53 protein-coding genes and 1 pseudogene (1 of these 54 cut by a window edge) are annotated in these 57,262 nt (G+C 71.3%); 37 read left to right on the top strand and 17 right to left on the bottom strand.

What is annotated here, in order from left to right; genetic code table 11:
* The 7 genes from ABZX75_RS26810 to ABZX75_RS26780 all read left to right on the top strand — a co-directional run.
* Positions 1-858 carry the 3' portion of a DUF4190 domain-containing protein gene (locus tag ABZX75_RS26810; protein WP_355414839.1) on the top strand. 291 nt of this gene lie to the left of the window's left edge, so 858 of the gene's 1,149 nt are visible here — the last part of the coding sequence; its start codon lies beyond the left edge, outside the window; its stop codon occupies positions 856-858.
* Positions 859-995: 137 nt separating this feature from the next.
* Positions 996-1,748 (top strand): GntR family transcriptional regulator, encoded by a 753-nt coding sequence (locus ABZX75_RS26805; RefSeq protein ID WP_355414837.1) that lies wholly within the window; start codon positions 996-998, stop codon positions 1,746-1,748.
* Positions 1,749-1,779: 31 nt separating this feature from the next.
* Positions 1,780-2,001 (top strand): hypothetical protein, encoded by a 222-nt coding sequence (locus ABZX75_RS26800; protein WP_355414835.1) that lies wholly within the window; start codon positions 1,780-1,782, stop codon positions 1,999-2,001.
* A 417-nt stretch (positions 2,002-2,418) separates the two neighbouring features.
* Positions 2,419-2,604 carry an SPOR domain-containing protein gene (locus ABZX75_RS26795; protein ID WP_266934457.1) on the top strand — a complete coding sequence of 62 codons (186 nt, stop codon included), beginning with the start codon at positions 2,419-2,421 and terminating at the stop codon, positions 2,602-2,604.
* Between the two features lie 39 nt (positions 2,605-2,643).
* Complete coding sequence (locus ABZX75_RS26790; RefSeq protein ID WP_355414833.1) at positions 2,644-3,036, top strand: (deoxy)nucleoside triphosphate pyrophosphohydrolase; 393 nt, start codon at positions 2,644-2,646, stop codon at positions 3,034-3,036.
* Between the two features lie 292 nt (positions 3,037-3,328).
* On the top strand, positions 3,329-3,757 hold the full coding sequence (locus tag ABZX75_RS26785; protein ID WP_355414831.1) for an ATP-binding protein: 429 nt from the start codon (positions 3,329-3,331) through the stop codon (positions 3,755-3,757).
* 214 nt (positions 3,758-3,971) lie between these two features.
* Positions 3,972-6,572 (top strand): SpoIIE family protein phosphatase, encoded by a 2,601-nt coding sequence (locus ABZX75_RS26780; protein ID WP_355414889.1) that lies wholly within the window; start codon positions 3,972-3,974, stop codon positions 6,570-6,572.
* A 168-nt stretch (positions 6,573-6,740) separates the two neighbouring features.
* On the opposite strand, the gene ABZX75_RS26775 is transcribed toward ABZX75_RS26780, so the two are convergent.
* From ABZX75_RS26775 to ABZX75_RS26750, 6 genes are all read right to left on the bottom strand, one after another.
* Positions 6,741-7,460, bottom strand: a complete 720-nt coding sequence (locus ABZX75_RS26775) for a PspA/IM30 family protein (protein WP_355414829.1) — start codon at positions 7,458-7,460, stop codon at positions 6,741-6,743.
* A 64-nt stretch (positions 7,461-7,524) separates the two neighbouring features.
* Entirely contained in the window at positions 7,525-9,615 is a 2,091-nt protein-coding gene (locus tag ABZX75_RS26770) for a TPM domain-containing protein (protein ID WP_355414887.1), read from the bottom strand.
* A gap of 69 nt (positions 9,616-9,684) precedes the next feature.
* Positions 9,685-10,461: a succinate dehydrogenase/fumarate reductase iron-sulfur subunit gene (locus ABZX75_RS26765; protein WP_355414827.1), complete on the bottom strand. Its 777-nt coding sequence runs from the start codon at positions 10,459-10,461 to the stop codon at positions 9,685-9,687.
* A complete protein-coding gene (locus ABZX75_RS26760) occupies positions 10,458-12,392 on the bottom strand; it encodes a fumarate reductase/succinate dehydrogenase flavoprotein subunit (RefSeq protein ID WP_355414825.1) in 1,935 nt (644 codons plus the stop codon). Before ABZX75_RS26760 ends, ABZX75_RS26765 begins: the two co-directional genes overlap by 4 nt.
* A gap of 1 nt (position 12,393) precedes the next feature.
* Positions 12,394-13,218 (bottom strand): hypothetical protein, encoded by an 825-nt coding sequence (locus ABZX75_RS26755; RefSeq protein WP_355414823.1) that lies wholly within the window; start codon positions 13,216-13,218, stop codon positions 12,394-12,396.
* Between the two features lie 141 nt (positions 13,219-13,359).
* Entirely contained in the window at positions 13,360-13,581 is a 222-nt protein-coding gene (locus ABZX75_RS26750) for a hypothetical protein (RefSeq protein ID WP_355414821.1), read from the bottom strand.
* 345 nt (positions 13,582-13,926) lie between these two features.
* On the opposite strand from ABZX75_RS26750, the gene ABZX75_RS26745 reads away from it, so the two are divergent.
* The 17 genes from ABZX75_RS26745 to ABZX75_RS26665 all read left to right on the top strand — a co-directional run bounded on the left by ABZX75_RS26745 (position 13,927) and on the right by ABZX75_RS26665 (position 36,133).
* Entirely contained in the window at positions 13,927-16,416 is a 2,490-nt protein-coding gene (locus ABZX75_RS26745) for an ABC transporter family substrate-binding protein (RefSeq protein ID WP_355414819.1), read from the top strand.
* Between the two features lie 403 nt (positions 16,417-16,819).
* Positions 16,820-18,724 (top strand): translational GTPase TypA, encoded by a 1,905-nt coding sequence (gene typA, locus ABZX75_RS26740; RefSeq protein ID WP_355414817.1) that lies wholly within the window; start codon positions 16,820-16,822, stop codon positions 18,722-18,724.
* A 438-nt stretch (positions 18,725-19,162) separates the two neighbouring features.
* A complete protein-coding gene (locus tag ABZX75_RS26735; RefSeq protein WP_355414815.1) occupies positions 19,163-20,782 on the top strand; it encodes an ABC transporter substrate-binding protein in 1,620 nt (539 codons plus the stop codon).
* Between the two features lie 92 nt (positions 20,783-20,874).
* Entirely contained in the window at positions 20,875-21,816 is a 942-nt protein-coding gene (locus ABZX75_RS26730; RefSeq protein WP_355414813.1) for an ABC transporter permease, read from the top strand.
* Positions 21,809-22,774 (top strand): ABC transporter permease, encoded by a 966-nt coding sequence (locus tag ABZX75_RS26725; RefSeq protein ID WP_355414812.1) that lies wholly within the window; start codon positions 21,809-21,811, stop codon positions 22,772-22,774. Before ABZX75_RS26730 ends, ABZX75_RS26725 begins: the two co-directional genes overlap by 8 nt.
* 13 nt (positions 22,775-22,787) lie before the next feature.
* On the top strand, positions 22,788-23,843 hold the full coding sequence (locus ABZX75_RS26720; protein ID WP_355414810.1) for an ABC transporter ATP-binding protein: 1,056 nt from the start codon (positions 22,788-22,790) through the stop codon (positions 23,841-23,843).
* Entirely contained in the window at positions 23,836-24,888 is a 1,053-nt protein-coding gene (locus ABZX75_RS26715; RefSeq protein WP_355414808.1) for a dipeptide ABC transporter ATP-binding protein, read from the top strand. The genes ABZX75_RS26720 and ABZX75_RS26715 overlap by 8 nt, the downstream gene beginning before the upstream one ends.
* Before the next feature lie 126 nt (positions 24,889-25,014).
* Positions 25,015-25,956 carry a GNAT family N-acetyltransferase gene (locus ABZX75_RS26710; RefSeq protein ID WP_355414806.1) on the top strand — a complete coding sequence of 314 codons (942 nt, stop codon included), beginning with the start codon at positions 25,015-25,017 and terminating at the stop codon, positions 25,954-25,956.
* A gap of 108 nt (positions 25,957-26,064) precedes the next feature.
* Positions 26,065-27,693, top strand: coding sequence for an ABC transporter substrate-binding protein (locus tag ABZX75_RS26705; protein ID WP_355414804.1), 1,629 nt, complete (start codon positions 26,065-26,067; stop codon positions 27,691-27,693).
* 138 nt (positions 27,694-27,831) lie between these two features.
* Positions 27,832-28,755 (top strand): ABC transporter permease, encoded by a 924-nt coding sequence (locus tag ABZX75_RS26700; RefSeq protein ID WP_355414802.1) that lies wholly within the window; start codon positions 27,832-27,834, stop codon positions 28,753-28,755.
* Complete coding sequence (locus ABZX75_RS26695; RefSeq protein ID WP_355414799.1) at positions 28,748-29,755, top strand: ABC transporter permease; 1,008 nt, start codon at positions 28,748-28,750, stop codon at positions 29,753-29,755. Before ABZX75_RS26700 ends, ABZX75_RS26695 begins: the two co-directional genes overlap by 8 nt.
* Positions 29,756-29,767: 12 nt before the next feature.
* On the top strand, positions 29,768-30,751 hold the full coding sequence (locus ABZX75_RS26690) for an ABC transporter ATP-binding protein (protein ID WP_355414797.1): 984 nt from the start codon (positions 29,768-29,770) through the stop codon (positions 30,749-30,751).
* The gene (locus tag ABZX75_RS26685; RefSeq protein ID WP_355414795.1) at positions 30,744-31,883 is read left to right on the top strand and encodes a dipeptide ABC transporter ATP-binding protein; all 1,140 of its coding nucleotides are present in this window, start codon (positions 30,744-30,746) and stop codon (positions 31,881-31,883) included. Before ABZX75_RS26690 ends, ABZX75_RS26685 begins: the two co-directional genes overlap by 8 nt.
* 396 nt (positions 31,884-32,279) lie before the next feature.
* Positions 32,280-32,474, top strand: a complete 195-nt coding sequence (locus tag ABZX75_RS26680; protein ID WP_355414793.1) for a hypothetical protein — start codon at positions 32,280-32,282, stop codon at positions 32,472-32,474.
* Positions 32,475-32,527: 53 nt separating this feature from the next.
* The gene (mshB, locus tag ABZX75_RS26675) at positions 32,528-33,451 is read left to right on the top strand and encodes an N-acetyl-1-D-myo-inositol-2-amino-2-deoxy-alpha-D-glucopyranoside deacetylase (RefSeq protein ID WP_355414791.1); all 924 of its coding nucleotides are present in this window, start codon (positions 32,528-32,530) and stop codon (positions 33,449-33,451) included.
* A complete protein-coding gene (locus ABZX75_RS26670) occupies positions 33,448-33,831 on the top strand; it encodes a DUF6113 family protein (RefSeq protein ID WP_355414789.1) in 384 nt (127 codons plus the stop codon). The genes mshB and ABZX75_RS26670 overlap by 4 nt, the downstream gene beginning before the upstream one ends.
* A gap of 370 nt (positions 33,832-34,201) precedes the next feature.
* On the top strand, positions 34,202-36,133 hold the full coding sequence (locus ABZX75_RS26665) for a peptidoglycan binding domain-containing protein (protein WP_355414787.1): 1,932 nt from the start codon (positions 34,202-34,204) through the stop codon (positions 36,131-36,133).
* Positions 36,134-36,276: 143 nt separating this feature from the next.
* Here the strand turns inward: ABZX75_RS26665 and ABZX75_RS26660 are convergent, their stop codons facing one another.
* Both ABZX75_RS26660 and ABZX75_RS26655 read right to left on the bottom strand, forming a co-directional pair.
* Positions 36,277-37,068 carry a transglutaminase-like domain-containing protein gene (locus ABZX75_RS26660; protein ID WP_355414785.1) on the bottom strand — a complete coding sequence of 264 codons (792 nt, stop codon included), beginning with the start codon at positions 37,066-37,068 and terminating at the stop codon, positions 36,277-36,279.
* Positions 37,065-38,051 carry a GNAT family N-acetyltransferase gene (locus ABZX75_RS26655; RefSeq protein ID WP_355414783.1) on the bottom strand — a complete coding sequence of 329 codons (987 nt, stop codon included), beginning with the start codon at positions 38,049-38,051 and terminating at the stop codon, positions 37,065-37,067. The genes ABZX75_RS26660 and ABZX75_RS26655 overlap by 4 nt, the downstream gene beginning before the upstream one ends.
* A 117-nt stretch (positions 38,052-38,168) precedes the next feature.
* Between ABZX75_RS26655 and fdxA the strand changes: the two genes are divergently transcribed.
* Positions 38,169-38,501: a ferredoxin gene (gene fdxA, locus ABZX75_RS26650; RefSeq protein WP_355414781.1), complete on the top strand. Its 333-nt coding sequence runs from the start codon at positions 38,169-38,171 to the stop codon at positions 38,499-38,501.
* 98 nt (positions 38,502-38,599) lie between these two features.
* On the top strand, positions 38,600-39,709 hold the full coding sequence (dapC, locus tag ABZX75_RS26645) for a succinyldiaminopimelate transaminase (protein WP_355414779.1): 1,110 nt from the start codon (positions 38,600-38,602) through the stop codon (positions 39,707-39,709).
* 138 nt (positions 39,710-39,847) lie between these two features.
* On the opposite strand, the gene ABZX75_RS26640 is transcribed toward dapC, so the two are convergent.
* Both ABZX75_RS26640 and ABZX75_RS26635 read right to left on the bottom strand, forming a co-directional pair.
* Positions 39,848-40,183 (bottom strand): ATP-binding protein, encoded by a 336-nt coding sequence (locus ABZX75_RS26640; RefSeq protein WP_355414777.1) that lies wholly within the window; start codon positions 40,181-40,183, stop codon positions 39,848-39,850.
* Positions 40,184-40,421: 238 nt separating this feature from the next.
* The gene (locus tag ABZX75_RS26635; RefSeq protein ID WP_355414775.1) at positions 40,422-41,381 is read right to left on the bottom strand and encodes a hypothetical protein; all 960 of its coding nucleotides are present in this window, start codon (positions 41,379-41,381) and stop codon (positions 40,422-40,424) included.
* Between the two features lie 87 nt (positions 41,382-41,468).
* Here ABZX75_RS26635 and dapE point away from each other — a divergent pair, with 87 nt between their 5' ends.
* Both dapE and ABZX75_RS26625 read left to right on the top strand, forming a co-directional pair.
* Positions 41,469-42,548, top strand: coding sequence for a succinyl-diaminopimelate desuccinylase (gene dapE / locus ABZX75_RS26630; protein ID WP_355414774.1), 1,080 nt, complete (start codon positions 41,469-41,471; stop codon positions 42,546-42,548).
* Between the two features lie 64 nt (positions 42,549-42,612).
* Positions 42,613-43,380, top strand: a complete 768-nt coding sequence (locus tag ABZX75_RS26625) for a TIGR00730 family Rossman fold protein (protein ID WP_355414772.1) — start codon at positions 42,613-42,615, stop codon at positions 43,378-43,380.
* A 68-nt stretch (positions 43,381-43,448) separates the two neighbouring features.
* Here ABZX75_RS26625 and folP read toward each other — a convergent pair whose 3' ends face one another.
* The gene (folP, locus tag ABZX75_RS26620; RefSeq protein ID WP_355414770.1) at positions 43,449-44,309 is read right to left on the bottom strand and encodes a dihydropteroate synthase; all 861 of its coding nucleotides are present in this window, start codon (positions 44,307-44,309) and stop codon (positions 43,449-43,451) included.
* Between the two features lie 76 nt (positions 44,310-44,385).
* Here folP and ABZX75_RS26615 point away from each other — a divergent pair, with 76 nt between their 5' ends.
* Together ABZX75_RS26615 and ABZX75_RS26610 are read left to right on the top strand one after the other, a co-directional pair.
* Positions 44,386-44,874: a DivIVA domain-containing protein gene (locus ABZX75_RS26615; RefSeq protein ID WP_355414768.1), complete on the top strand. Its 489-nt coding sequence runs from the start codon at positions 44,386-44,388 to the stop codon at positions 44,872-44,874.
* A complete protein-coding gene (locus ABZX75_RS26610; protein ID WP_355414766.1) occupies positions 44,871-45,521 on the top strand; it encodes a DNA-3-methyladenine glycosylase I in 651 nt (216 codons plus the stop codon). The genes ABZX75_RS26615 and ABZX75_RS26610 overlap by 4 nt, the downstream gene beginning before the upstream one ends.
* A gap of 21 nt (positions 45,522-45,542) precedes the next feature.
* Here ABZX75_RS26610 and ABZX75_RS26605 read toward each other — a convergent pair whose 3' ends face one another.
* A complete protein-coding gene (locus tag ABZX75_RS26605; RefSeq protein WP_355414764.1) occupies positions 45,543-46,346 on the bottom strand; it encodes an enoyl-CoA hydratase-related protein in 804 nt (267 codons plus the stop codon).
* Between the two features lie 333 nt (positions 46,347-46,679).
* On the opposite strand from ABZX75_RS26605, the gene ABZX75_RS26600 reads away from it, so the two are divergent.
* On the top strand, positions 46,680-46,847 hold the full coding sequence (locus ABZX75_RS26600) for a DUF3117 domain-containing protein (RefSeq protein WP_003966491.1): 168 nt from the start codon (positions 46,680-46,682) through the stop codon (positions 46,845-46,847).
* A gap of 224 nt (positions 46,848-47,071) precedes the next feature.
* Here the strand turns inward: ABZX75_RS26600 and ABZX75_RS26595 are convergent, their stop codons facing one another.
* Positions 47,072-47,734, bottom strand: coding sequence for a class I SAM-dependent methyltransferase (locus ABZX75_RS26595; RefSeq protein ID WP_355414762.1), 663 nt, complete (start codon positions 47,732-47,734; stop codon positions 47,072-47,074).
* A gap of 179 nt (positions 47,735-47,913) precedes the next feature.
* Between ABZX75_RS26595 and sigE the strand changes: the two genes are divergently transcribed.
* The 5 genes and pseudogenes from sigE to ABZX75_RS26570 all read left to right on the top strand — a co-directional run bounded on the left by sigE (position 47,914) and on the right by ABZX75_RS26570 (position 52,305).
* Complete coding sequence (gene sigE / locus ABZX75_RS26590; RefSeq protein ID WP_355414761.1) at positions 47,914-48,693, top strand: RNA polymerase sigma factor SigE; 780 nt, start codon at positions 47,914-47,916, stop codon at positions 48,691-48,693.
* A pseudogene (locus ABZX75_RS26585) lies at positions 48,690-49,190 on the top strand (zf-HC2 domain-containing protein); the annotation flags it as partial. The gene sigE and the pseudogene ABZX75_RS26585, both read left to right, overlap by 4 nt.
* A 249-nt stretch (positions 49,191-49,439) precedes the next feature.
* Entirely contained in the window at positions 49,440-50,741 is a 1,302-nt protein-coding gene (locus tag ABZX75_RS26580; protein WP_355414759.1) for a trypsin-like peptidase domain-containing protein, read from the top strand.
* Positions 50,742-50,859: 118 nt separating this feature from the next.
* Positions 50,860-51,306, top strand: a complete 447-nt coding sequence (locus ABZX75_RS26575) for a sec-independent translocase (protein WP_355414757.1) — start codon at positions 50,860-50,862, stop codon at positions 51,304-51,306.
* 318 nt (positions 51,307-51,624) lie between these two features.
* Positions 51,625-52,305 carry a hypothetical protein gene (locus ABZX75_RS26570; protein WP_355414885.1) on the top strand — a complete coding sequence of 227 codons (681 nt, stop codon included), beginning with the start codon at positions 51,625-51,627 and terminating at the stop codon, positions 52,303-52,305.
* Between the two features lie 110 nt (positions 52,306-52,415).
* Here ABZX75_RS26570 and ABZX75_RS26565 read toward each other — a convergent pair whose 3' ends face one another.
* The 3 genes from ABZX75_RS26565 to ABZX75_RS26555 form a co-directional block, all read right to left on the bottom strand.
* Complete coding sequence (locus ABZX75_RS26565) at positions 52,416-53,585, bottom strand: Mrp/NBP35 family ATP-binding protein (RefSeq protein WP_355414755.1); 1,170 nt, start codon at positions 53,583-53,585, stop codon at positions 52,416-52,418.
* A 42-nt stretch (positions 53,586-53,627) separates the two neighbouring features.
* Positions 53,628-54,179, bottom strand: coding sequence for a DUF1003 domain-containing protein (locus tag ABZX75_RS26560; protein ID WP_355414883.1), 552 nt, complete (start codon positions 54,177-54,179; stop codon positions 53,628-53,630).
* A gap of 106 nt (positions 54,180-54,285) precedes the next feature.
* Positions 54,286-55,557 (bottom strand): CBS domain-containing protein, encoded by a 1,272-nt coding sequence (locus tag ABZX75_RS26555; protein ID WP_355414753.1) that lies wholly within the window; start codon positions 55,555-55,557, stop codon positions 54,286-54,288.
* A 188-nt stretch (positions 55,558-55,745) separates the two neighbouring features.
* Between ABZX75_RS26555 and ABZX75_RS26550 the strand changes: the two genes are divergently transcribed.
* Entirely contained in the window at positions 55,746-56,543 is a 798-nt protein-coding gene (locus ABZX75_RS26550) for a hypothetical protein (protein WP_355414751.1), read from the top strand.
* 76 nt (positions 56,544-56,619) lie between these two features.
* On the opposite strand, the gene ABZX75_RS26545 is transcribed toward ABZX75_RS26550, so the two are convergent.
* Positions 56,620-57,135, bottom strand: coding sequence for a hypothetical protein (locus tag ABZX75_RS26545; protein WP_355414749.1), 516 nt, complete (start codon positions 57,133-57,135; stop codon positions 56,620-56,622).
* Between the last annotated feature and the right edge of the window lie 127 nt (positions 57,136-57,262).

Below are 57,262 nucleotides of genomic sequence, written 5' to 3'. Positions count from 1 at the left end.
CAGCGGTTCGCGGACGCGGTCGGCGACCGCTTCGACGCGGCCCGCCAGTTCGCCGATGTCGAGGGTGAGCTCGTCGACACCGAGGACCTGCACGTCGGCGACTGCTTCAACGTGCCGGGCGGCGACCTGATGGACGACCGGCCTCTCATATACAAGGTGGACTGCGCGCGGGTGCACCACGGCGAGATCACCTCGGCGGGCGTGTTCGACCCGACGGGCACCCCCGGGTCGGCGCAGGCGGACCGCGATGCCGAGGAGGCGTGCTGGAAGGCCCAGGACGCCTACGCGATGGACACGTGGGCCCTGCCCGTGGACGCGGAGATGTACTTCTACGCGCCGACGCGCGAGTCCTGGCGCCAGGGGGACCGGCGGCTGCTGTGCGTGATCGGCACGACGGTGGAGGAGCACCAGGGCAGTCTGCGCCGCGACGAGCGCACGCTGAAGCCCGAGCAGGTGGCCTTCCTGCGGGCGGCGAACGCCGTGGAATTCGTCATCAGCCGGTCCCCCGAGGCCGAGGTCGAGGACGCGCTGGAGGAACACCGGGCGTGGGCGCGGAAGGTGTACGCGGCGCTGGGCGACGAGGCGAAGGTGCTGCAGGCGGACAAGGCCCGCCCGGGCCTGGAGAAGGCCGTCGCGGCGCAGCTCAGGGAGGTCGAGGCGGCCCGCCTGGCGTGGCAGCGCGCCTCGCAGGCGAGGTCGGCGCAGGAGTTCGACAAGCAGGCGGACGTGGCGCTGGGCGCGATGTCCCTGGAGACCGAGAAGGCGCTGCGCGGCGCGTACGGGCTGTCGACGACGGTTCCGGAATGGCTGGACCACGAGGGGGACTCGGACGACGGCCCGTGGTCCGAGTCGGTGTGAGCGCAGCGGGGTAACGCACGGTAACAGGTTTGAGTGACCTGGCTTCATCACTTCGGGTGAAACTTTGGCCTTTGCTTGCGATGTACAACCGTCGGTTGCCAGGGTGTAGCTGTCTGTCAACCTGATGGGAGTGGCCAGTGACTTTCGGTGAGCAGCCGGCCTACCTGCGCGTGGCGGGGGATCTGCGACGGAAGATCGTCGACGGTTCGCTGCCCCCGCACGCCCGGCTCCCCTCGCAGGCCCGCATCCGCGAGGAGTACGGGGTCTCCGACACCGTGGCGCTGGAGGCGCGCAAGGTCCTGATGGCGGAGGGGCTGGTCGAGGGCCGGTCCGGGTCCGGCACGTATGTACGGGAACAGCCCGTGCCGCGGCGCGTCGCGCGCTCCGGCTACCGCACGGGCGGCACCTCGACGCCCTTCCGGCAGGAGCAGGCGGAGTCGGGAGCCCGCGGCACGTGGGAGTCGAACAGCGAGCAGGAGGCCGCCCCGGCCGAGATCGCGAAGCGGCTCGGCATCGAGGCGGGCGAGCGGGTGATGCGGACGCGGTACGTCTTTCGCGACGCGGGGGAGGCGATGATGCTGTCGACCTCCTGGGAGCCGCTCGCCGTGACCGGCCGGACCCCGGTGATGCTGCCGGAGGAGGGCCCGCTGCGCGGCTGCGGAGTGGTCGACCGGATGGCGGCGATCGACGTGGTCGTGGACAACGTGGTGGAGGAGGTCGGCGCCCGGCCGGGCCTGGCGGAGGAGATCCTCCTGCTCGGCGGCGTCCCGGGGCACGTGGTGCTGGTGATCGGCCGCACGTACTTCGCCTCGGGCCGCGCGGTGGAGACGGCCGACGTGGTGGTCCCGGCGGACCGCTACCGGCTGACGTACCACCTCCCGGTGAGGTGACCCGAAGCCCGGCCGTGCGTACCGCGTCGTGGTGGAGTGGGCCGACGCCCGGCTCGGACTTCCCCCGCCCCGCGTCGAGTTCAGGGGCGCCTGCCTCCGCCCTGTCAAGCGGGCGGGTTTCGGCGCGATGGTGATCGACTCCACCGTCTCGATCCTCGCGTTCTTCGGCCGGTCCGGCAGGTACGCGGAAGCCTTGTCCACCGTCGCCCCGGTCGGCCAACTCGCCTCCCGTGCCCGTCGATCAGCCGGCTGACCAGGGGGGAAGCGCGGCCCGGCACCGCCGGACATCCCGGCCGGTCCGGACGCCGTGGTCCACGACGACACCGCCGTGCACGTCTGTTCCGCCTGCGAGACGGCGTACGAGCTGCCCGCCGTCGCCGACCGCGCCGTCCGGTGGGGGCCGATCCGCACCCTGTGCCGCCCCCCGGCTCGACCTGCGGGGATGCCTGCCACAAGGGTGCGGAGAGCAACGCGGTGATCTTGCCGGTGCCGGACGGGCGCCCCGCCTGAACCGGCGCGCACGGCGCGGGCGTACCCATGGCCGGATGCGTACGCCCGCAAAGTACCTCTTCGTGAAAAACCGTATCCGCTCAGTAAAGGTCGGGCGTAAGCTCGGGCATATGCGCAATGCGGTTTCCCGGGCAGGTACGTCGGCGGAGGGTGAAACGCGATGAACGACAGCGGTGCCCTGCTCCCGTGGCTGGTCATACGTCAGGACGACAACGGCAACCGCTACCGGGTGGGCCGGTACCCCACCCGGGCCGAGGCCCAGAAGGTCGTCGACAGCCTCGACGACAGAGGACACAAGCAGCTCTACTGGGTCGAGCGGATCGGTCACACCGCCACGATGAACTGAGCGCCGCAGCTGTTGACGGCGCTGGCATAGGCTCCGCCCATGACGATACGAGTGGTCGTGGGCGGAGCCCTCTGTCATGAGGGGCGTCTGCTGGCAGCCCGCCGCAGCGCGCCGCCGGAGCTCGCCGGACGCTGGGAGCTGCCCGGCGGAAAGGCCGAGCCGGGTGAGACCGTCCCCGAGGCGCTGGTGCGCGAACTGCGCGAGGAGCTCGGCGTGGAGGCCGAGCCACTGGAGCGGATCCCGGGGGAGTGGCCGCTGAAGCCCGGCCTCGTCCTGCACGTGTGGACGGCCCGGCTGGTCTCCGGGGTGCCCGCGCCGCTGGAGGACCATGACGAGCTGCGCTGGCTCGGGCCGGAGGAGCTGGAGTCGGTGGACTGGCTCGACCAGGACCGGCCGGCGGTCGCCGAGGCCGGACGCCGACTGCGCGGATGAACGCGCCCCGTGCGCGGACGACCGTACGAGGGGGCGTGCGGGTGGGGCGCGCGGGTGGGGCGAGTGGGTCCGGGGGCCAACGCGCGGGCGGGCGCGCGGGCGTTCCCGTCGCACGGGCGGTGGCACGGGGGCGCGTGACGCTCGCGCTCTAGGCCGTCTGCGCCACAATGCGCTGGTGCGTGGGGGATCGGGTGGTACGGCGCCTTGAATATCGGGTATGTCGCTATTAATCCCTATCTCGTCCCCCTTTCGTCCCAGACGAACCGGACTGGGGTCGCTGCTGGCCCGGGAAGTGATCGGCGTGATCGACACAGACGGTGAATGCGCCGAGTGGGCCTTCCCCGCCGAGCCCGGTGCCGTCCGCACCGCGCGTCACGCCGTGCGCGGCACCCTTCACGCCTGGGGCCTCGACTCCGTAGGGGATGTGACCGTCCTGCTGGTCAGCGAGCTCGTCACCAACTCCCTGCGCTACGCGTCCGGACCCATCGGCGTCCGCCTGGAGTGGCGGAAACCAGACCCCGGGGGCGGGCCGGGGTGCGCGGCGCTGCTCGTCGAGGTTTCCGATCCGCTTCCGGATCCGCCCCGCGAACGGGTCGCGGAACCGGACGACGAGGGCGGCCGAGGGCTGCATCTCGTCGCCGTCTCGGCGCAGCGCTGGGGGACACGGCACAGGAAGTCGGGCAAGACCGTGTGGTTCGAGTTGGCTCTTCCTGGTGAGTAACAAGGTGAAGGGTGGCGGGGGGCGGTCCTCCCGGACGGGGTCTGAGAGGGACCACACGACGTGGCTCGAAACCAATGAGACCTTGCTGTGATCGTGAACGCCGTGCCGTCCGGGGCCGTGGTGCTGAATACTTCGGTCATGGCCGGTCCGGTTGCGGTGAGCTGGAGGGGACGGTCGCGTGAGCGAGATACCTGCGCAGGCAGATCAGGCCCGAGTGCCGGGGGAGACATGGCGTGATTCCCTATGGCACAGCAGCCCGCCTGGCTCGATATACGACTACATAAAGGTCGCTTCGTTCTCGATCGGGCCCGACGGGCTCATCGACCAGTGGAGCCTGCGCGCCGAGGAACTGTTCGGGCTGACGGCGGCCCAGGCGGTGGGCAGTGACCCGGTCGACGCCTTCATGCCGGCGGAGCTGCGCGCCGACGGGCACCGCCGGGTCGCCGAGATCCTCGACGGCAAGGAATGGACGGGTCTGATCCCCTTCCGCGTCCCCGGCGGGGACGGCGTGCACGGCGTGGCCGAGATCTATGTGATGCCCACTCAGACCGAAGCCGCCGAGCGGGCCGCCCTGTGCGTGGTCGTCGACGTACGCGCGCTGCGCCGGATCGAATCCGATCTGGCGGCCTCGCAAGCCATATTCGGCCAATCTCCCTTCGGCTTCCTGCTCTTCGGCACGGACCTCACCGTGCAGCGGGCCAACCGCCGCTTCGCGGCCGTCTTCGGGGGCCGCGTCGAGGAGCACCGGGGCCGGACCGTGCACGACTACCTGCCCGCCCACGAGGCCGACCGGATGGCCGAGGCCCTGCGGCAGGTGCTGGACACCGGGGACTCCATCACCGACCTCCGGATCACCGGCGCCACCCCCCGCAGCCGCGAGGACCGCCACTGGTCCATCAACCTCTATCGCGTCCACGGCGGCACCGGCCGCCCCATCGGCGTCGCCGGCATCGGCACCGACGTCACCCGCCGCCACCTCGCCGCCCGCGAGGCCGCCGGGGTCCGGCGCAATCTCGCCCTGCTCAACGAGGCCGGGCACCGCATCGGGAACTCCCTCGACCTGGAGACCACCGCCCGGCAACTCCTCGACGTCACCGTCCCGGGCTTCTGCGACCTGGCCGCCGTCGACCTGTACCAGGGGCTCCTGCTCGGCGACGACGACCGGCCCGCCCGGCCGCAGGGACCCGGGATGCCGTCGCTGCCGCCCGTGCCCGGCGCCGGACGCGCGCCGTCCGCGCCGCTGCGCAGGGTCGCCTTCGCCTCGGCCGTGTCGGACGCCCCGCTGTCGGGGCCGGGCGCGCTGGTTTCCGTAGGGGAGATCCACCGCTTCCCGGCGGCGTCGCCCGGCGCGCTCGCGCTGCGCACGGCGCGGCCCCGGCTGATCGAGGGCGGCGGACCGGAGGACCTCGTGCAGTCCACCCTCGTCGTGCCGATGGTCGCCCACGACACGGTGGTCGGACTCGCGCAGTTCTCCCGTACGAAGGGCAGCGAACCCTTCGGCGAACGGGACCGGGCGGTCGCCGTGGAGCTCGCCGCCCGGGCCGCCGTGTGCATAGACAACGCACGGCTCTACCGGCGCGAGCACGAGCGGGCACTGATGCTGCAGCGCAGCCTGCTGCCGCCCGGCGACCCGGAGGCGGCGGGCCTGGACATCGCCTGCCGCTACCTGCCCGGAAACGCGGCGACGGAGGTCGGCGGTGACTGGTTCGACGTCATCGAGCTGCCGGGGCACCGCACGGCACTGGTCGTCGGCGACGTCATGGGGCGCGGACTGCGGGCCGCCGTCGCGATGGGCGAACTGCGGACCGCCGTACGGACCCTGGCGCTGCTCGACCTCGAACCGGCGGAGGTGCTGACCGCCCTGGACGAGGTCGCGCGGGGCCTCGGGGCGCCGGGAGGATCCCAGCAGGCCTCCCGGGCGGCCCTCCACTCGCGCGACGCGGACCGCTCCGAGGTGTACCTCGCCACGTGCGTGTACGCGGTCTACGACCCGGTGACCCGGCGCTGCACGATCGCCAACGCGGGCCACATGCCGCCCGTGCTCGTCCCCCCGGCGGCGAACGGAGAGCCGGACCCCGAGGGCGCGGCGCGGCCCGCGCTGATGCTGGACGTACCGCCCGGGCTGCCGCTGGGGGTGGGTGGCGAGCCCTTCGAGGAGGTCGAGGTGGAACTGCCGGAGGGGGCGCTGCTCGCGCTCTACACGGACGGGCTCGTGGAGTCGCGGGACCACCCGCTGGAGGAGGGGCTGCGCGGACTGCGGGAGGCGCTGGCCGTTCCCGTCCGCCCGCTGGAGGACGTGTGCGACCACGTACTGAACACGCTGGACACGCGGCACGGCGAGGACGACATCGCGCTGTTGATGGCGCGGGTGCAGGGCCTGCCGCAGGACGCGGTGGGGGACTGGCAGCTGCCGCGCGAGGCCCGGTCGGTGGGGCGGGCCCGGGAACTGGCGCGGGCGAAGCTGCCGGCGTGGGGCCTGGAGGGATTGCTGGACACCACCGAGCTGCTGGTGAGCGAGCTGGTGACGAACGCGCTGCGGTACGGGGAGGGGGAGATCCGGCTGCGGCTCCTGCTGGACCGCACCCTGGTGTGCGAGGTGTGGGACGCGAACCTGGTCCAGCCGCGGCGGCGCCGGGCGCGTGACACGGACGAGGGCGGGCGGGGGCTCCAGCTGGTGGGGCTGCTGTCGGCGGGCTGGGGGACGCGGCGGACCCACCGGGGGAAGACGGTGTGGTTCGAGCTGCCGCTCCCGGGCGCGGCGGCGGAGGCGGTCTCGGAACTGTCCGCGGAGCAACTGCTGAGCATGTACGGCTAGGCGCCCGGCTGCCGGGGCTCGGCCCCGGGCTCGGGCGGAGCCCGGCGCGGCTCCGCGCAGCGGCCCGGCTGCCGCTCCGGGCGCGGCTCCCGCTCCCGGCCCCGCCCCCTCCCGCTCCCGCTCCCGCTCCCGGCGCGGATCCCGCCGCGCCCGCCCCTCCCGGGAGGGCTACGCGGCGCGGCCCTGCTTGAGTGCGGCGAGGCGGGCTTCGATCTCCGAAGCCTTGCCGAGGTCGTCCAGGGACTCGAACTGCGCGTCCAGTGACGACGCCGCCAGTTCCTGCTTGCCCAGCGCCATCGCCTCCTCGCGGCGGACCTTCTCCTCGAAGCGGTGCAGATCGCTCGTCGGGTCCATGACGTCGATGTTCTTCACCGCGTCCATCATCGTGTTCTGTGCCTGCGCGGTCTTGGCGCGGGCCACCAGTTCGTCGCGCTTCGCCTGGAGCTCCGTCAGCTTGTTCTTCATCGACTCCAGGCCCGACTTCAGCCTGTCGACGACCTCCGTCTGGGCGGCGATCGTCGGCTCGGCCGTCTTCGCCTCCCGCTCCGACTGCATCTGGCGGCCCAGGGCCACCTTCGCGAGGTGGTCGAACTTGTCCGCGTCCGCCGTCGAACCCTCCGCGCGCAGCTCGTCCGCCTTCCTGCTCGCGGCGAGCGCCTTGCCGCCCCACTCGGAGGCCGCCTCCACGTCCTCCTTGTGGTCCGCCTCCAGCATCCTGAGGTTGCCGATGGTCGTGGCGACGGCCTGCTCCGCCTCCGAGATGTTGTTCGTGTAGTCGCGGATCAGCTGGTCCAGCATCTTCTGCGGGTCCTCCGCCTGGTCCAGCAGCGCGTTGATGTTGGCCTTCGCGAGCTGGGTGACGCGGCCGAGGATGGTCTGCTTGCTCATGGTCGTCTCTCCTGGTGGGGGACGGTCGGTGACGGACCTTTCAGTGCGCGCTTGGCGGCGCCGTTCAGAAGCGGCCGCCGCCGCCCATGCGGCCGCGGGTCCCCCCGCCGCCGAAGGAGCCGGGTCCGCGGCCCCCGAAGCCCCCGCCCCCGCCCCGGCCGCCGCCGCCCAGGAGCTCGCCGAGGATGATCCCGCCCAGCACCGCGCCGCCCATGCCGCCGCGCCGGCTCCCGCCACCGCCGTACGGGTCCCGGTACGCCCCCACATCCTGTTCCGCGAGCTGCTGCGCCTGCCGGGCCAGCGCATCCGCCCGCTGGGCCTCCGCCAGCGCGCCCGCCGGATCCGAGCCCGTCAGCGCCGCCGCCCGCTCCAGGTGCCGCCCGGCCTCCGCCAGGCGGGTACGGGCCTGGCTGCCGACCGCGCCCCGGCTGGTGGTGATGAAGTCCGTCGCCGCGCCGATCGCGCTGCGGGCCGAGAGCAGCGCCGGATCGAGCAGGGCCGCCGCCCGCTGCCGGCCGCTCTCCCGCTCGCGCGCCCCGGCCAGCGCCTCGTCCAGGGCCGCGTCCGCCTCCTCGACCCGGCGCAGGGCGTCGATGGGGTCGTACCGGTCGGCCGTCTGTTCCCGCCGTACGTCGGCCAGTACGGACTCCGCCCGGCCGATCCGCCCGCGCAGGTCCGCCGTCGAGACCCCTTCCGGGGTTCCGCTCAGCAGGCCGCGCGCGTCCGCGAGATCGGTCTCGGTCTCCTTCACGGCGCCCGGCAGCTTCAGGGCCGCCTCCGCCAGCTCCTGCGCCCGCCGCTCGACCGCGTCGACCAGGGTCGCCGCCTGGTCCACCGCGCCCTCGGCGGCCCGTACGTGCACGGCCGCTCTGCCGCGGTCGCCGCCGTCGATCGCCGCGCGGGCTTGGCCCAGGCTGGTCGTCGCGAAGAGCAGCCGGTCCTTGGCCTGTTCCGGGTTGGAGGCGACGGGCGCGGAGGCGGAGTCCGCGTACCGCCGGCCCAGCGCGGCCAGGGTCGCCTCCGCCGTGGTGGTGCGGCCGGTCAGCGCCCGGAAGTGGGTCTCCAGGGTCGCCAGCGCCTCGGGGGCGTTCTTCTCCAGGTCCCGCAGCCGGTCGAAGTCCGCCGATTCGGCGTCGAGCCGCCGGTTCGCCTCGTGGCAGCGGGCGACGATCTCGTCCAGCATGCGGCGCCGGGTCGCGTCGTCCTCCGGGTAGGCGTCGTCGAGTTGCTGGCGCAGCCGGAAGGCCTGCGTCAGCTCGGCCTTGGCGCGTTCCACGGCCTCGGTGAAGGTCCCGACGGCCGCGTCACCGAACTGTGCGGTGGCGAAGCCGAGTTCCTCGGTGCTGGTACGGATCGCGTCGTCGGTCTCCACCAGCAGCGCCTTCGCCTCGGCGTCCAGCTCGGGCAGCGGGAGCCGCGCCGCCGTCTGCTCGCCCCAGCCCTCCTGGATCTTCGTACCGCGTCCACTGCCGCCCTTGCGCCTGCGGCGGCTGTACGCGTACGCCCCCAGCGCTCCGGCCGCGCCGACCGCGACCACCGGGAGCACGAAGTCGCCGGCCCCGCTCTCGCCGCCCGCACCACCGCCGGGATCCGCTTCGCCGGGGGTGATGGCGGGTACGGGTACGGGCAGCCCGCCGAGCACGGCGTTGTAGCCGTCGGCCGCGCCGATCGCGGCGCCCGCCCAGTCGTTCTGCTTCAGGGCCGGCTCGATGGCCGTCCGGGCGACGGCGGCGAGCTGCTCCTCGGTGAAACCGGACTCGGTATCGGCGGAATAGGCGTACTGGCGGGCACCGGTCGCGACGGCCAGCAGGACGTCGTCCCGGCCGAGGCCGTTGCGCTGCGCGGTGGCGTCGGCCCAGCTCTGGGCGGAGCGCCCGGAGAAGTCGTGCACGTACGCGACGAAGAGCTGGATCTTCCGGTCGGCGTACAGCGAGTCGAGCGCGGCGGTGACGGCGGCCCTCCGGTCACCGAGGGCGCCGACGCGGTCGGTGATCTGCCCCTGCTGCGACAGGGTGACGGGATCCTCGGCGCGCGCGGGCGGCCCTGCGGCCACTCCCCAGCCGCCGAGCGCCAGCAGCGCGGCGGCCAGGGCGAGTCCGGCCCGTACGGATATCCCGGCGGCGGTGCGTGTCTTCGTCCTGCTTCTCGGCGCCATCACATTTGGGAGGGTATGGGCGGTTCACCGCCCGCGCACCCGGAACTCCTCCCGAGCGCGGGGCGCCGACTACTCGGAACCGGAGCGGCGGCGGATCTTGTTCCCCAGCCACACCAGCGGGTCGTACTTGCGGTCCACCGCCCGCTCCTTCAGCGGGATCAGGGCATTGTCGGTGATCTTGATGCCCTCGGGGCAGACCTCCGTACAGCACTTCGTGATGTTGCAGTAGCCGAGCCCGTTCTCCTCCTGAGCCGAGCGCTTGCGGTCCAGGCCCGCTTCCGCGGCGGCGTCCAGGGGGTGCATGTCCAGTTCGGCCACCCGCATCAGGAAGCGCGGACCGGCGAAGGCGCTCTTGTTCTCCTCGTGGTCGCGCACCACATGACAGGTGTCCTGGCACAGGAAGCACTCGATGCACTTGCGGAACTCCTGCGAGCGCTCCACATCCACCTGCCGCATCCGGTACTCGCCCGGAGCCAGCCCCTCCGGCGGCACGAAGGCCGGCACCTCCCGCGCCTTGCGGTAATTGAAGGACACGTCCGTCACCAGGTCCCGGACGACCGGAAACGCCCGCAGCGGAGTGACCGTGATGGTCTCGTCCCGGGAGAAGGTCGACATCCGCGTCATGCACATCAGCCGCGGCCTGCCGTTGACCTCCGCACTGCACGAGCCGCATTTGCCCGCCTTGCAGTTCCAGCGCACCGCCAGGTCCGAGGCCTGGGTCGCCTGGAGCCGGTGGACGATGTCCAGGATCACCTCGCCGTCGTTCACCTCGACGGTGAAGTCCCGCAGCTCGCCGCCCTGCGCGTCGCCCCGCCAGATCCGGAACGCGGCATCGTAGGTAGTCACTCGTAGAGCTCCTCTTCGGCGAGGTACTTGACCAGCTCTTCCTTCTCGAACAGCGCGAGCAGGTCGGGGCGGATGGGGTCGGTGCGGGTCCGCTCGAGAGTGATCCGGTCGGCTGCCGGATCCGCCGGGGCCGGCTTTCCGTCATCGCCGGCCACCGGCCGGCACAGCAGGTTCACCCGGCGCCAGTCCCGCTCCATCGCCGGGCAGTCCTCACGGGTGTGCCCGCCCCGGCTCTCCGTGCGCTCCAGGGCCGCGCGGGCCACGCACTCGCTGACCAGCAGCATGTTCCGCAGGTCCAGCGCCAGGTGCCAGCCCGGGTTGAACTGCCGGTGTCCCTCGACGCCCGCCCGGGAGGCGCGCTCCCGCAGTGCCGCCAGCCTCTCCAGCGCCTCGGCCATCTCCCCCGCCCGCCGGATGATGCCGACCAGGTCGTTCATCGTCGTCTGGAGCTCCTGGTGCAGGGTGTACGGGTTCTCCGCGCCGTCGGCGGCATGGAAGGGCGCCAGCGCCTCCGCCGCCGCCTCGTCCACCAGCGGCTGCGGGACGGAGGGGCGCCGGCCTTCGAGCGAGGCCGTGTACCGGGCCGCGTACAGTCCCGCCCTCCGGCCGAAGACCAGCAGGTCGGAGAGCGAGTTCCCGCCCAGCCGGTTCGATCCGTGCATGCCGCCCGCGACCTCGCCCGCCGCGAAGAGGCCGGGCACCCCCACCGTGGCCGCCGTGTCGGAGTCGACCGCGATCCCGCCCATGACGTAGTGGCAGGTCGGGCCGACCTCCATCGCCTCGGCGGTGATGTCCACGTCCGCCAGCTCCTTGAACTGGTGGTACATCGAGGGCAGCCGCCGCTTGATCTTCTCCGCCGGCATCCGGGTGGACACGTCCAGGAAGACCCCGCCGTGCGGGGAGCCGCGGCCCGCCTTGACCTCCGAGTTGATCGCCCGCGCCACCTCGTCGCGGGGCAGCAGCTCGGGCGGGCGCCGGTTGCGGTCCGGGTCCTCGTACCAGCGGTCGCCCTCCTCCTCGGACTCGGCGTACTTCTCCTTGAAGACGTCCGGGATGTAGTCGAACATGAAGCGCTTGCCCTCGCTGTTGCGCAGCACCCCGCCGTCGCCGCGCACCGACTCGGTGACGAGGATGCCCTTGACCGAGGGCGGCCAGACCATGCCGGTCGGGTGGAACTGCACGAACTCCATGTTCAGCAGGGGCGCGCCCGCCAGGAGCGCCAGCGCGTGGCCGTCGCCCGTGTACTCCCACGAGTTCGAGGTGGTCTTGAAGGACTTGCCGATGCCGCCCGTGGCCAGCACCACGGCCGGCGCCTCCAGCACGAAGAAACGGCCCGATTCGCGCTCGTAGCAGAAGGCGCCCGAGACGCGCTCGCCGCCGCCGGGGTCCCCGTCCTTCAGCACCCGGGTGACCGTGCACTCCTGGAAGACCTTGAGCCGGGCCTCGTAGTCCCCGTACTCCTTGAAGTCCTCCTGCTGGAGGGCGACGATCTTCTGCTGGAGGGTGCGGATCAGCTCCAGCCCCGTGCGGTCCCCCACGTGCGCGAGGCGCGGGTACTCGTGGCCGCCGAAGTTGCGCTGGGAGATCCTCCCGTCCGGCGTGCGGTCGAACAGCGCGCCCCAGGTCTCCAGCTCCCAGACCCGGTCCGGAGCCTCCTTCGCGTGGAGCTCCGCCATCCGCCACTGATTGAGGAACTTCCCGCCCCGCATCGTGTCGCGGAAGTGCACCTGCCAGCTGTCGCCCTCGTTGACATTGCCCATGGAGGCGGCGATCCCGCCCTCCGCCATCACCGTGTGGGCCTTGCCGAAGAGCGACTTGCAGATGACGGCGGTACGGGCGCCCCGCTCCCGGGCCTCGATCGCGGCCCGCAGCCCGGCGCCGCCCGCCCCGACCACGACCACGTCCCACTGCTGCCGGTCGACTTGAGCCATGTCAGAAGATCCTCGGGTCGGTGAAAGCGCCGCTGGCCAGCAGGTACACGTAGAAGTCACACACGGCGATGCTGATCAGGGAGGCCCACGCCAGCTGCATGTGGCGCGCGTTGAGCCGGGTGATCCAGCCCCACATCCGGTAGCGCACCGGGTGCTTGGAGAAGTGCTTGAGCCGGCCGCCCATGATGTGGCGGCAGGAGTGGCAGGACAGCGTATAGGCCCAGATCAGCGCGATGTTGACCAGGAACAGCAGCGTCCCGAGCCCCAGGTGGCCCCACTCGTAGCGCTCGTCGCGGAAGGTCAGGACCGTGTCGTAGGTGAGGATGCCCGCGATCGGCACCGCCGCGTAGAAGAAGTACCGGTGCATGTTCTGGAAGACCAGCGGGAAGCGCGTCTCGCCGGTGTACTTCGCGTGCGGCTCGGCGACCGCGCAGGCGGGCGGCGAGGCCCAGAAACCCCGGTAGTAGGCCTTGCGGTAGTAGTAGCAGGTGAGCCGGAAACCGAGCGGGAAGACGAGGATCAGCAGGGCCGGGGACAGGCCCCACCAACTGCCGAAGAGGTCCCAGTTGGGCCCGTCGCGCATCTCCTGGCAGTTCTCCGCGAGACACGGCGAGTAGAACGGGGAGACGTAGGGGGCCGCGTAGTAGTCGGCGTTGGCGAAGGCCCGCCAGGTCGAGTAGACGATGAAGGCGAGCAGCCCGGCCGCGGTGCCGGCGGGGGCCAGCCACCACCGGTCGGTCCGCAGGTGCCGGGCCGCGATCGCGGCCCGGGAGGGGTCGTGGACGCCCGCGGGCCGCTGCCGGGCTGGTTCTGTGCCTGTGGCCAAAGGGGACTCCGGGTGGAGTGATGAAGGGTGGCCGGGAGGCCCGGCCGCGGACGGCTGGGCCTCCCGGGGTACGCGTAGAAGTCGTGCGGCGGTGGACGAGGCGGTGGACGCGGCTGCGGCCGTCGGCCGCGGCCGCCGGGCTCAGGGGGCGTGGCGGTCGCGGGCGCCGAGGCCCTCGTCGTCGGAGTCCGTCCACAGCGAGCTGTCGTACGGCGTGTCCGGGACCGTCACCATCAGGGACGTGTCCGGCCCGGCCGCCGGCGCCGGTTTCTGCCGCTTGGCCTGCTGCTCCAGCTGCTCGACCTTGCGTGTCAGCTCGTCCAGGTTGCGCCGTACGGCACTGAGATCGTCTTGCAGAGACATGACCTGCCCTCACTTCCGCGGGTGCGGTGGCAACGCCCATGTGCGCCTGCGAGTCTCGCGCTTCCCGTCCCCGGTTGTGAAGGGACGTGCAGCGATTGCGGGCGCGCAGGCGTGAACTGTGCGCCCCTCCCTGACCCCATTCTCATCCCTCTTGCGGGGGAATGCCCGTCCGCCCCGCCGTGGCATTGGTCCGCACGGGTGGGGTTCGCGGCGTGGCGCGCGGGCGCTGCGAGAGGTGCGCCCGGCCGTGGATTTCAGTGGGTTCCGGCAACCGGTGTGATCAGCTCCATATACCGCCGAACGTGATCATGCTTCCCCCACGCCCCGCCCCCGGAGGTACCACCCATGTCCCAGAGAAGGCGCAGGTCCTTGGCGCTCCTGACCTCGGGAGTCCTCGCACTGCCGCTGCTCGCGGGCTGCGGCGCGGGTGACGACGAGGGCGGACCGGCCGCCGCAGGACAGGACATCGCCGCGACGGCCCGCGACCGGGTCGCCGACGGGGGCGTCCTGCGCTGGGCCGTGGACTCGCTTCCGGGGACCCTGAACACCTTCCAGGCGGACGCGGACGCCACCACCACCCGGATCGCCGGAGCCGTGCTGCCGCAGCTGTACGTACTGGACGCCAAGGGGCGGCCGGTGGCCAATCCCGACTACCTGGAGAAGGCCGAGGTCATCGAGCGGGAGCCCAAGCAGGTCGTCCTGTACAAGCTGCACCAGCAGGCGGTGTGGAGCGACGGCCGTGAGATCGGCGCCGCCGACTTCGTGGCGCAGTGGCGCGCCCTGAACGGCAAGAACTCGGCGTACTGGACGGCCCGCAACGCGGGCTACGAGCGGATCGAGAAGATCGAGCGGGGCAAGACCGACCTGGAGGTCAAGGTCACCTTCGCCAAGCCGTACACCGACTGGCGCTCGCTGTTCACCCCGCTCTACCCGAAGCAGGTCACCGGCACGCCGGATGCCTTCAACGAAGGGGCCCGCAGCGCCCTCCAGGCCACCGCCGGACCCTTCAACCTCGGGGCCCTCGACCGGAAGACCGGCACCGCGACCCTGACCCGCAACCCCCGCTGGTGGGGCCACCAGGCCAAGCTGGACACCCTGGTCCTGACGGCCGTGCCCCGGGCGGAGCGCCCGGCCGCGCTGGCCGCGGGGAGGCTCGATCTGGCGGAGATCGACCGTGCGGGCGCCGACCGCATCGCGCTGGCCCACCGGGACGCCGACCGCCGGGGCGGCGCGGGCTCGGGCGGGGCCCCGGCCCACGGACCGGCCGCCTCGCTGACCGCGGCGCAGGCCACGCTGTCGTGGGCGACCGCCTTCGGCGCGGACGAGGGCGAGGCTGCGGCGGAGCAGGAGAGCCGCCGGAAGAAGGCCGAGGCGGTGCAGCGGTACGCCGACGAGCAGGTGGCCCTGCGGGGCTTCACCGTACGGAAGTCCCTGGAGCCGGCCTACACCCAGCTGGCGATGAACGGGGCGTCCGGCCCGCTGGCGGACGGACGGGTGCGCCGGGCGGTGGCCCGGGCCCTTGACCGGCAGGCGCTGGCCGAGATCGTACTGAAGCCCCTGGGCCTGCCTGCGAAGCCGGTCGGCAGCCACGTGGCGCTGGCGGGGCAGCGGGCGTACGCGGACAACAGCAAGACCCTCGGCGGGCAGGACACCCAGGCGGCGCAGGCGCTGCTCGCGGACGCGGGCTGGCGCCGGGGCGGCAAGCTCACCGAGCCTCCGGGCGCCAAGGCGGGCCCGCAGAACGCAGGGCAGGACGACGGGAAGACCCCGTCGGGCCCGGGCACCGGCAACGACGGCCTATACATCGTCGGCCAGGACGACGAGCGCAACGGTGATCTGCGGTCGGCGACCGCCGACCTGCGCGCGGCGGCGGCCCGTGGCAAGGTCCTGGGGCCGAAGGCGGGTCCGGTGGCCGCCGAGCCGGGAGCCGCCCCCGCGGACCCCGGAGCGGCCCCGGCCGCCCCCGCCGACCACGAGGGGCACAGCGGCGACGGCCTGCCCGTGTACCGGTACCTGCCGGAAAGCCCGGAGCACGGCTCCGACGGCGAGATCGTCGACGCCGACCGCTTCGCCGAGGGCCCCCGGGACCAGCCCTCCCCGGTACTGGCCCCCGCTCCGTTCGCCGCCCAGCAGGAGGCCTCCCTCCTCGCGCAGGCCCGCAGGGCCGGGGCCGTGGACGACGGCAAGCGCACTCCCGCCCGGGACGGCGACGCGGCCGATGCCGCCGAGGCCTCCCCGCCCCCCGCCAAGCAGGCCGTCCGTACCTCGGGCTCCGTGCTCGCCAAGGACGGCAAGCCGCTCACCCTGCGCTTCGTCCTCCCGGCCGGCCCCGGCTCCGAGTCCCTGCGCACGGTCGGCGAGCGGATCGCCCAGATGCTGCAGAAGGTCGGCGTGAACACCGAGACGACCAAGGTGGCCGACGAGAGCTTCTTCAAGGACCACATCGCCTCGGGCCAGTTCGACCTGGCCCTCTACTCCTGGCCGACGACCGCCTACCCCGCCACCGACGCCCGGCCCATCTTCACCAAGCCGGAGCCGGCCGCCGACGGCTCGCTCCTGGTCGAGCAGAACTACACGCGGGTCGGCACCGACCACATCGACCAGCTCTTCGACCAGGCGCTCGGCGAACTGGACGAGGGGGAGTCCCGGGAGCTGATCCGCAAGGCGGACGCCCGGATCTGGGCCGCCGCCGGTTCCATCCCGCTCTACCAGCGCCCGGAGCTGGTGGCAGCCAAGCCGGCCGTGGTCAACGCCGGCGCCTTCGGTCTCGGCTCGCCCCGCTTCCAGGACATCGGCTGGAAGAAGCCGCCGACGGCCAAGGACAAGAAGAAGTAGTGACGGAGCGGGCCTGGGCCGGCGCTGCTCAGGCGACGCTCCTGGCCCCCGACGCCCCGGCCCGGAAGGGCCGGGGCATCCTCCGGTCGTTTCGGTGACAAACCGGTGCCGGACGACGGCCCCGAGCTCAAATGTGACTCAAGTCGCTTGCCCGCCGGATCCGCGGCGGGCAAGGTCGTGGATACCCGTTGACCCGCACGAACACAGGCAGGACCGGCGGCCGAGATTCCCCACCCCGACCTCGGCCGTTCTCAGTCGTCCGGCCTCTTGACAGACCCCCCGGCAGGCGGTTCCCGCTACTCGACGTACCATGGGGTAAGGCCGTGGCAGGTTTTCCGCCCGGTCGAGGCTCGCGTGCCGGACCGTACGCGCCGCCATCCACGATCCCGGGAGAAGCGCCGAAGTGCCCACGCGCCACGACATCCGTAACGTCGCCATCGTCGCCCACGTCGACCATGGCAAGACGACCATCGTCGATGCCATGCTCAAGCAGGCCGGTGCCTTCGCCGCCCACCAGCACCTCGACGACCGCATGATGGACTCGAACGACCTGGAGCGTGAGAAGGGCATCACGATCCTCGCCAAGAACACGGCGGTGAAGTATCACCCCAAGGACGGCGGGGCCCCGATCACGATCAACATCATCGACACCCCCGGCCACGCCGACTTCGGTGGTGAGGTCGAGCGCGGTCTGTCGATGGTGGACGCCGTCGTTCTGCTGGTGGACGCCTCCGAGGGTCCGCTGCCCCAGACCCGCTTCGTCCTGCGCAAGGCCCTGCAGGCGAAGATGCCGGTCATCCTCTGCATCAACAAGACCGACCGCCCGGACTCCCGGATCGACGAGGTCGTCAACGAGACGTACGACCTCTTCCTCGACCTGGACGCGGACGAGGACCAGATCGAGTTCCCGATCGTCTACGCCTGCGGCCGTGACGGCGTGGCCTCGCTGACCAAGCCGGAGGACGGCACCGTCCCCGCGGACAGCGACAGCCTGGAGCCCTTCTTCTCCACCATCCTGGCGCACGTCCCGGCCCCGGTGTACGACGAGGAGGCCCCCCTCCAGGCCCACGTCACCAACCTGGACGCCGACAACTTCCTCGGCCGCATCGCGCTGGTCCGCGTCGAGCAGGGCGAGCTGCGCAAGGGCCAGACCGTCGCGTGGATCAAGCGTGACGGCACGATTTCCAACGTCCGCATCACCGAGCTGATGATGACCGAGGCGCTCGCCCGCAAGCCGGCCGAGGTGGCGGGCCCGGGTGACATCTGCGCGGTCGCCGGTTTCCCCGACATCATGATCGGCGAGACCCTGGCCGACCCTGAGAACCCGATCGCCCTGCCGCTGATCTCGGTGGACGAGCCGGCGATCTCCATGACCATCGGTACGAACACCTCCCCGATGGTCGGCCGCGGCGGCAGCGGCAAGGGCGCGGACGCCAAGTCCGCGGTCAAGGACCGCAAGGTCACCGCCCGCCAGGTCAAGGACCGCCTCGACCGCGAGCTGGTCGGCAACGTCTCGCTCCGCGTCCTCGACACCGAGCGCCCGGACGCCTGGGAGGTCCAGGGCCGTGGTGAGCTCGCGCTCGCCATCCTGGTCGAGCAGATGCGCCGTGAGGGCTTCGAGCTGACCATCGGCAAGCCGCAGGTGGTCACGCAGCAGATCGACGGCAAGACCTACGAGCCGGTCGAGCGCATGACGATCGACGTTCCCGAGGAGCACATGGGCGCGGTCACGCAGCTCATGGGCGTCCGCAAGGGCCGCATGGACAACATGTCGAACCACGGCTCCGGCTGGGTCCGCATGGAGTTCGTCGTCCCGTCCCGCGGCCTCATCGGCTTCCGTACGGAGTTCCTGACGGGCACCCGCGGTACCGGTATCGCCCACTCCATCCACGAGGGCTACGAGCCGTGGTTCGGCCCGCTGGTCACCCGTAACAACGGTTCGCTCGTCGCGGACCGCGCGGGCTCGGTGACGCCGTTCGCGATGATCAACCTGCAGGAGCGCGGTGTCCTGTTCACCGACCCCGGCACCGAGGTGTACGAGGGCATGATCGTTGGCGAGAACTCGCGCTCCGACGACATGGACGTGAACATCACCAAGGAGAAGAAGCTCACCAACATGCGTGCGGCTTCGGCGGACAACACCGAGAACGTGGTGCCGCCGCGCAAGCTCTCCCTGGAGCAGTCCCTGGAGTTCTGCCGCGACGACGAGTGCGTCGAGGTGACCCCGGAGGCCGTCCGCATCCGCAAGGTCGTCCTGGACCAGAAGGAGCGCTCGCGCACCGCGTCGCGCGCCAAGTCCGCCAAGTAGTACCGGCAACCCCCGGTCACCGCTTGGCCGTTGGCTGAAGATCGATCAACGAACAGCCCCTCCCGCCATGTTCTTCATGGCGAGAGGGGCTGTTCGCGTTTGTCAAGCGGATTACGAGGTTCTGGTGTCCGCATACCGACCGTGACACTCCGGAAGTTGAGCTAACCGTCCGTTTCGCACGTGTCTGTCTCCTATCCGTTTGTCCGGATTTCGGGTTTTCGCCATGCGGTGATGTTGTGAAAACGAGACCACATAAGTGTGGTTTACGGTCTGGGTGTCCCTGAGGATGGCTCCATTGAGCTCGGGTCAATGGGTCACGCGCTGTGGGGAGCGCCGACTCACGAGCACGCACGACGGGGGCCGGATTTCGCTGTCAGGGGTGTCAGCGGGGCCGGGCCCTTCACGTATCAACAGTGACTCCTGAGGAGGCAATTACCCATGCGCGGAGCAACGAGCGCCAAGTGGGTCGCGGGTGCCGTCGTCGTGGCGATGGCAGCCACGGCTTGCAGCACCAGCAAGGACTCGACCGCAGCCAAGGGCGGCGGCAACATCACCGTGGTGCTCGGCGAGCCGCAGCACGGTCTGGTGGGTCAGAACACCGCCGAGTCCGAGGGCGCCGAGGTCCTGAACGCGCTGTTCGCCGGTCTGGTCGAGTACGACAACAAGACCAACGAGGCGAAGCTCGCGGTCGCCGAGTCCATCGAAACCACGGACTCCAAGACCTGGACGATCAAGATCAAGGACGGCTACACCTTCCACAACGGCGAGAAGGTCGACGCCCAGTCGTTCGCCCGCGCCTGGAACTGGGGTGCCAACCAGGACAACGCCGCCGAGGCGCTGCCCTTCTTCGACAAGATCGAGGGCTCCGAGGAGCTGGCGCCGGGCAAGGACAAGAAGCCCACCGCCACCGAGCTCAAGGGCCTCAAGGTCGTCGACGAGAAGACCCTCACCGTCACGCTGAAGGCTCCGTTCTCCCAGTTCAAGACCATGCTGGGCTACAACGCCTTCTACCCGCTGCCGAAGGCGTTCGAGGCCGACCCGAAGAAGTTCGGCGAGGCCCCCATCGGTAACGGTGCCTTCCAGATGGACGGCGCCTGGGAGCACAACAAGCAGATCAAGATCAAGCGCTACGACAAGTTCCCGGGTGAGAAGGCGAAGCTCGAGGGCGTCACCTTCAAGATCTACGACAACCTGGACACGGCGTACAACGACCTGCGTGCCGACACCATCCAGATCGTCGACAAGCTCCCGATCTCGGCGATGGCCACCGTCTCTCAGGAGTTCGGCGACCGCTACATCTACAAGCCGGAGTCAGGCGTCGGCTACGTCGGCCTCCCCCTGAAGACGAACGCCGAGGCGTTCGGCAAGGTCGAGATCCGCAAGGCCATCTCCATGGCCATCGACCGGGACGCCATCACGAAGACCATCTTCAACGGCACCCGCAAGCCGGCGGACGACTTCATCAGCCCCATCGTCCCGGGTTACCGCAAGGGAGCCCTGGGCGAGGTCGGTACCTACAACCCGACCAAGGCCAAGGAGCTCTTCACCCAGGCGGGCGGCGTTCCCGGCAACAAGATCGAGCTCGGCTACAACGCCGACGGTGGCCACAAGGAGTGGATCGAGGCCGTCGCCAACCAGCTGAAGGCGAACCTCGGCATCGAGGTCACCGCCAAGCCGTTCGCCAAGTTCGGCGACATGCTGACCGAGCTGGGCGACCAGAAGTACAAGGGCGCCTTCCGCATGGCGTGGTCCATGGACTACCCCGCGGCCGAGAACTACCTCCGCCCGATCTTCTCGAAGAACGCGATCGACCACGGGTCCAACTACGGCGCCTACGTGAGCGAAGAGTTCGAGACGCTGATGGACCAGGCGGACAAGACCGCCAACGAGGCGGAGGCCATCAAGCTGTACCAGCAGGCCGATGACGTGATCATCAAGGACCTGCCGTACATCCCGATCTTCACCTACATGTCTTCGTCGGCCTACTCCAAGTCCGTGAAGAACGTTGAGATCGACGCCCAGGGACGCATGGACCTGGCCAAGGTCGAGCTCAACTAACACCCCTCTTCACTAAGGGGCACCAGGGGCGGGCAGGCGGAATCAGGTTTCCGCCTGCCTGCCCTTCCCCCTGCTCTTCTGTTGGAGGTCTGATGGGCCGCTACCTCATCCGCCGACTGATACAGGCGATCCCTGTACTCTTCGGTGCCACATTCCTGATCTACGGGCTGACGCTCGGACTGGGTGACCCCGTCCAGGCGCTGGCCGGCGAGAAGAAGGCAGACCCGCTCGTCGCGGCGATGCTGAGAGAGAAGTACCACCTCGACGACCCGTTCCTGCTGCAGTACTGGAACTACATCACCAATGTGTTCCAGGGGAACTTCGGCGAGACGCTGAACGGGCGTCAGGTACTCGACCTCATCACCGAGGCGTTCCCGTACACGATCAACCTCGCGATCGTCGCCTTCGTCATCGAGGCCCTGTTCGGCATCCTCGCCGGCATCATGGCGGCCCTGAGGCGTGGGAAGTTCCTCGACCAACTGGTCCTGCTGTCGACGCTGTTCCTGATCTCGATCCCGGTGTTCGTGACGGGCTTCATGCTCCAGCTGGTCCTCGGCGTCGAGCTGAAGAACAACTTCGGCATCGACTTCTTCCCGGTCTCCTTCAACGAGGCCGACGGCTTCCGGGCGTACATCCTGCCGGGCTTCATCCTCGCCTCGACCTCCCTGGCGTACGTGACCCGACTGACGCGTACCAGCCTGATGGAGACCATGCGTTCGGACTACGTCCGCACCGCGACGGCGAAGGGCCTGCCCCGTCGCAAGGTCGTCGTCAACCACGCCCTGCGCAACGCCCTCATCCCGATCGTCACCTTCCTCGGCGCCGACCTCGGCGCACTGATGGGCGGCGCGGTCATCACCGAGAACATCTTCAACATCAACGGCATCGGCGGTCTGATCGCCCAGGCCATCCGCCTCGACCAGGGCACCGTGCTCGTCGGCGTGGTGACGCTCCTCGTCCTCGTGTACCTCGTCGCCAACCTGATCGTGGACCTGCTCTACGCCGTGCTCGACCCGAGGATCCGCTATGCGTGACACAACTTCGGTGGAGGACTCGATGACCGACACCCAGACCGCCGGCGCCCCCGCGAGCACGGGTGCGGCCGGCAAGGGCACCCAGGGCGGTGACAAGAAGCAGGAGCGCGTCGCGAGCCTGTGGTCCGACGCCCTTCACGACCTGCGCCGCAACCCGGTGTTCCTCATCGGCGCCTTCATGGTGTTCTGCATGCTGGTGCTCTCCGTCGTCCCGGGCTGGTTCACCAACGGCACGCCCTTCGACGCCACCGCCTGCAAGCTCCAGGACTCCCTCAAGCGTCCGAGTGCCGACCACTGGTTCGGTTTCGACGTCCAGGGTTGCGACATCTACACGCGTACCATCTGGGCCGCCCGCAACTCGGTGATCGTCGGCATGCTGACGACCACCCTCGTCCTCGTCGTCGGTGGCGGGCTCGGCCTGCTGGCCGGCTGGCTGGGCGGAATCTGGGACAGCATCCTCTCCCGCATCACGGAGATCTTCTTCGCGGTTCCGCTGCTCCTCGGCGGCATGCTCATCATGTCCGGTCTGGAGGGCAACGCCTGGACGGTTTCCCTCGTCCTCGCCACCCTCGGCTGGCCGCAGATCTTCCGCATCATGCGGTCCTCGGTGCTCCAGAACAAGAACAACGACTACGTGGTCGCCGCTCGCGCCCTGGGCGCCGGCACCCTGCGCATCACCATGCGGCACATCCTGCCGAACGCCATCGCCCCGGTCATCGTGGTCGGTGCGATCAGCCTCGGTGTGTACATCGGTGCCGAGGCCGCGCTGTCCTATCTGGGCATCGGCGTCCAGCCACCCCAGATCTCCTGGGGCCTGATGGTGAGCGACGCGAAGGACCGCTTCCTCCAGGCACCCCACGTGCTCCTGTTCCCGGCCGCCGCGCTGAGCATCACCGTGCTCGCGTTCATCATGGTCGGCGACGCGGTGCGCGACGCCCTCGACCCGAAGCTGCGCTGAGGAAGGGCGTACGTTGACCATCATCGACAAGACCTCGAACGTCCCCGCGCCCCGATCGGCGCCGGAGGGCATCCCGCTTCTCGAAGTGCGCGACCTGCACGTCGAGTTCCACACCCGCGACGGCGTGGCCAAGGCCGTCAACGGAGTCTCGTACTCCGTGAACGCCGGCGAGACCCTCGCCGTGCTCGGCGAGTCCGGCTCCGGCAAGTCCGTGACGGCGCAGGCCATCATGGGCATCCTCGACATGCCCCCGGGCAAGATCCCGCACGGCGAGATCCTGTTCCAGGGCACCGACCTGCTGAAGCTCCCGGCCGAGGAGTACCGCAAGGTCCGCGGCCAGAAGATCGCCATGATCTTCCAGGACGCGCTCTCCTCGCTGAACCCGGTGCACACCGTCGGCGCCCAGCTGGGCGAGATGTTCCGCGTGCACCGCGGGATGTCCAAGAAGGACTCCACGGCCAAGGCCGTCGAGCTCATGGACCGGGTGAAGATCCCCGCCGCCAAGGCGCGCGTGGGTGACTACCCGCACCAGTTCTCCGGCGGTATGCGCCAGCGCATCATGATCGCCATGGCGATGGCCCTGGAGCCCGATCTGATCATCGCCGACGAGCCCACCACGGCTCTCGACGTGACGGTCCAGGCCCAGGTCATGGACCTGCTCGCGGAGCTCCAGCGCGAGATGAACATGGGCCTGATCCTGATCACCCACGATCTCGGCGTCGTCGCCGACGTCGCGGACAAGATCGCCGTCATGTACGGCGGCCGGATCGTCGAGAACGCCCCCGTCCACGATATCTACAAGCGCCCGGCGCACCCGTACACCCGCGGTCTGCTGGACTCGATCCCGCGCCTGGACCAGAAGGGCCAGGAGCTCTACGCGATCAAGGGCCTCCCGCCCAACCTGCTCAATATCCCGGCGGGCTGCGCCTTCAACCCGCGCTGCCCCAAGGCGCAGGACATCTGCCGCACCGACGTGCCGGCGCTGCAGCCGGTCACCGAGCAGGACGGCACCGAGCTGGCCGGGCGCGGCAGCGCGTGCCACTTCTGGAAGGAGCAGCTCCATGGCTGAGCTCACCAAGAACGCCACCGAGCGCGAGCCGATCCTCCAGGTCCGCAACCTGGTCAAGCACTTCCCGCTGACCCAGGGCATCCTGTTCAAGAAGCAGGTCGGCGCGGTCAAGGCCGTCGACGGGATCTCCTTCGACCTGTACCGGGGCGAGACCCTCGGCATCGTCGGCGAGTCCGGCTGCGGCAAGTCCACCGTCGCCAAGCTGCTGATGAACCTGGAGCGCGCCACCGCGGGCGATGTCCTCTACAAGGGCGAGGACATCAGCCGGCTGTCCGGCAAGGCCCTCAAGGCCGTGCGCCGCAACATCCAGATGGTGTTCCAGGACCCGTACACCTCGCTGAACCCGCGGATGACGGTCGGCGACATCATCGGCGAACCGTACGAGATCCACCCGGAGGTGGCTCCCAAGGGCGACCGGCGGCGCAAGGTCCAGGAGCTGCTGGACGTCGTGGGCCTGAACCCCGAGTACATCAACCGCTACCCGCACCAGTTCTCCGGCGGCCAGCGCCAGCGCATCGGCATCGCCCGCGGCCTCGCGCTCAACCCGGAGATCATCATCTGCGACGAGCCGGTCTCCGCGCTCGACGTGTCGGTGCAGGCGCAGGTCATCAACCTGATGGAGAAGCTCCAGGACGAGTTCAGCCTCTCCTACGTCTTCATCGCGCACGACCTGTCGATCGTCCGGCACATCTCCGACCGGGTCGGCGTCATGTACCTGGGCAAGATGGCCGAGATCGGCTCCGAGACCCAGATCTACGACCACCCGACGCACCCCTACACGCAGGCGCTGCTGTCGGCGGTCCCGGTCCCGGACCCGGAGGTTCGCGAAGGCCGCGACCGGATCATCCTCACCGGTGACGTCCCTTCCCCGGCCAACCCGCCGTCGGGCTGCCGCTTCCGCACCCGCTGCTGGAAGGCCCAGGACAAATGCGCCACCGAGGAGCCGCTGCTGGCGATCCCGGAGCGCTTCAAGGGCCAGGACACCTTCGCCGCGCACGAGTCGGCGTGCCACTTCGCCGAGGAGAGGGCCGTTCTCTCGGTCTGACCCGCTCGGCAGTACGGCGTCCAGGGCGCCCGGCACCGGATTCCTCCGGTGCCGGGCGCCCTCGCCGTATGCCCGTCCGCGCAAAGGCGGTTGCGGCCCGGCCCCGGCCCGCCCGAGAGTGGGCCGATGACCGCCATGCTGACCGTCCGGCCCGCCGGGCCCGGGGACGCCCCCGACATCTGCGCCCTGCTCAACGCCGTCGACGTCATCGAGATCGGCCGGCCGGAGACCGACCTCGGCACCGTCGAGGCCGACCTCCACCACCCCGAGGTGGACCTCGCCACCGACTCCTGGCTGGCCTTCGAAGGCCCGAAGCTGATCGCCTACGCCCTCGTCTGGGCCGACTCCGGGCCCGGCCGGATCGACGGGGACCACTACGTGCTGCCCGGACACCGCCAGGCAGCCCTGCGGCTGCTGGAGCTCATGGAGGCCCGTGCCCGCGCGATGGCCGCCGGCGCCGGGACGGGCGGCGTACTGCGGCTCCAGCTCAATGTGAAGCCCACCCTCGACCTCACCCTCCTGCGCGGGCGCGGCTACCGCACCATCCGCCGCTACCAGGTCATGACCCGCTCCCTGTCCCGGGCCCGCGATGCCGCGCCCGTTCTTCCCGCCGGCCTGAGCCTGCGCCACTGCGGAGCCGACGAATCCGACCGCCGCCGGGCCCACGCCCTGGTGGAGGAGACCTTCGCGGCCCACTTCGGCCATGTGGAGCGCGCGTACGAGGCCTGGCTGGACCACCTCGACGCCCGCGCCCTCGACTGGTCCCTGGTGTGGATCGCGAGCCTGCCCGGCCAGGGCGACGCGGCGGTCCTGCTCACCCGCGACGACCGTACGAGCATGGGCTGGATCAGCCACATCGGCGTACGGGAGGACCTGCGCGGCCGCGGCATCGGCGGCGCCCTGCTGCGCCACGGCTTCGCCGCCTACGCGGCCCGCGGCAGGGACACCGTGGGCCTCGGCGTGGACACCCACAACGAAACCGGCGCACTCGGGCTCTACGAGGCGCACGGCATGACCCTGCACTACGCGGTCGACACGTGGGAGCTGACTTTGCACTCGCAGGGGTGACAGGCGGGTGACGCGCGGGTGCAATCGGTCGAAGGATGAGTGCACGGCGCCTCACATGAGGTGACATTGGGCCCAACGTGAGTCTTGGGATTCCAAAGGAGGCACTCCATGCGCGGAGCCACCCACGCCAAGTGGGCCGCATGCGCGGTGGCCGTCGCCCTCGCGGCGACGGCCTGCGGCGGTGGAAGCGAAAGCGGTGGAGGCGCCGACGGAGGAATCGTCAGCTCCTCGTGGGGTGACCCGCAGAACCCGCTGGAGCCCGCCAACACCAACGAGGTGCAGGGCGGCAAGGTCCTCGACATGCTCTTCCGGGGCCTGAAGCGCTATGACCCGAAGACCGGCGAGGCCAAGGACATGCTGGCCGAGAAGATCGAGACCACGGACAGTCAGAACTTCACGGTCACGCTGAAGGACGGCTGGAAGTTCAGCAACGACGAGCCGGTCACCGCCCAGTCCTTCGTGGACGCCTGGAACTACGCGGCGGACGTGCGCAACAAGCAGAACAACGCCCCCTTCTTCGCGGACATCGTGGGCTACGACGACGTGCACCCGAAGTCCGGCGAGCCGAAGACGAAGACGATGACCGGACTGGTCGTCAAGGATCCCAAGACCTTCACCGTCGCCCTGAAGGAGAAGTTCTCGACCTGGCCCGAGACCCTCGGCTACCAGGCCTTCTCCCCGCTGCCCAAGGCCTTCTTCACCGACCACGCCGCCTGGCTGAACAAGCCCGTCGGCAACGGCCCGTACACGGTGGACTCGTACACCAAGGGCACCGGCATGAAACTGCGCAAGTGGGACGGGTACCCCGGCGAGGACAAGGCGCAGAACGGCGGCGTGGACCTCAAGGTCTACACCGACAACAACACCGCCTACACCGACCTGATCTCCGGCAACCTCGACCTCGTCGACGACGTCCCGGCGCAGCAGCTGAAGAACGTCAAGAACGACCTCGGCGACCGGTACATCAACCAGCCGGCCCTCATCATCCAGACGCTCACCTTCCCGCTCTACGACCCGCAGTGGGGCAAGGAGGGCATGGAGAAGGTCCGCCGGGGCATCTCGATGGCGATCAACCGCGACGAGATCACCCGGCAGATCTTCCGCGAGACCCGCACCCCCGCCAGGGACTGGACCTCACCGGCCCTCGGCGAGAAGGGCGGCTTCTCCGCCACCGCCTGCGGCGACGCCTGCGCCTACAACCCCGGCGAGGCCAAGCGGCTGATCCAGGAGGCCGGCGGACTGCCCGGCGGCAAGGTCACGCTGACCTCCAACGTGGACACCGGCTCGCACCGCGACTGGATGGACGCCGTCTGCAACAGCGTCAACAACGCGCTGGGCGAAGGGCCGGTCTGCACGGTCAACCCGGTCGGCACCTTCGCCGACTTCAGGAACCAGCAGAGCTCCTTCAAGCTGACCGGCCCCTTCCGCTCCGGCTGGCAGGCCGATTACCCGTTGATCCAGAACTTCCTGGAGCCGCTCTACTACACCGGCGCCTCCTCCAACTACGGGAAGTTCAGCAACCAGGAATTCGACAAGCTCATCGACGAGGCGAACCAGGAGAGCGACGCCGCCAAGGCGACCGTCACCTTCCAGAACGCCGAGAAGATCCTGGCCGAGCAGATGCCGTCCATCCCGCTCTGGTACCAGAACGGCAGCGCCGGACACTCCGAGCGGATCTCGGACGTGGCCCTCAACCAGTTCAGCGTCCCGGTCTACGACCAGATCAAGGTCAGCTGACCCGCCGACGGACCGACCGGACCGGGCACCCCCCGCGCCGCGGGGAGCCCGCCCGCCACCGACGCAGAGCCCACCGACGCAGAGCCCACCGACGCTGGGCCCACCGACGCTGAGCCCATTGAAAGCATGGAGCACTCCATGGGACGTTATGTGATCCGGCGGCTGCTCCAGATGATCCCCGTGTTCATCGGCAGCACGTTCCTGATCTTCTTCATGGTGTACGCGCTCGGTGACCCGGTCGCGGCCCTCTTCGGCGACAAGGCCCCCGACCCCGCCACCGCCGCGCGCATCCGCAAGGACCTCTATCTCGACCAACCCCTGTGGAAGCAGTACCTCCACTACATGGGCCAGATCTTCAAGGGCGACTTCGGCACCGCCTTCAACGGCCAGAAGGTCACCTCGCTGATGTCGACGGCCTTCCCCGTCACCCTGCGCCTGACCATCGTCGCGATCCTCATCGAGATCGTCATCGGCATCACCCTCGGCGTGATCAGCGGCCTGCGCCGCGGCAAGTCCATCGACACCACGCTCCTGGTGCTCACCCTCGTCGTGATCTCGGTGCCCACCTTCGTGACGGGCTATCTGCTGCAGTTCCTCTTCGGCGTCAAATGGGGCTGGGTGCGGCCCACCGTCTCCCCGGACGCCCCCTTCGACGAGCTGCTCCTGCCCGGCATCGTGCTCGCGCTGGTCTCCCTCGCGTACGTCACCCGCCTGTCGCGGACCTCGATCGCCGAGAACGTCAAGGCCGACTACGTGCGCACCGCCGTCGCCAAAGGACTGCCGCGCCACCGGGTCATCAGCCGGCACCTGCTGCGCAACTCGCTGATCCCGGTGGTCACCTTCATCGGCACCGACATCGGTGCCCTCATGGGCGGCGCCATCGTCACGGAGCGGATCTTCAACATCCACGGCGTCGGTTACCAGCTCTACCAGGGCATCCTGCGCAACAACGCCCCCACGGTGGTCGGCTTCGTGACCATCCTCGTCATCGTCTTCCTGCTGGCGAACCTGCTCGTCGACCTGCTCTACGCGGTCCTGGACCCGAGGATCCGTTATGCCTGAGCCCGAACCTCCCGAGCGCTACGACCCCGTCGGCCCCCGCCCGCACGAGGCGATGTCCCCCACCGGTCAGGGCGGTGCCATGGATCTGGCCCTCGATGAGGCGGAGAGTCTGGAGAAGGTCCCGGGAACGGGGCCCGCCAGCCCCGGTCCCGGGAAGGCCCGCTCACTGTGGTCCGACGCCTGGCACCAGCTGCGCCGCAACCCCGTCTTCATCATCTCCGCGCTGCTGATCCTCTTCCTCGTCGTCATCGCGATCTGGCCGCAGCTCATCGCCGGCGGCGACCCGCTGAAGTGCGACCTGTCCAAATCGCAGCAGGGATCCGGCCCCGGCCACCCCTTCGGCTACGACACACAGGGCTGCGACGTGTACACCCGTACCGTCTACGGAGCCCGCGCCTCCATCACCGTGGGCATCTGCGCCACCCTCGGCGCCGCCCTGCTCGGCTCCGCACTCGGCGGGCTCGCCGGCTTCTTCGGCGGCTGGGGCGACGCGCTGCTCTCCCGGGTCGCCGACATCTTCTTCGGCATCCCGGTGATCCTCGGCGGCCTGGTCTTCCTGTCCGTCGTCACCAGCACCACCGTCTGGCCCGTCGTCGGTTTCATCGTGCTCCTGGGCTGGCCGCAGATCGCCCGCATCGCCCGCGGCTCGGTGATCACCGCCAAACAGAACGACTACGTCCAGGCCGCCCGGGCACTCGGCGCGAGCAGCGGCCGGATGCTGCTGCGGCACGTGGCGCCCAACGCCGTCGCCCCCGTCATCGTCGTCGCCACCATCGCGCTCGGCACGTACATCGCCCTGGAGGCCACCCTGTCCTTCCTGGGCGTGGGCCTGCGTCCACCCACCGTCTCCTGGGGCATCGACATCTCCAACGCGGCCTCGCAGATCCGCAACGCCCCGCACATGCTGCTCTACCCGGCGGGCGCGCTCAGCCTGACCGTGCTCGCCTTCATCATGCTCGGCGACGCGGTGCGCGACGCCCTCGACCCCAAGCTGCGCTGAGGAGCCCCGCACATGCTGCTCGAAGTCCGCGACCTGCACGTGGAATTCAAGACGCGCGACGGAGTCGCGAAGGCGGTCAACGGAGTCGACTACTCGGTGGACGAGGGCGAGACCCTCGCCGTGCTCGGCGAGTCCGGCTCGGGCAAGTCGGTGACCGCCCAGGCGGTGATGGGCATCCTCGACATGCCGCCGGGCCGCATCGCGGGCGGCGAGATCCTGTTCAAGGGCCGCGACCTGCTGAAGATGAAGGAGGAGGAGCGGCGCAAGATCCGCGGCGCCGACATGGCCATGATCTTCCAGGACGCCCTGTCCTCCCTGAACCCCGTGCTCAGCGTGGGCGCGCAGCTCGGCGAGATGTACGAGGTCCACCGCGGCATGTCGCGCAAGGACGCCAAGGCCAAGGCCGTCGAGCTGATGGACCGGGTGAAGATCCCGGCGGCGAAGGAGCGGGTGGGGGACTACCCGCACCAGTTCTCGGGCGGCATGCGCCAGCGCATCATGATCGCCATGGCGCTGGCTCTGGAGCCCTCGCTCATCATCGCCGACGAGCCGACGACGGCGCTGGACGTCACCGTCCAGGCCCAGGTGATGGACCTGCTGGCCGAGCTCCAGCGCGAGCTGAACATGGGGCTCATCCTGATCACCCACGACCTGGGCGTGGTCGCGGACGTCGCGGACAAGATCGCCGTCATGTACGCGGGCCGGATCGTCGAGGCGGCCCCCGTCCACGAGATCTACAAGGCGCCCGCGCACCCGTACACGCGCGGCCTGCTGGACTCCATCCCGCGCCTGGACCAGAAGGGCCAGGAGCTGTACGCCATCAAGGGCCTGCCGCCCAACCTGCTGGCCATCCCACCCGGCTGCGCCTTCAACCCGCGCTGCCCGATGGCGCGGGACGTGTGCCGCACCGACGTCCCGCCGCTGTACGAGGTGACCGAGTCGCCGGTACCCCGTACCAGCGCCTGCCACTTCTGGACGGAGTGCCTCCATGCCTGAGTCCCTTCTCGAAGTGAAGGACCTCGTCAAGCACTACCCGCTGACCCAGGGCGTCGTCTTCCGCAAGCAGGTCGGCGCGGTCAAGGCCGTGGACGGGGTCTCCTTCGACCTGCGCGCCGGGGAGACGCTGGGCATCGTCGGCGAATCCGGCTGCGGGAAGTCGACGGTGGCCAAAATGCTGGTCCACCTGGAGCGACCGACGGCGGGGGTGATCTCGTACAAGGGCGAGGACGTCACCCGGCTCTCGGGGCGCGCCCTGAAGGCCGTGCGCCGCAACATCCAGATGGTGTTCCAGGACCCGTACACCTCGCTCAACCCGCGGATGACGGTCGGCGACATCATCGGCGAACCGTACGAGATCCACCCGGAGGTGGCTCCCAAGGGCGACCGGCGGCGCAAGGTCCAGGAGCTGCTGGACGTGGTCGGTCTGAACCCCGAGTACATCAACCGCTACCCGCACCAGTTCTCCGGCGGCCAGCGCCAGCGCATCGGCATCGCCCGCGGCCTCGCGCTCAATCCGGAGATCATCGTCGCCGACGAGCCGGTCTCCGCGCTCGACGTCTCCGTGCAGGCCCAGGTGATCAATCTGCTGGAACGCCTCCAGAACGACTTCAACCTCTCCTACGTCTTCATCGCACACGACCTCTCCATCGTGCGGCACATCTCCGACCGGGTCGGCGTGATGTACCTGGGCCGGATCGTCGAGATCGGCACCGACACCCAGATCTACGACCACCCCACCCACCCGTACACGCAGGCGCTGCTCTCGGCCGTCCCGGTCCCGGACCCGGACGCCCGGGCCCACCGGGAGCGGATCATCCTCTCCGGTGACGTCCCCTCCCCGGCCAACCCGCCGTCGGGCTGCCGCTTCCGCACCCGCTGCTGGAAGGCCCAGGACCGCTGCGCGACGGAGGTCCCGCTGCTCGCGGTCCCGGCGGTCTTCCCGTCGGGGCCCGCTGCGCATCCCTCGGCCTGTCACTTCGCGGCGGAGAAGCGGGTGGTGCCGCCGCCCGCCCCGATGCCGGGCCCGCCGCCGGGGCCTCCGGGGCCTCCGGGGCCTCCGGGGCCGCCGACGGGCCCGTCGGCTCCTCCCGCTCCTCCCGCTCCACCGGCTTCGTCGGCGAAGGAGTAGCCGCCGTCCGGAGAGTCCGTCAGGTCCGCGTGGGAAGTTCGCCCGCGCCGACGCCGTGACGAGCGCTCATTTCCAGCCACCTCGATGAACGCCGGTGCGGGTGCCGTAACTACGTGTCCACTGGGGTAACTTGACCGTTTCCGTCCCGAGATCTGGGCCGTGCGGCCTGGTCTCAGTGCGGCCGTGCGGGTGCCGGCAGCCGGCCGGGGAGGCGGGCGGCCTGTCCGGCCGGCCTACCCCGTGACCCTGCTCGTGCGCGGCGTGCGCCCCATGTGCTGCCGGATTTCGATCGATGCGCTGGTACGGATAGTTATGATCCGTAGCGCACGGTGGGTATGACTCTCGCCGAGCACGAATGCGCGTACCGATGTCCGCTCGACGTGGAGGTGAAACGCCGTGGCACTCTCGATCTCGGCCGTGGTGCTGCTGGCGATCGTCGTCTTCCTGCTGGTCCGCAAGTCGGGGCTGAAGGCGGGACACGCGTTCGTCTGCGTGCTCCTCGGCTTCTACCTGGCGAGTTCCACCATCGCGCCGACCCTCAGTCAGCTCACCACGAACGTGGCCAGCATGATCAGCGGACTCAAGCTGTAGGGACGCCGCACGCCCCGAGGGGTGCTAGCCCGGACAGGACCTAGGCTTGCCCCATGAACGGTCTTCCCGCCCGTCGTCTGCTCCTCGTGCACGCGCACCCTGACGACGAGTCGATCAACAACGGCGTCACCATGGCCAAGTACGCGGCCGAGGGCGCCCACGTCACGCTGGTGACCTGCACCCTGGGCGAAGAGGGTGAGGTCATCCCGCCCGAGCTCGCCCACCTGGCGGCCGACCGCCAAGACGCCCTCGGCGCCCACCGCGTCGGCGAACTCGCCGCCGCCATGGCCGAACTGGGCGTCACCGACCACCGGTTCCTCGGCGGGCCCGGCCGCTTCCGGGACTCCGGGATGATGGGCGCCCCGCAGAACGGCCGCCCCGACGCCTTCTGGTCGGCCGACGTGGACGAGGCCGCCGCCTACCTCGTGGAGGTGATCCGCGAGCTGCGCCCCCAGGTGCTCGTCACCTACGACCCGGACGGCGGCTACGGGCACCCCGACCACATCCAGGCCCACCGGGTCGCCATGCGGGCCGCGGAACTGGCCGCCGAGGGCGCGTACCGGCGCGACCTCGGCCTGCCCCACGAGATCGGGAAGATCTACTGGAACCGGGTCCCGCTCTCCGTGGTCGAGGAAGGCTTCGCCCGGCTGCGTGCGGCCCGGGGGGAGGTCCCGGTGCCGGCCGGGGGAGGCGCGACGCCCTTCCCGGGGCTGGCTTCGCCGGCCGACGTGCCGGGCGTCGTCGCCGACGAGCGGATCACCGCCGAGATCGACGCGGACGAGGCCCGGGCCGCCGCCAAGGCGGCCGCCATGCGGGCCCACGCCACCCAGATCGCCCTGGACGGGCCCTTCTTCGCGCTGTCCAACAACCTCGCGCAACCGCTGTTCACCCGTGAGTACTACGAACTGGTCGCGGGCCGGCCGGGTGCCCCGGCGGGCGAGCGGGAGCGCGACCTGTTCGCGGGGGTGGGGGCGTGACCGGGACGCTGACTCCGGGCCGGATCGCCGCCTGCCTGGGCCTGTTGGCGGCGGGCGCACTGACCGGCGCGGCTGGCTGGCTGGTGGTGGACCTGTGGTTCCCGGTCGGGCTGGTGCTCGGACTCCTGGCCCTCTTCGGGCTGTTCCTCGGCGGCCGGATCGCCGTCGGGACCGGGCTCGGCGTGGGCGGGGCCGCGGTCGGCTGGTTCCTCGCGTACGTGATGCTCAGCGTCCCGCGCCCCGAGGGGGACTTCCTGCTCAGTTCGTCCGGTATCGGCATGTACGCGTACCTTGTGGGCGGAACCGTGCTCGCTGTGATGTGCGCCACGATGCGCGGTCCGCTGGAGGGGCCCGTTCCAGCCGGGCGACCTGCCAAGTGACGTGGTGTCGGACGCCGTAGGGAGACCGGGCCCACCCTCTCGCGTGGGTAGTTGAGGGGCGTTTGGCGGGGGTTTGGCGGGGGTTTCGCGCGGGCTATGAGGAACCTTTGATTCCAGGTGGTCAGTTGCCCCCACGCGGCGGCCAGTATGGTGGACGGGCCGCCGAGCTGCCCGCGCACGGTATGACGGGCGGCGGAGCCAACTGGGAGAACCTGCCTTGAGTCGTGAAACCGACAGTTCGTCCTCCGGGCCCCAGGGGCACGGAGGAGCCGCCTACCCCTCGGGTACGCCGCCGTATGGAACCGGCCAGTACCCGTCCACGACTGTGCCACCAGGGCCTGGCGCGGCGACCGCCCATGAGGAGAACTCAGTGACCTCGAAGCCGTCTACGCCCGAATCCGACGGGCCCAAGACCGAGACCACCCTGACGACCCGGATCCGGATCAACATCCCGGGTTCGCGGCCGATCCCGCCGGTGGTCGTACGCAAGGCGATGGGTACCAGTGCCCCCGCCGGTGCGGCGACCGACGGCGAGCCAGGGGTACAGCCCGCGGCGGAGCCGACGCCCGCGCCGAGGGCGAAGCCCGAGCCGACCCGGATCCAGGCCGCACCGGAGCCGTCCCCGGCCGAGGGGGAGGGGACGCCCAGCAACTGGTTCGCCCCGCGCAAGGCCTCCGCCCCGGCGCCGGGTGCCGCACCGGGTGCCGCACCGGGTACGAGGCCGGGTGGGACGCCGGGTGCGGCGCCCACCCCGCCGCCAGCGCCCGCGCAGGGCGCGGGTTACGCCGGCCGGGCCTCCGCCCCGCCCCCGGCATCCAGCCCGAGGCCGGCGCCCACCCCGAGGCCGGCCCCCGCACCCACTCCGCCGCCCGGCCCGGCGGCGGGCGGTGCGGGCTTCGCGCCGCCGCGCACGACCCCGCCCCCGCCCGTGGCGGGCGCCGGCTTCCCGCCGCCGCGCACGACCCCGCCGCCGCCCGTGCCGGGCGGTGCGGTCTACGGCCAGGACCCGGCCGGCCCGCGCCCCGGCGGCCCCGGCGGCGGCGCGCCCCGCGGTGTCCCGGCGTACGGGAACGGCCCCGACGACAGCGGCCCCGTAACCGAGGCGTTCCCCGCGTATGCCGACCAGGGCAGCGCGGTTCCCGCCGGACCCACCGGCGGACCCGGCTTCGGCGTCGCCGGGCCCCTCGCCGGTCCTCTCGACGGCCCTCGCGCCGGCGAGGCGCCGCGCTGGCCCGGCCCCGAGGTGGGCGCCCCGGCCCCCGGACCGGCGGCCGTACCGCCGCCCGGGCCGACTCCGGGACCCGCATCGGCCGCCCGCCCCGCGCCCCCGCAGCCGAAGGGCAAGGGCAAGGCCAAGCCCGCCAAGAAGGGCCGCAAGCTGGCCCTCCTCGGCGGCGCGGCCATCGCCCTCCTCGGCGTGGCCTACGGCGCCGGGCTGCTCCTGAACCACTCCGACGTCCCCAAGGGCACCACCGTCCTCGGCGTCGACATCAGCGGCAGCCGTGACGAGGCCGTGGCCAAGCTCCAGACGGCCTTCGGTACCCGCGCCACCGCCCCGCTCCAGCTCAGCGTCGGCGGAAAGCAGGTCGAGCTGAAGCCCGAGAAGGCCGGCCTGACCCTGGACAGCCAGACCACCGTCCGCAACGCGGCCGGCAGTGACTACAACCCCGTCACCGTCATCGGCTCGCTCTTCGGCCAGGAGCGCGCGGCCACCCCCGTGATGCCGGTCGACGAGGAGAAGCTCCAGGTCGCGCTCCAGGAGCTCGCGGGCACCGCGGGTTCGGCCACCGAGGGCACGATCAAGTTCGACACGGGCAAGGCGGTGGCCGTCCCGGGTACGGCCGGCACCACCCTCGACGTGGACAGTTCCGCGGAGCACGTGACCAAGGCCTTCCGTGACATGGTCGCCACCGGCAAGGCGGCCGTGGCCGAACTGCCGGTGACCACCAAGGCGCCGGTCATCGACCAGGCGGAACTGGACCGGGCCATGAAGGAGTTCGCCGAGCCCGCGATGTCCGCCAACGCCACCGTCAAGATCGGGTCCAAGTCCATCGCCTTCGGCAGCAAGTCCCTGCCCCGCATCCTGAGCATGCAGCCGGTGGAGGGCCGCCTCGTCGAGAAGTTCGACCTGGAAGCCCTCAAGGAGACCTACGGGAACACCTTCGACGGAATCATGATCACCCGCGGCACCGGCGCCAAGACGGCGGTCACCCCGCAGGACGTCGCGGGCGCCCTCCGCACGGCCCTGCGCGGCAAGACCGCGGCCGAGCGCATCGTGGTCGTCGACACCAACCCGTCCTGACCCGCCCGGCCGACCTGGTCCGGAGCCCCCGCCCCGTCCCGGGCCCGGGGGCTCCGCCACGCCGGGCAGCGGCGCTCACCCCGCCCGGCGGACAATCCGGCCCGCGGCGGGGCAGCGTCCGGCAGGCCTTTCCGGTCACCGCACTAGTTCAGCCGCGCGCGAGCGGAGCCGGCCTCGGAGCGGAGGCGCGCCGCGACGGCGGCGTCCACCGCCTCCACCACGGCCGCGTACGCCTCCATCTCGGCCGCCCCCTCCTGGAAGGAACCCCGCTCCACCAGCAGCCGCGCCCGCTCGTAGCGCAGCGACGCCGGGTGCGACGGCAGCAGGAGCGACAGTTCCAGCGCCCACAGGGCCACGCCCGACTGCTCCGGGCGGGACGCCGCCCACGCCCGGATGTTGTTCAGGATCCGCAGGACGATGTCGAGCGTCCGGGCCGGGGTGCGCGGACCGGACGCCAGCTCCGCGGGCCCCGCTCCCAGCGAGGCGCCCCCCGCGAACGGGTCCACCACCACGCCCTCCTCCGGATCCCCGAAGCCGACCACGAAGTGCCCCGGCAGGGCCAGCCCGTACACCGGCGCACCCGCCCGCCGCGCGACCTCCAGCCAGACCACCGACAACAGGATCGGCAGCCCGCGGCGGCGCCGCAGGACCTCGTGCAGGAGCGAGGACGACAGTCGGTCGTAGTCCCCGGGCGTGCCATGGAATCCCAGCCGCGCGCCCAGCAGTTCGGTGACGGCCGACGCCCAGGCCCGCCCGCCGCGCAGCCCGTACGGCAGCATCCCCGCCAGCCGGTCCAGCTCGATCTGCGCCCAGTCCATGGCCCGTTCGTCCAGCTCCGGGTCCGCCTCCGCCGCCACCAGCAGGCACAGCACCGCCAGGTCCGGGCGCTCCGACCGGGCCTGGGCCGCGAACTGCTCCCGCCAGGCGGACGTCACCGCGCCGCCCGGTAGTGGTGGTAGGCGTGGTGCGTCGCGAAGCCCATCCCGTCGTACAGGGCACGCGCCGCCGCGTTGTCCGTCTCCACCTGGAGCCACGCCGCCGAGGCCCCTTCCTCCAGTGCACGCCGCGCCAGCGCCGCCATCACCGCCGTCGCCAGGCCCGTCCGCCGGTGCGCGGGATCGACCGTGACCGCCGCGAATCCGGCCCACCGTCCGTCCACCACGCACCGCCCGATGGCCCGGCCCCCGGGGAGCGCCGCGAACCACACCGACGGCCCCTCCACCAGCATCCGGCGGGCCAGGTCCGGGTCGGTGACCTTCCCGTAGCGCGCGAGCCACTCCTCGTCCGGGGCGCGGGTCAGTCGTAGGGCCCCGGCGGCGGGAGCGTCCACGTCGCCCAGCGGCGCCAGCGCCGCGATCCGTACCTCCGCCGACACCTCGGCCGCCCAGCCCCGCCGTTCCAGCTCCGCGCAGAGCATCTCCTGGGTGCCGACAGCACCCGTCGCGGCCTGCACGTACGCCGGAAGTCCTCGTTTCGCGTACCAGGAGGTCACTCGCGCGAGTGCATCGTCCAGCGGTATGCCGGGGTCGCCGAGCGGGAGCACGGAGTTGGCCCGCCGGGTGAATCCGGCGGCCGCCCGCAGCGTCCACTCGCCCAGCGGCTCGCTCTCCAGCGGCTGCCAGGAGCGCGCCGTGACCCGCGCCAGCTCCTCGAAGGAGGCCGCCGGGCCCCGCCGCCGGGCCGGCGCGGGCGGCACGATCTTGCCCGCCACCAGCGTCGATTCCGCGATGCGGACGGACCGGCCGTCCTTCCGTGTGATCGTCAGCACACCCTCGTCCCAGGATGTGAGAACCCCTACGGCGTCCGTGAACTCGGGGGTCCCGCCCGGGCCGCTCTCCACCCGTCGTACGGAGACTCGTTTACCCACGTCAGCCGGGGTAATACGGATTTCCAGCAGTCCACCCGCGGTGATTTCCACAGCTCTGTCCGCCCCTCCTGTTCGGATCGTGCCCGGGAACGGAGATACTAGGTGCGGGCATCGACGACGCCGCGCTCCCGCGCGATATGGAAAGCCCTACCGAGGAGGAACGAGAGCGTGACCTACGTCATCGCGGAGCCTTGTGTCGACGTCAAGGACAAGGCATGCATCGAAGAGTGCCCCGTCGACTGCATCTACGAGGGCAAGCGGTCCTTGTACATCCACCCGGACGAATGCGTCGACTGTGGTGCGTGTGAGCCGGTCTGCCCGGTCGAGGCCATCTTCTACGAGGACGACACTCCCGAGGAGTGGAAGGACTACTACAAGGCGAATGTGGAGTTCTTCGACGAGCTCGGTTCGCCCGGTGGTGCCTCCAAGCTCGGCCTGATCGAGCGCGACCACCCCTTCATCGCGGCGCTGCCCGCCGACATCAACCCCTCCGAGCACTGAGGGTTCACGGCACAAGCGCCCCTCGGTCCCGTCCGGCCCTCCCGCCGCACGGGACCGAGGTGTTTGCGACCCCCTACCCAGAGAGAGCAGAGACCTCCGTGGCCGCAGTATCCGACCGTCTTCCCGTCTTTCCCTGGGACAAGCTGGAGCCGTACAAGGCGACGGCGGCGGCCCACGCGGACGGCATCGTCGACCTGTCGGTCGGCACGCCGGTGGACCCGGTGCCGCAGCTGATCCAGCGCGCGCTGGTCGAGGCCGCCGACTCCCCGGGGTACCCGACGGTGTGGGGCACGGTCGCCCTGCGGGACGCGATCACGGGCTGGGTGCGCGGACGTCTCGGCGCGAGCGCCGCCGGACACCGCAACGTCCTGCCGGTCGTCGGCTCCAAGGAGCTCGTGGCCTGGCTGCCGACCCAGCTGGGCCTCGGCTCGGGCACGGGGCCGGTGAAGGACAAGGTGGCCTACCCCCGGCTCGCCTACCCGACGTACGAGGTCGGCGCGCGGCTGTGCGGAGCCGAGGCCGTGGTCTACGACGACCCCACCCAGCTCGACCCGGCCGGCCTGAAGCTGCTCTGGCTCAACTCCCCGTCCAACCCCACCGGGAAGGTCCTCGCCAAGGAGGAGCTGACCCGGATCGTGGCCTGGGCGCGCGAGCACGGGATCCTCGTCTTCAGCGACGAGTGCTACCTGGAGCTGGGCTGGGAGGCCGAGCCCGTCTCCGTCCTCCACGACGACGTGTGCGGCGGCTCGTACGAGGGCATCGTCGCCGTCCACTCCCTCTCCAAGCGGTCCAACCTGGCGGGCTACCGGGCGGCTTTCATCGCCGGTGACGCCGACGTGCTCGGCGAGCTCCTCCAGATCCGCAAGCACGGCGGCATGATGACCCCCGCCCCGGTCCAGGCGGCCACGGTGGCGGCGCTCGGCGACGACACCCACGTGGAGGAGCAGCGCGCCCGCTACGCCGCCCGCCGCGCGGCCCTGCGCACCGCCCTGGAGGCGCACGGCTTCCGGGTCGAGCACAGCGAGGCGAGCCTCTACCTGTGGGTGACCCGCGACGAGCCCTGCTGGGACACCGTCGGCTACCTCGCGGGACTGGGCATCCTCGTCGCGCCGGGCGACTTCTACGGGGAGGCGGGCGCGCAGTTCGTCCGCGTCGCCTTCACCGCCACCGACGAGCGCGTCGAGGCCGCGGTCAAGCGCCTGGGCTGAGCCGTCGCGCCCCGCAGTCGCGCAGGCGCGCAGTCGCGTGGTCGTGGTCGTCACGGTGCATCGCCGTACCGGCCCCAGACGCGAAAGCCGAAGAGTCCGGGAGTTCGCGCTCCCGGACTCTTCGGCGTCTTACGGCGATCAGCCGCCCAGCGGCAGACCACCGGGCAGGCCGCCCGGCAGGCCACCGGGCAGCGCCCCGCCCACCGGCAGGTCCTGCGAGGCGGGCAGTCCGCCGAGCAGACCGCCCGCGGTGCCGGCCAGGTCGGTGGCGGGAGCGGCCGCCGGAAGGGCCGAGGTGGCGGCGTCCGCGGTGCCGGAGACGGCTGTGGCATCAGGGGCGGTGAGCGCGCCCAGCTGCGGCACGGACTCCAGACCGGCGGCACTGGCCGCGCCGGCCGCACCGACCACGGGCGCTGTCCCGGCTGCGAGGAGCAGCGCGGCACGGGCGATCCGACGGGTCAGGGGGAGGGACATGATGCTCCTAAGCGGTAGCGGCTGCGTACGCCGTGTACAACCGCTCCAGGGGCGGGTGGGGTTGCGGAGGCGGTAGGTAAAGGATCAGTAACGCATCGTTTAATCGGCTTCCGCGACAAACGCACTGGACGCGCGCCCACCAGGGCTTCCGTCCCTCACGGGTCCCTTTCGGCCGCCCGCCGGGTCACCCCCGCAGGAGTGACCCGCTCGTACGGGTGGACGGTTGTGCAGTGAGGTTTCAGCGGGCTACGGAGATCCGGATCTCGTCCCGGAGGGCGTCCTGCGGACCGGCGCCCGCCGACTTGCCGCCCCCACCGCCCACGGCCTGCCACTGGCCCCTGGCCTGCCCGCCGATCCAGCGGGAGGTGCCGTACGAGACCCGGATGATGCCGAGCTCGTGCGCGCGGGCCACCGCCCAGTGCGCCATCGCCCGGCCCCGGCGCTCCTCGCCCGGACCGCCGTCCCGCTTCAGCCGCAGGCTGATGTCGGTACCGGGGACGGCGGCGGCCCCGCCCGCCGTCCCGGCCCCGCCGGTCGTCGCCTGCTCGCCGAAGGCCCGCACCAGCTCCGCCCTCACCTTCGCCGGATCACCGGCCGCGGGCGCCGGGCCGGAGCAGGCCAGGGTGCCGCCGTCACCGAAGGCGGCCGTCAGGACCGTCGCGTCCGGCTCGTGCTTCGCGTACGCCTGCGGATAGCCGCTGCGCTGCACCTTCTGCGCGGCCACGGTCAGCGGCAGCCGTGAGTACCCCGGGACCTCGACGAGGTGGTCGTAGAAGATCGCGGCCGAGTAGACCGGGTCCGTGATCTGCTCCGGGGTTCCCCAGCCCTGCGAGGGCCGCTGCTGGAAGAGACCCAGCGAGTCCCGGTCGCCGTGGTCGAGGTTGCGCAGCGCCGACTCCTGCATGGCGGTCGCCAGCGCGATCGTCACGGCCCGGTCCGGCAGGCCCTTGGAAATGCCGACCGCCGCTATCGTCGCCGCGTTCGACGCCTGCTCGGGGGTCATCTCGTACGACTGACGGGTGCCCTGCGATCCGGGTCCGGCGCCGATGACCACACTGGCCGTGCAGTACGGCGCACCGCCGCCGTTCGAGTCGCGCTGCACGGCGAAGTAGCCGGCGAGCGCCAGCAGGACGAGCAGGCCCACGGCCATGCGCAACGGTCTGCGACGGCGGGGACGGTCATGACTGATCTCGGACACGCGGCCCACCGTACTTGAGGCGGATGGCGCGTCCACCGGCCGGACGTACCAGGCCTCTCCCGGGCCCGGGGCGCTAGGGTCGGGAGCATGTCCGAATCCGAGCTGGACCTCACCCTCGACGCCGCCGAGCTGACCGCCCGGCTCGTCGACATCCCGTCCGTGAGCGGCGACGAGAAGGTACTCGCCGACCTCGTGGAGCGCGCGTTGCGCACCCTGCCGCACCTCACCGTGGACCGCTTCGGCAACAACGTCGTCGCCCGCACCCACCTCGGCCGCGCCGAGCGCGTCGTACTCGCCGGGCACCTCGACACCGTGCCGATCGCCGGCAACGTACCGTCCCGCCTCGACGAGAACGACGTCCTGTGGGGCTGCGGCACGACCGACATGAAGTCCGGTGTCGCGGTGCAGCTGCGCATCGCCGCCACCGTGCCCGCCCCCAACCGCGACCTCACCTTCGTCTTCTACGACCAGGAGGAGGTCGCCGCCGACCTCAACGGCCTCGGCAAGGTCGCCGCCGCCCACCCCGACTGGCTGACCGGGGACTTCGCGGTCCTGCTGGAGCCCTCCAACGCCGAGGTCGAGGGCGGCTGCCAGGGAACCCTGCGCGTCCTGCTCCGCACGGCCGGCGAGCGCGCCCACTCCGCCCGCAGCTGGATGGGCTCCAACGCCATCCACACCGCCGGCCCGATCCTGGCCAAGCTGGCGGCCTACGAGCCCCGCAGGCCCGTCATCGACGGCCTGGAGTACCACGAGGGCCTCAACGCGGTCCGCATCGAGGGCGGCGTCGCCAACAACGTCATCCCCGACGCGTGCACGGTGACGGTCAATTTCCGCTACGCCCCGGACCGCAGCGAGGCCGACGCCCTGGCCCACGTACGGGAGGTCTTCGCGGACTGCGACATCAGCGAGTTCATCGTCGACGACTCCTCGGGCGGCGCCCTGCCCGGCCTCTCCCACCCGGCCGCCGCGGCCTTCATGGAGGCGGTCGGCGGCCGCGCGATGCCGAAGTTCGGCTGGACGGACGTCTCGCGCTTCAGCGCGCTGGGCGTCCCGGCGGTCAACTACGGCCCGGGCGACGCCCTGCTGGCCCACAAGGTGGACGAACGGGTCGGGACGAAGGCGATCCTCCACTGCGAGGAACGACTCCGCGCCTGGCTGACCTCCTGAATTCCGCTTGCCGTCACCTTTGTGCGCCTAACCTGATCCAACGATCAGCAGGAGGGAGCACATCATGGGCAACCACGGCAATCCCGACGGGGACGCTCGCCGTCGGCCCGAGGAGCAGCAGCTCGGGCCGGTGCTGCGGAGGCGGAGCCAGGTTCAGGCGGGCAGTACGACGGACCAGCGGCTGCTGGATTCGGCCGGGCCCACCGAGTGGGTGCACACCGATCCCTGGAGGGTCCTGCGCATTCAGTCGGAGTTCATCGAGGGCTTCGGCACGCTCGCCGAGCTGCCGCCCGCGATCAGCGTGTTCGGCTCGGCCCGTACCGCGGTGGACTCACCGGAGTACGAGGCGGGCGTACGGATCGGAAGCGCGCTGGTCGACGCCGGCTTCGCGGTGATCACCGGTGGTGGGCCCGGCGCGATGGAGGCGGCCAACAAGGGCGCCAGCGAGGCCAACGGCATCTCGGTCGGCCTCGGCATCGAGCTGCCCTTCGAGCAGGGGCTCAACGAGCACGTCGACCTCGGGCTGAACTTCCGGTACTTCTTCGTCCGCAAGACGATGTTCGTGAAGTACAGCCAGGGCTTCGTCGTGCTGCCGGGCGGCCTGGGCACGCTGGACGAGCTGTTCGAGGCACTGACCCTGGTCCAGACCCAGAAGATCACCCGCTTCCCGATCGTGCTGTTCGGCACGGAGTACTGGAGCGGCCTGATCGAATGGCTGCGGCACACGGTCGTCGCGCAGGGCAAGGCGTCGGAGAAGGACCTCTACCTCTTCCACGTCACGGACGACGTGGAAGAGGCGATCGCGCTGGTGACGAAGGAAGTCGGCAAGTAGCCGAGCGCCCGGACCGAGCGCCAGGACCGAGCCCCCGGCGGGCGACCGCCGGGGGCTCGGCGGTCGTCTCAGACCAGGCCGCGGCGGGCGACCGCCGGGGGCCGGTGGCCCTGGATCGAGCGGACCATGTCCAGGACCTGCTTCGTTTCCGCGACCTCGTGCACGCGGTAGACCTGCGCACCGAGCCAGGCCGAGACGGCCGTCGTGGCCAGGGTCCCGAGCAGGCGTTCCTTGACCGGCTTGTCGAGGGTCTCGCCGACGAAGTCCTTGTTGGACAGGGAGACGAGGACCGGCCAGCCCGTCTGCGCCATCTCGCCCAGCCGGCGGGTGGCCTCCAGGGAGTGCCGGGTGTTCTTCCCGAAGTCATGGCCCGGGTCGATCATGATCGCGTCCCTGCGCACACCGAGCGCGGCGGCCCGCTCGGCCAGTCCGCCCGTGACGCGCAGGATGTCCGCCATCACGTCGTCGTACGTGGTCCGGTGCGGCCGGGTGCGCGGCTCCACCCCGCCCGCGTGCGTGCAGACCAGGCCGACGTCGTAGCGGGCGGCGACCTCGGCCAGCTTGGGGTCCACCCCGCCCCAGGCGTCGTTCAGCAGGTCGGCCCCGGCTTCGCAGACGGCCTCGCCGACCTCGTGCCGCCAGGTGTCCACGCTGATCACCACGTCCGGGTGGCGGCGCCGGACCTCGGCCACGAAGCCGACCGTACGCCGTGCCTCCTCGGCCGCGTCCACGTGCTCGCCCGGGCCGGCCTTGACCCCGCCGATATCGATGATCGCGGCGCCCTCGGCCACCGCCTGCTCGACCCGGTCCAGCGCGGGCTCGTCGCGGAAGGTCGCGCCCTGGTCGTAGAAGGAGTCCGGAGTCCGGTTCACGATGGCCATGATCACCGGCTCGTGGGTTTCGAACTCGCGCCTGCCCAGTCGCAGCATCCTGCTCTTTCCTCCTTCGGCGGCCCTTGCGCCTCGCCTGCGACCTTAACCTGGTGGCCGGAGTCTCTCAGGGGAGTTGATCGTGTTCTGGTTCTTGATGATCGCGCTGGTCGTGGTCGTGGCCGCGGTCACCCTGGCGGTGGTCGGCGGCGGTGCGGAGGCCGTCCTGCCGGAGGCGGAGCCGGACCGGGTGGCGGACGGGCTGCCGGAGACCCGGCCGGTCGTACGGGCGGACATCGACGCGCTGCGGCTGCCGGTCGCGCCGCGCGGGTACCGGATGGCCGAGGTGGACGACGTACTGGAGCGGCTGGCGGCAGAGCTGGCGGAGCGGGACGCGCGGATCGCGCAGCTGACGGCCGGAGCCGCGCGTCCGGCGGCCGCGACAGCCGTGGCGGAACCGGCGCACACGGGGCAGGCGGCGGCACCCTCCGGCGCGGCGGACGAGGCCGAGGTGGCGGAGGTGGCTGACGAGGCGGACGTGGCCGAGGTGGCGGACGAGGCGGACGCGGCCGACCAGGTCGTCCGGGACGACAAGGCCGACCTCACGAAGCACGGTGACCGATGAGCGCCGCGCTCGCGGGTCCGGACGGGGGCCTGCGCTGCCCCTGGGCGCTGTCCACGGAGGACTACGTCGTCTACCACGACACGGAGTGGGGCCGTCCGGTCCACGGCGACGACGCGCTGTACGAGCGGCTCTGCCTGGAGGCCTTCCAGTCGGGGCTGTCCTGGCTGACCATCCTGCGGCGGCGCGAGGGCTTCCGTAAGGCCTTCGCCTCGTTCGAGATCGCGGCGGTCGCGGAATTCGGACCGGCGGACGTGGAACGCCTCCTCGCCGACGAGGGGATCATCCGCAACCGGGCCAAGATCGACGCGACCCTGGCCAACGCCAGGGTGCTGGCCGGGTGGGAGCCGGGCGAGCTGGACACGCTGATCTGGTCCCACGCCCCGGCGGAGCCGGGACCGGCCCCGCGGACCATCGCCGAGATCCCGGCGGTCACGCCGGAGTCCACCGCCCTCGCCAAGGCGCTGAAGAAGGCCGGCATCCGCTTCGTCGGTCCCACGACCGCCTACGCCCTGATGCAGGCCTGCGGACTGGTCAACGACCACCTGGTCGACTGCGTCTCCCGCGACACGGTTTCGGCCCCGGTCCCGGCTTCGGCGGACCCGGACCCGAACCCGGCCCAAGGCCAGGCCCCGGCTCCCGTCGCCTGAGTCGGGCCGCGGGCGCGGCGTTCAGCGGCCCAGGTACGTGGGCGGCTGCTTCGCGAGGAAGGCCTGGACGGCGATGCCGTGGTCCTCGGAAGCCCCCGCGCGGGTCTGGAGGGTGTCCTCGTGGGCCAAGGCGTCGGAGAGCGAGTGGGAGGCCCCGTACGCCAGGGACTCCTTCAGGGCGGCGTAGGCGACCGTCGGCCCCGAGGCCAGCGCGCGGGCCACCGACTCGGCCTCCGCGTGCAGGGAGTCGGAGGGGACCAGGCGGTTGGCGATGCCGAGCTCGTACGCCTCCTGGGCCTTGACCGAGCGGGGGAAGAGCAGCAGGTCGGACGCGCGCGAGGCGCCGATCAGGCGGGGGAGGGTCCAGGAGACCCCGGAGTCGGCGGTCAGCGCGACTCCCGCGAACGAGGTGTTGAAGGACGCGGTGTCGGCGACGACCCGGAAGTCCGCCGCGAGCACGAAGCCGAAGCCCGCCCCGGCCGCGACCCCGTTCACCCCGGCGACCACGGGCTTGGGCATCTCGGTCAGCGCCCGCACGATCGGGTTGTAGTGCTCGGCGACCGTGCTCATCGTCAGCGAGGACCCGCTCTCGCGGTCCGCCGCCAGATTCCCGATGTGCTCCTTGAGGTCCTGGCCGACGCAGAAGGCCCGGTTGCCGGCCGCGGTGAGCAGGACGGCCCGTACCGCCCGGTCCCCGGCAGCGGCCTGGACCGCGTCGCGCAGGGCTACCTTCGCCTCGGTGTTCATGGCGTTCATCGCGTCGGGACGGTTGATCGTGATGGTCGCGAGTCCGTCGGTCACTTCGTAGAGCACGCTGTCGGCCATGGCAGGGGGTCCCCCTTCGTCGCGGGCTTGGCTACCGGCCGGTACCGGCCGGTGCAAAGGTCAGCATGGCGGACCGGACGGCGGCAGCACATGTGATGTGCGTCAAAGAAAGCGGATGCCGTTCTCAGGGGGCGGCGGCGAAGTATCGCAGCCGGGTCCCCGAAATGAGTGGTTTTGGTCAAGCGCGTTGCACAAGCGTTCCCGGGCGATGTTGGTCATCGGGTCCTGACATGCGGGATAATGGCCAAGAAGCAATGTGTTCGATGCCGGGTATTAGGCGCCTGAATGGGGCCGTCGGCTGACGATGAGCTGGTTTCAGGAAGGGGAACGAGCATGGCGGCCATGAAGCCGCGGACGGGCGACGGCCCGCTCGAGGTCACCAAGGAGGGGCGGGGCATCGTCATGCGCGTACCGCTCGAGGGCGGCGGTCGGCTTGTCGTCGAACTGACCCCGGACGAGGCGGACGCCCTGGGTGACGCCCTGAAGAAGGTCGTCGGCTAACCCGCTGACCGCACTTTCACCACCCGTATTCTCTGCGCTGCCCCGACCGCGATCAGCGGCCGGGGCAGCGTTGTGTCCGAGGGGGCTCGCCCTCGGACCTGTTGACCCGCCGGGCATCGTCCCCCTCGGCGTGAGGCGGGGCGCACCGACCGGCCGGCACATCCGTGCGCGCCGTCAGCGGGTCGCCCCGATGGAACGCCGGGCTGGAGGTACGGGCGCCGGCGTCATCGCCGGACGGCGCACAGCAGGCCGTCGCCCACCGGGAGCAGGGCGGCCTCCAGCGCGGGGCTCTCGCGGACGCTGCGCAGCAGCTCGCGGACGCGGAGCACCTCCACCGGCTGGGCCGCGGAGTCGACCGTACGGCCGTCGGAGAAGACTCCCTCGAAGCACACGAGTCCGCCGGGGCGCAGCAGGCGCAACGATTCAGCGAGGTAGTCGAGGGACTCGGCGGGGTCCCCGTCGCAGAAGACGAGGTCGTATCCGCCGTCCGCGAGGCGGGGCAGGACGTCGAGGGCGCGGCCGGGGATGAAGCGGGCGCGGTTGCCGGCGAAGCCGGCGGCGCGGAAGGCCTGCCGGGCGAAGGCCTGCCGGTCCGGTTCGGGATCCACGGTGGTCAGGACCCCGTCGGGGCGCATTCCGTGGAGGAGGTGGATGCCGGAAACACCCGTCCCGGTGCCGATCTCGGCGACCGCCTTGGCGTCCGCGGTGGCGGCCAGCAGGCGCAGCGCGGCCCCGGTTCCGGGGGAGACGGAGCGCAGGCCCGCTTCCCTGGACCGGTCGCGGGCCCACCGCAGAGCGTCGTCCTCGGCGACAAACGCGTCGGCGAACGCCCAGCTCGTCTGCCGGTTGCCGGTAATGACCCTCTCCTGTCCCCATAGTTGGCGCAACGGTGACTGTATCCGTTGACGTCGGGAACCCGCAGATGGGACCGGGCGTTGGAAGGGGTGGAGGCGGGATAAGAGGGGACGGTGCCGGGCAGATCGCCGGTCCGGGGCCGTTCCGGGACTGAAGACCCGTGCAAAGTTACTGCAAAAATGTTTATCCGGAGCTGACGGAGGGGGTGGCTATGGTAGGGACTCCACTGGACACCACCAGAGCCGACAGGGGAGGTGCGGCTGCGCCTGTGGATCGTCGGGGCGTGTTCAGACGCCTCTTCCGGTCGGCGGGTGAGCCGAAATCCGTGACCAACACTGCTGACCGCTTCCACACCGCAGACACCGCAACCACCGCGACCTTTGCCGCCGATGCGGGCTCTCAGGCGTGGACCCCTCCCTCGTGGGAGGAGATCGTCAGCACGCACAGTGCTCGGGTCTACCGTCTCGCCTACCGCTTGACGGGTAACCAGCACGATGCCGAGGACCTCACCCAAGAGGTCTTCGTCCGCGTCTTCCGCTCGCTGTCCACGTACACGCCCGGCACCTTCGAGGGCTGGCTGCACCGGATCACCACCAACCTCTTCCTGGACATGGTCCGCCGCAAGCAGCGGATCCGCTTCGACGCGCTCGCCGACGACGCCGCGGAGCGCCTGCCGAGCCGTGAGCCGTCCCCGCAGCAGGTCCTGCACGACACGCACTTCGACGCGGACGTTCAGCAGGCGCTGGACACCCTCGCGCCCGAGTTCCGCGCGGCCGTGGTGCTGTGCGACATCGAGGGCCTGTCGTACGAGGAGATCGCCGCCACGCTGGGCGTGAAGCTCGGTACCGTCCGCAGCCGTATCCACCGAGGCCGGTCGCACCTGCGCAAGGCGCTCAAGCACCGGTCTCCCGAGGCCCGTGCGGAGCAGCGCGCGCTGGCAGGGGTGGCGGTGGGCGCTCCGGGCGCCGGGGGAGAGGGCGGAGCCGAGTGAGTGGAGTCAGTCCGTCCCCCGCCGAACAGCACCTGGGCGACCGGCTCGCCGCTCTGGTGGACGGGGAGCTCAAGCATGATGCCCGCGAGCGGGTCCTGGCCCACTTGGCCACGTGTGCCAAGTGCAAGGCCGAAGCCGATGCGCAGCGCCGCCTGAAGACCCTGTTCGTGGAGAGCGCGCCGCCGCCGCTGTCCGCCGGGCTGCTGGCGCGGTTGCAGGGGCTGCCGGGCAGTGGCCCCCAAGGCCCGTCCGGCCCGTCCGGCTCCGCGGGTCCGTCCGGTTCTTCCGGTCGTCTCGGGCCCTCGGGTCCTCCTGCACCGCCCGGAGGCGACCCCTTCGCGTCCTTCGGATACGCCCTGCCGCCGGCCGCCCGGCCGGGGGAGCAGGGTTTCCGGATCCACGAAGTGGGCCGTCCACGCCGCCGCTTCGCCTTCGTCGCCGCCGGGGCCGTATCCCTCGCCGCGCTCGCGCTCGGCGGCACGCTGCCGTTGGAGGGCCTGGAGCCGAACGGGCGGGGTGAGTCCCCCGCGCCCGCCTCCAGACCCGGTTCCGCCGTACCCGTGGCCGATGCGGTCGTCCGCGACCGCATGCCGACCCCCGCCGCCGTCCCCACCCTCCTGTCGACACCCCCGCTGCCTCCGCTCCACCCCTCCCCGGCGGTCCCGGGCCGCCCGGTCTCCCTCCTGCGCTGAGCCGGGACCTGGTTGAATCTGGGGCACATGCGCATAGGTACGCGGGGAGCGCCCATGGCCGACAGCCAGCAGACCGATCCGGCTCCGTCGTGGTGGAGCCGGCCCGACGGGCCGGTGGACATCCGCCGCGAAGGGGTTCCCGCCCCGCGCCCCGACGGTGAGGCCGAAGCCGGGGCAGACGACCGGGTGCCGGCCGGCGGGGTGCGGTACGACCCGTGGGGCGACCAGCCGCTCCAGGTCGTGGACCGGGGCCGCGCGGGGCGCGGGATCCGGCTGTGGCAGCTGGTGGCCGTCAGCGTGGGTACGGCTCTGCTCGCGGGCGGGACCGGCGGCTATGTGGGCGTGCTCGCGGAGCGCCAGAGCAGCACCCGGCTGGAGCTGCCCCAGACGGGTGTCGCGGAGCAGGGCCGGGCGCCCGAGAGCGTGGCCGGGATCGCGGCCGCGGCGCTGCCCGGGGTGGTGACCCTGCACGTGCGAGGCGCGGCGGCCGCCGGTACGGGCACCGGCTTCGTGCTCGACCAGCAGGGCCACATCCTCACCAACCACCACGTCGTCGCCGGTGCCAAGGAGATGGCGGTCACCTTCAGCACCGGTGAGAGCGTCACCGCCGAGCTCGTGGGCGGCGACACCGGATACGACCTGGCCGTCGTCAAGGTCAGCGGGGTGCGGGGGCTGCAGCCGCTGAGCCTGGGCAACTCCGAGAACGTGAAGGTCGGCGACCCGGTGGTGGCCATCGGCGCGCCCTTCGATCTGTCCAACACGGTCACCGCGGGCATCATCAGCGCCACCGGCCGGCCCGTCACCGCGGGCGGCGACAAGGGGGACGGCAGCGACGTGAGCTATGTCGACGCGCTCCAGACCGACGCCCCCATCAACCCCGGCAACTCCGGCGGCCCCCTCCTCGACTCCCAGGCCCGTGTGATCGGCATCAACAGCGCGATCCGGGGAGCCGACAAAGACGATCCCGACCGGCAGGGCGGCAGCATCGGCCTCGGCTTCGCCATCCCCATCAACCAGGGCAAGCGGGTCGCCGAGGAGCTCATCCGCACCGGCCGCGCCACGCATCCCGTCATCGGCGTCACCCTCGACATGCGGTACACGGGCGACGGAGCCCGGGTGGACGACAAGGGGGAGGGCGGCAGACCCTCCGTGGCCGACGACGGTCCGGGCGCCCGGGCGGGGATCAAGGCCGGTGATGTGATCATCAAGGTGGACGGACGGCGGGTGCGCGGCGCTGACGAGCTGATCATCAAGATCCGCGCCCACCGCCCGGGTGATCCGCTGACCCTCACCGTGCACCGCGACGGCCGCGAGCGCACGCTGGAAGTGGTCCTCGGTTCGGCGAACGGTTCATGAGCAGCGCATGACGTCCGGGTGAAACCGGGACGGGGTCGGTACGCGGGTATGGGCCCTCGGGGAACGCCGGGTACCGTGTGTTCGGGCCCCGAAGTGAAGAGAGCCGAGGAGCGGCAAGGTGTTCAACGACATAGGCGCACTCGAGCTGGTCACGATCGTGGTGCTCGCCATTCTCATCTTCGGCCCCGAAAAGCTGCCCAAGGTCATTCAGGACGTCTCGGGTGTCATCCGGAAGATCCGCGCGTTCTCCGACAGCGCGAAGCAGGACATCCGCTCCGAACTCGGCCCGGAGTTCAAGGATTTCGACTTCGAGGACCTGAATCCGAAGACCTTCATCCGCAAGCAGCTGAGCGAGAACGAGGACCTCAAGGAGATCCGCACCAGCTTCGATCTCCGCAAGGAGCTGAACGACGTCACCGACGCCGTCAACGGCAAGGAGACGGAGCCCGCCGAGGCCTCCGCGCCCACCGCCGGCGCGCCCGCCGCCGCCGGTCCCGACCTGCTGAAGAAGCCGGCCGCCCCGGCCCCGGAGCAGCGCGCGCGCTTCGACGCCGACGCCACCTGAGTCGCAGCCTGCCCGGCGATCCGGAGTCGGATGGCTATCCTCCATCTGTCCGGACCGAGGACGCCCGAGGGAGGGGGTCCCCCCAGCGAAGCGAGGGGGAGGGCCGTTCCGGACCCCACGGAACGAGAGGCCGCTCACATGGAGACGACTAGCCGGGTAGGGACGCAGCCCGCCGAAGCGCCCGCCCCTGCCGCCGCGCTCGCGCAGGACGCCCAGACCGCACTCGCGCAGGATCCGCCGGCCGATGGCGCGGCGGCACAGGATCCGCAGACCGCGACCACGGCCGCGCAGGATCCGCCGACCGATACCGATACCGATATCGAGACCGATACCGCGACCTCGACCGCGCAGGATCCGCCCACCGGGGCCGCACAGCCCGAGGAAGGCACCGCTCCCGTCCCGGCGGCCCGCCGGACGGCCGAGGGGTACCTGCGGGCCGATTTCCCCTGGTACGGGCTGGACGGGGCCTTCACCGGCCCCCGCTGGCTCATGCAGGTCGGCACCGCCGCGGACGGTACCGTGGAACACGGCTCCACCGGACACGGAGACGAGCCGTCCCTGCGGGGTGAGATCGCCACGGGCGAGAAGGAGCGCTTCGCGGTGGTCGTCACCGTGGCGAGCAACCCGCTGCGCCGCAGCAGCGACGGCACCGGCGTGCTGGAGGCCACCTCGGTCGCCTCGGCGGCCTGGCTGGCCGGCTCCGGGCTGCTGGCCTTCACCTGGCCGGGGCAGATGGACCACACCTTGCGCGACGACTGGCTCGACCAGCAGACCGAGGCCGCGTGGGAGCTGGCGGACGACCTCGACGGCGACGACTGGTCCACCCTGTCGCTGCCGGTCGACGGGGAGCCGACGCCGTTCCACTACCGCGAGTCGGAGTTCGGCTGGGTCCTCGCCGGCTCCACCCGCGGGGGCGTCCACCTGGGTGCGTACGGACGGGGGATGAGCGCGTACGGCCTCGGCTTCTCGGTCATCGGCGACCTGGGGGCGTACGAGTAGACCCTGAGTCGTACGAATAGACCCGGAGCCGCACGAGTCGACGCGTCGGCAACGCGCCACGCGAAGGGGCGCCGCTCATCGAGCGTCGCCCCTTCGCGTGGTGGGCCGGGTCAGAACTTGTTGCGCGGGGTGATGCCCAGCGACATGCCCGACAGGCCGCGGGCCCGGCCGCCCAGCTTGCCCGCGATCGACCGCAGGGCCGCGCCGGCCGGGGACTCCGGGTCGGTCAGCACGACCGGCTTGCCCTCGTCGCCGCCCTCGCGCAGCCGCACGTCGATCGGGATCGAGCCCAGCACCGGCACCGTCGCCCCGACCGTCTTGGTCAGCCCGTCGGCGACCTTCTGGCCGCCGCCCGAGCCGAAGACGTCCACCATCTCGTCGCAGTGCGGGCACGGCAGCCCCGACATGTTCTCGACGACGCCGACGATCTTCTGGTGCGTCTGGACGGCGATCGAACCGGCCCGCTCCGCGACCTCGGCCGCGGCCTGCTGCGGGGTGGTCACCACCAGGATCTCGGCATTCGGCACCAGCTGGGCCACCGAGATCGCGATGTCGCCCGTACCCGGCGGCAGGTCCAGCAGCAGCACGTCCAGGTCGCCCCAGTACACATCGGCGAGGAACTGCTGAAGGGCTCGGTGGAGCATCGGTCCGCGCCAGACCACCGGCGCGTTGCCCGGGGTGAACATGCCGATGGAGATGACCTTCACGCCGTGCGCCGACGGCGGCATGATCATGTTCTCGACCTGCGTCGGACGGCCGGCGACGCCCAGCATGCGGGGCACGCTGTGGCCGTAGATGTCCGCGTCGACCACGCCGACCTTCAGGCCGTCGGCCGCCATCGCCGCGGCCAGGTTGACCGTGACGGAGGACTTGCCGACGCCGCCCTTGCCGGAGGCGACCGCGTAGACACGGGTCAGCGAGCCCGGCTTGGCGAAGGGCACCTCGCGCTCGGCGGTGCCGCCGCGCAGCGTGCTCGCCAGCTCCTTGCGCTGCTCGTCGCTCATGACGTCCAGCGAGACGGCGACCGAGGTGACGCCCGCGACCCGCTCCACGGCCTCGGTGACGTTCTTGGTGATGGTCTCGCGCATGGGACAGCCCGACACGGTCAGGTAGACCGTGACGGCGACCGCGCCGCCCTCACCGATCTCCACCGATTTGACCATGCCGAGGTCGGTGATCGGCCGGTGGATCTCGGGGTCGTTCACCGTCGCCAGCGCGTCGAGGATCGCATCCTGCTCAGGTACGGCGGCGGCGCCGGCGGAGCTTGTGTCGGTAGCCATGCCCCGATGGTACGGCTCGGTAGCACGCGGCAGGAAAGTTCCTCAGCGGTCGCCTTCGTCACGTTCCGCCGGGAAGAGCCTGCGCTCGTCCATCTCCTTGATCAGATCCTGGAACTCGGACCTGATCCAGTCGCGCGTGGCGACCTCGCCCAGACCCATCCGCAGGGCCGCGATCTCGCGGGTCAGGTACTCGGTGTCGGCGATGGAGCGCTCGTTCTGCTTGCGGTCCTGCTCCAGGTTGACGCGATCGCGGTCGTCCTGCCGGTTCTGCGCGAGCAGGATCAGCGGGGCGGCGTAGGAGGCCTGGAGCGACAGCATCAGCGTCAGGAAGATGAACGGGAACTCGTCGAAGCGCAGCTCCTTCGGCGCGAAGATGTTCCACAGCACCCACACGATGATGACGAGCGTCATCCAGACGATGAACCGGCCCGTGCCGAGGAAGCGCGCCACCTTCTCCGAGATCTTGCCGAAGGCCTCCGGATCCCACTCGGGCAGCAGCGACCGGCGCGGCGCCCGCGGCTGGTCCAGCCGGGCCCGCGAACGCGTCAGCGCGCTCGCACCCGCGATCCGCTCCGCCGCCGCGTCCGCCGACAGTCCGTGGTCACGGGCCTGGAGCCGCGCCTGTTCGCGCCGCTCCCTGATCTGCTCCCGGCGCCGCTCGCGCGCCTGCTCGCCGCGGCCCCGTTCGCCGCGTCCGCGCTCAGTGGCCACGCACGGCCTCCTCGGAGGGGAAATCCGTCTCCCGCCAGTCGTCCGGCAGCAGGTGGTCCAGTACGTCGTCGACGGTCACCGCGCCCAGCAGCGAGCCGCTCTCGTCGACCACCGGCACCGCGACCATGTTGTACGCCGCCAGGTAGCTGGTCACCACCGGCAGCGAGGCGTCCGGCCGCAACGGCGGCAGGTCCGTGTCCACGATCGAGCTGACCAGCGTGAACGGCGGGTCCCGCAGGAGCCGCTGGAAGTGCACCGTGCCCAGGTACTTGCCCGTCGGCGTCTCGTCCGGCGGCCGGCACACGTACACCTGGGCCGCCAGCGCCGGCGACAGGTCCGACTGCCGTACGCGGGCCAGCGCGTCCGCGACCGTCGCGTCCGGCCGCAGCACGATCGGCTCGGTGGTCATCAGACCGCCGGCCGTCCGCTCCTCGTACGACAGCAGGCGCCGCACGTCGGCCGCGTCGTCCGGCCGCATCAGCGTCAGCAGCCGTTCCTGGTCGTGTTCCGGCAGCTCGGACAGCAGGTCCGCCGCGTCGTCCGGGTCCATCGCCTCCAGGACGTCGGCGGCCCGCTCCTCCTTCAGCTTGCCGAGGATCTCCACCTGCTCGTCCTCGGGCAGCTCCTCCATGACGTCCGCGAGCCGGTCGTCGTCGAGGGCGTTGGCCACCTCGGCGCGCCGCTTCGGTGTCAGGTGGTGCAGGACGTTCGCCACGTCGGCCGGCCGCATCTGCTCGAAGGTGGCGACCAGGTTCTCGGCGCCCTGACCGTTCTCCTCCAGCGAGAAGCCCGTCACCGCCGACCACTCGACGGTCAGGGTCTCGCCGCGTCGGCGCAGCGCCCCCGACTTGCCCTTCCGTACGAAGATCTTGTCGATCTCCCAGTCCCGGCGGGCCGGCAGCTGCTGGATGGCCACGTCGAGGACGGTGGCCTCCGAGCCGTCGGCGACCAGGCGCACCCGCCGGTCCAGCAGTTCGCCGAGGATCAGCCGCTCGGTGGGGCGCTGTTCGAAGCGGCGCATGTTGATGACGCCGGTGGTGATGACCTGCCCGGACTCCACGCCCGTGACCCGGGTCATCGGCAGGAAGATCCGGCGCCGGCTGACCACTTCGACCACGAGACCGAGCAAACGCGGCGGGCGGCCGCCGACCCGCAGCATCGCGACGAGGTCGCGCACACGGCCGACCTGGTCGCCGTTGGGGTCGAAAACGGGCACACCAGACAGATGCGAGACGAAGATGCGCGGGGCGCCTGCAACCATCCGAGCGCCTCCTCACGCGTCGATCACCAGTCCTGCCGCCCCTCAGGCTAGCCCGTGCCGCGGGAAAGCGTCCTGGTGGGGCGGTCCGCACGGGAGCGGCCCCGGACGCGGGGCGCGGTCATGGGGGGTGACGTACAGGCGGGTACGCTGCCTGCTGGCCGCAGACGACCGACGAGAGGCACCCGCACGTGACCGCCTACTTCCCCGCCGCGCGGCTGCGCCGGGCCGCCTTCATCGGTGCGTTGTGCGCGGGTCTCGCCGTCACCGGCACGGGCTGCGGGGGCGAAGACCCGGACGAGGGCACGAACGGGGTCGGCAAGCTCAGCGCCGACAAGATCGAGGCCAAGGCGCGGGCCGCCGCCACGGAAGCGGACTCGGTGCACCTGTCCGGCACCCTCGTGAGCGGTGGCAAGACCTTCACCCTCGACATGCGGCTGAAGTCGGACGGCGGTTCCGGCGAGGTGAAGTCGCAGGACGACACCACCTTCCAGCTGCTGCGGGTGGGGGAGCAGCTGTACCTGAAGGCGAACGCGGCCTTCTGGGGAAAGTCCGATTCGGCGGGCAAGCTCGGCGACAAGTACGTGAAGGTCCCCGAGGGCGACCCCTCCTACAAGCAGTTCCGCGGCTTCACCGACATGGACGTGCTGCTGGACGGGCTGCTCGGCCTGCAGGGCAAGCTCGCCAAGGGCGACTACACCAAGATCGGGCCCACCCGTGCGGTCCAGGTCACGGCCGATGAGGGCAGGGGCGGCAAGCTCTCGGTATCCCTGGAGGGGACCCCGTACCCGCTGCTGATGGAGCGCGCGGGCGGCGCGGGCCGGGTGGAACTCGCGGAGTGGGGCCAGAACTTCCCGCTGGCGCCGCCCGCGCAGGACCAGACGGTCGACTACGGGTCCCAGCTGCCCACGACCAAGGAGCAGGGCGGCGACTCCAAGGGAACCGCGACCAAGGGCTCCGGCCAGGGCGCGAACCCGACGGGAAATTAGGGAGCGCCGGGCGCGACGCGAGTGCCGCGAGGTCCACGAGCGCCGGGAGCTCCGCGACACGGGACCGTGCCGGGAGTCAGGAGCGGGCCGACTTCTTCCGCTTCAGCAGCAGCTTCGGCAGGCCCGCCGGGACCGGCCTGCGGGTCGTCGCCGGGGACGCCAGCGGGGCCGCGGCCAGCGAGCCGTCCGGCAGCTGCGTGCGTACCGCCTCGGGCTCCAGCCGCAGCAGCCGGCACTCCCGCGCCCACCGCTCGGTCATCTGCTCCGAGTCGGGCGCGTTGAGCCGCTTGCCCTTGAGCTCCGCGACGGCGGCCGCCCACTCCTCGCTGCGGGGCGCGAGCTCCCGTACCGTCGCCGTCCAGGCCACCAGCCGGCCGCCCTTGTCCTTGCTGCGCACGGTCACCTCGGCGGCCGCACCGTCCGCCAGCCCCGGGAACGGCTGCTCGCCGGGCCCGTCGCCCAGGACATGGGCCGCGCCGTCCACCCACGCGTGCCACAGGGCGCGGTCGGCCCCGGCGCCGCGGACCCAGATGAGGCCGGACTTCTTGGTGGCCTCCTCGACGAGGGCCAGGTCGAGCGTGCTGAGAGTCATGCGTACCAGAGTAGGGGGTGCCCCTGAGGCTTCTAGGTCGTCTCTTTCGGATCTTGTCGGCCGAGCCCGCGTTGACCGGTGCCGTGCATCGCAAGGCGGAGGAGCGTCCTTGTACTGGACGTACTGG

This window comes from Streptomyces sp. NPDC003038 (genome assembly GCF_040611115.1).
GTDB lineage: Bacteria > Actinomycetota > Actinomycetes > Streptomycetales > Streptomycetaceae > Streptomyces.
Note: the sequence above shows the minus strand (reverse complement) of the source record. Positions and strands in the feature narration are given on the sequence as shown.

Bases quoted from the DNA above. Each gene is read 5' to 3' on its own strand.
- ABZX75_RS26795 (WP_266934457.1), top strand. From the start codon at position 2,419: ATGAACGACAGCGGTGCCCTGCTCCCGTGGCTGGTCATACGTCAGGAC.
- ABZX75_RS26790 (WP_355414833.1), top strand. From the start codon at position 2,644: ATGACGATACGAGTGGTCGTGGGCGGAGCCCTCTGTCATGAGGGGCGT.
- ABZX75_RS26775 (WP_355414829.1), bottom strand. From the start codon at position 7,460: ATGAGCAAGCAGACCATCCTCGGCCGCGTCACCCAGCTCGCGAAGGCC.
- ABZX75_RS26770 (WP_355414887.1), bottom strand. From the start codon at position 9,615: ATGGCGCCGAGAAGCAGGACGAAGACACGCACCGCCGCCGGGATATCC.
- ABZX75_RS26760 (WP_355414825.1), bottom strand. From the start codon at position 12,392: ATGGCTCAAGTCGACCGGCAGCAGTGGGACGTGGTCGTGGTCGGGGCG.
- ABZX75_RS26750 (WP_355414821.1), bottom strand. From the start codon at position 13,581: ATGTCTCTGCAAGACGATCTCAGTGCCGTACGGCGCAACCTGGACGAG.
- ABZX75_RS26745 (WP_355414819.1), top strand. From the start codon at position 13,927: ATGTCCCAGAGAAGGCGCAGGTCCTTGGCGCTCCTGACCTCGGGAGTC.
- ABZX75_RS26735 (WP_355414815.1), top strand. From the start codon at position 19,163: ATGCGCGGAGCAACGAGCGCCAAGTGGGTCGCGGGTGCCGTCGTCGTG.
- ABZX75_RS26730 (WP_355414813.1), top strand. From the start codon at position 20,875: ATGGGCCGCTACCTCATCCGCCGACTGATACAGGCGATCCCTGTACTC.
- ABZX75_RS26725 (WP_355414812.1), top strand. From the start codon at position 21,809: ATGCGTGACACAACTTCGGTGGAGGACTCGATGACCGACACCCAGACC.
- ABZX75_RS26715 (WP_355414808.1), top strand. From the start codon at position 23,836: ATGGCTGAGCTCACCAAGAACGCCACCGAGCGCGAGCCGATCCTCCAG.
- ABZX75_RS26710 (WP_355414806.1), top strand. From the start codon at position 25,015: ATGACCGCCATGCTGACCGTCCGGCCCGCCGGGCCCGGGGACGCCCCC.
- ABZX75_RS26705 (WP_355414804.1), top strand. From the start codon at position 26,065: ATGCGCGGAGCCACCCACGCCAAGTGGGCCGCATGCGCGGTGGCCGTC.
- ABZX75_RS26700 (WP_355414802.1), top strand. From the start codon at position 27,832: ATGGGACGTTATGTGATCCGGCGGCTGCTCCAGATGATCCCCGTGTTC.
- ABZX75_RS26695 (WP_355414799.1), top strand. From the start codon at position 28,748: ATGCCTGAGCCCGAACCTCCCGAGCGCTACGACCCCGTCGGCCCCCGC.
- ABZX75_RS26690 (WP_355414797.1), top strand. From the start codon at position 29,768: ATGCTGCTCGAAGTCCGCGACCTGCACGTGGAATTCAAGACGCGCGAC.
- ABZX75_RS26685 (WP_355414795.1), top strand. From the start codon at position 30,744: ATGCCTGAGTCCCTTCTCGAAGTGAAGGACCTCGTCAAGCACTACCCG.
- mshB (WP_355414791.1), top strand. From the start codon at position 32,528: ATGAACGGTCTTCCCGCCCGTCGTCTGCTCCTCGTGCACGCGCACCCT.
- ABZX75_RS26640 (WP_355414777.1), bottom strand. From the start codon at position 40,183: ATGTCCCTCCCCCTGACCCGTCGGATCGCCCGTGCCGCGCTGCTCCTC.
- dapE (WP_355414774.1), top strand. From the start codon at position 41,469: ATGTCCGAATCCGAGCTGGACCTCACCCTCGACGCCGCCGAGCTGACC.
- ABZX75_RS26625 (WP_355414772.1), top strand. From the start codon at position 42,613: ATGGGCAACCACGGCAATCCCGACGGGGACGCTCGCCGTCGGCCCGAG.
- folP (WP_355414770.1), bottom strand. From the start codon at position 44,309: ATGCTGCGACTGGGCAGGCGCGAGTTCGAAACCCACGAGCCGGTGATC.
- ABZX75_RS26610 (WP_355414766.1), top strand. From the start codon at position 44,871: ATGAGCGCCGCGCTCGCGGGTCCGGACGGGGGCCTGCGCTGCCCCTGG.
- ABZX75_RS26605 (WP_355414764.1), bottom strand. From the start codon at position 46,346: ATGGCCGACAGCGTGCTCTACGAAGTGACCGACGGACTCGCGACCATC.
- ABZX75_RS26600 (WP_003966491.1), top strand. From the start codon at position 46,680: ATGGCGGCCATGAAGCCGCGGACGGGCGACGGCCCGCTCGAGGTCACC.
- sigE (WP_355414761.1), top strand. From the start codon at position 47,914: ATGGTAGGGACTCCACTGGACACCACCAGAGCCGACAGGGGAGGTGCG.
- ABZX75_RS26580 (WP_355414759.1), top strand. From the start codon at position 49,440: ATGGCCGACAGCCAGCAGACCGATCCGGCTCCGTCGTGGTGGAGCCGG.
- ABZX75_RS26565 (WP_355414755.1), bottom strand. From the start codon at position 53,585: ATGGCTACCGACACAAGCTCCGCCGGCGCCGCCGCCGTACCTGAGCAG.
- ABZX75_RS26555 (WP_355414753.1), bottom strand. From the start codon at position 55,557: ATGGTTGCAGGCGCCCCGCGCATCTTCGTCTCGCATCTGTCTGGTGTG.
- ABZX75_RS26545 (WP_355414749.1), bottom strand. From the start codon at position 57,135: ATGACTCTCAGCACGCTCGACCTGGCCCTCGTCGAGGAGGCCACCAAG.